We start from the raw sequence: 57,671 nt of genomic DNA, 5'->3' as shown, positions 1-57,671 counted from the left end.
TCGCCCACTGCCACCGCTGGCAGTATGAAAGTAACCAAATCCAGCACCACCTCTAAAACAAGCAAGACTAAAGCAAAACCTAAAGCAACAGACACCACTACCCGCAAGATTTTCGTGCTGGACACTTCTGTTATCCTGTACGACCATAGCGCCATCCAGAACTTCCAAGAACACGATGTGGCCATTCCCATCACCGTACTGGAGGAGCTGGACAACTTCAAAAAGGGCAATGACATTAAGAACTTTGAAGCCAGAGAATTTATCCGCTTCATTGACAAATTGTCTGCCGAGCACAGACTGCAGGAATGGCTCCCTTTGAACGGCAAAAACAAGGGCTATTTTAAAGTCCTGATGGATGAGTCGTCTGAAATTGATGCCCTGGCCATTTTCGGGGATAAAAACGACCACCGCATTCTGAATGCTGCCTTATCCCTGAAACAGGAGAAGCCGGATAACAAAATTGTGCTGGTAACAAAAGACATTAACCTGCGGCTGAAAGCGCGGGCTCTCAATATCACTGCCGAAGACTATGAGACAGGTAAGATACAGGATGTAGCCGGGCTTTATACTGGCAATGATACCATTGAAGACGTCTCTTCAACTGTTATAAACGAACTGTATGAGAAAGGCGCGTGTGAGCCTGACAAAGCGCTGGAGCATGCTCCTACTGACAACCATTACTTTATCCTGAAGAGCTTTAAAAACTCTATTTTAGCTTTTTATAACGCCGCAGAAAAGAAGATGGAGCGGGTGGACAAGTTCACTGCATTTGGCGTGAAACCCCGCAACGCAGAACAGGCCTTTGCCATCCATGCCCTGCTGAACCCGAACATCAAGCTTGTAACCATACAGGGAGTAGCGGGTACAGGCAAGACCCTGCTGGCACTTGCTTCTGCCATTGAGCAGCGCCGGGAGTACAAACAGATTTACCTTGCCCGCCCTGTGGTGCCGTTAAGCAACAAGGACATCGGCTACCTGCCCGGCGACATCAAATCAAAGCTTAACCCATACATGGAGCCCCTGTGGGATAACCTGAAGTACATTCAGAACCAATTCTCCGAAACAAGTAAGGAATACCAGAAGATACGGGACATGGTGGATCTGGAGAAGCTGATGATAACGCCGCTGGCTTATATTCGGGGACGCAGTTTGTCAAACATCGTTTTTATTGTAGACGAGGCGCAAAACCTCACCCCGCACGAAGTGAAGACCATTATTTCGAGAGCGGGCGAAAATACGAAAATTGTGTTCACCGGGGATGTTTACCAGATAGACACGCCTTACCTTGACTCCCAGAGTAATGGCCTCTCCTACCTGATAGACCGTGCCAAGAACCACCCGCTCTATGCGCACATCACGCTGCTGAAAGGAGAACGGTCAGAACTGGCCAACCTGGCAAACGAGCTGTTGTAGCCGGTTTTTTATCATTAACAGAAAGCCCTGCGTTCACATTAATGCAGGGCTTTCTGTTTCCTGATTTAACCAACAAGCTCTGGAAGAGGCCGAACCTTTCGGGACCTGCAAAAGACTGGAAACAGTTCCTCCTCTTCCTGATAGATTGTTTGCTTCTTAATACTTGCTTTATGCCCTACTGCCTTTTAACGCCGTTATTGGTGTTTTCACCAACAACGGCAAATGACAACACCAACAGCGGCAATAAACAGGACAAAATGAGAATTAGAGAAACACTAAAAAAACATTTTCCTCCTGTTACTTTGTTTGCTTTAGGTACCTGGTTTGTAATATATTCATGTGGTGCAACTCATGTGCTGCTATAACATGTATAAGGCCGCGCAAAGACATTTTCCGTCCATTCGCAACGCCATAGTTATCCATTATCCCAGAGGTAAAACTGCGGAACATCGCCATGTTTGAACGCCTTGTCAGTTCATACTCGTCGAGCAGGCTTTCGAGGGAGCGGATGTTGGCAAAGGAGTTGTAGACATATTTCCCTTCGTCCCAACCAGGCAATGAAGCTTCCTCTCCCCGGCTGAAGCATAGCGCACGGTAGCCGAAGATACGCTCCGAATCAATGAGGTGCTGCAATAGTTCCTTCATCGTCCATTTTCCCTCGGCATAAGCTTCTTCTGCTCGTTCATCCGAAATGTTCCTGAACATATAACGCAGGTCAGCTGCCTGCTTCTCCAGTATATAAAAAATATCCCTCTCTGGCAGAAGGCTCATGTACCCCTGGTAGTAATCCGGGTATTCTGCTACAGTAGGCCTGTTAATCGCAATCCTCATGTGCTTGTCTACTTCAACTCTTTCTTCTTACTGCTATTCAAAAGTAATGTTTTCAGGCCCAGCAGTCCTTTTTCCGCCTCATCCTGCTTTTTATACGTCTTCAGCATGCAATGGAGCCTTTCCCAGGGTTTGTTCCCATAGGAAGCATGCTGTTGCCAGACAAGCTCCGTACCTCCCGTTACTGCTGCCAGGGTAAAGGAGCCTTCCAGTCTGCTGGTGTCATCGTCGCCGGTTTCGAGGTAGAGGAGCGTATTAGGGCTGATGCTTTCAGTAAAGACAACCTGCCTGTTTCCCACCTTATCTCCGCTCCACTGCATACGGGCTCCAGTACCCGTCATAGGCCCCCCGTAAAGGTAAATCATGCTGGGGTCAGCCTGCTTGTTCACCCCAGTCCATTTTTCCCATTCCATCGGGTTGTTCAGGTGGGCATATACTTCTTCGAGAGGGGCAGACAGGACGATGCTTTGCCGCACCTCCAACTGCGTTGGAAGTAAATATGAAGCACCAGCCAAAGCCGCTGTTAAAACTAGCAGCGATAAAAACACGATCGTGAGCAGCTTCATAAAGAAACTAAATTTAAATGTTTCCGAACTTTCTAATAGGGAGGAGTAAATTAACCCAATTTAAAGGAGCTTTTATATAGGAACCAAGCAATATTGTATATATTTTTTTCGTCATGGCGCATCCTCTGGCAGCAGGTCTGGTAACCGAGGCAGCCTTAATGGCACTACTCACGTAGAGTGTAAATAAATTTATTCAAAACCAACAATAAAACATATGCTGAACGACTGGATACATAAAGGATTGAAGTACTCACAGAACCCGATTTTTAAAAGAATCCTGGGCAAGTCCGGCCGGCTGCTTGGGAAACCGGCAAAGATAGGGTTACTTCTAACCTCTGCCTATGGCAAATTAGTGGACGTAGACAGTAATAAAAATGGCTTTGAACAACTTAAAGAATTTATGTTCACGTTTATCCGGCTGGTAAAATCTTACATCAACGGGGAGTACCGTAATGTGTCCAGCAAATCCTTACTGATTGGCGTAGCTGTGCTGCTATACCTGGTCACCCCTATTGATATTATACCAGACTTTATACCTGTAATCGGTTTATTGGACGACTTAAGCCTGATGGCGTGGTTTATAGATGCCTTCCAGACTGAAATTATTAAGTTCAGACAGTGGGAAGCGGATACTAACTTCGATCATACCCGTATCGGCTCTCTATAAGTTGCCAGATAAAAAAGATGGAAGCAACCCTTCTGCGGGCAACGCTACCTGCTGAAGATAAAAGGCGGTCCCCTGCACCAGGGGTTGCCTTTTTTTACCCTTAGAGGGATAAAGCGACAGAGAGCATCCGGTTCAGTTTTAACAAAGTAAAGCCCGTTCTTGTCAGAAGACACTCCCAGCAGGCTTTTAACGCGCAAAATCTCCCTGTGAGCCCCCTGTTTTTATGGCACAGGAGGCTTTAATTAAATTTTAAAATAGAAATTCTAAACTATAGCACTAATTATTCGTTTCTCAAGGTTAAAGAATAATTATAAAACCAAAATAACACTATGGAAAATTCAGCAAAAGATTTGAAAGACAAAGCAGATAGAGTAAACCCGGAGCATAACGAAGGACCAGTGGCAGCAGCCATTGAGAAATATACTTCTAAATTACCATCAGATATCTTCTTGTGGGCTGCATTGGGTTCCATGGCTGTTTCTGCAACACTGAAAATTCTGAAGAAGGATGAAGAAGCGCTATTCGTAGGACAGTGGGCTCCATCGTTTTTACTGTTAGGTAACTACAATAAGATGATCAAGCTGGCTGGTTACGAAAGAGATAAATAAGCACATCAAAAGATCTAAAAGAAAAAAAGAGGTAGCATTTGCTTACCTCTTTTTTTATGTCCTGTCCCTCCCATCCGCGCAGCATAACTCACCCCGATTTATCATTTTCCAGAGCCAGCACCCGCTTTTCACTGCCAGCCAGTGTACCCTGGAAATAAAAAATTACCTGCACTCTGTGATGCTTTTACAGAATTAAACCTACCTTTGCCGACCGAATGAACATTCAATTGAAATAAATCCGGGATGGAACCCATAGCAGATAAGAAAAAAGCTATTTTAGAAAGCACTTTAGAGCTGGTGAAGGAGAACGGTTTCCATGGCACACCGATGAGTATGGTCGCCAAAGAAGCCGGTGTGGCCGCAGGCACGATTTACCATTACTTTGACAGCAAGGAGCGCCTGATCTGTGAGCTGTACAGCTATGTGAAGCAGCAAACCATAGAGGCTGTGCAATCGGGGGACAATGAGGCCCTCCCGTACCAGGAGCGGTTCTTCACCTTCTGGATGAGCCTGTACAACTTTTATATCAGGAAACCGAATGTGCTGCGCTTCTTTGAGCAGTTTGTAAACTCTCCTTACATCACGAAAATGGCAGAGGCAAGACAGGATGAGTTTCACAAACTAATGTATCGCTTCTTTGAAGTCGGCATTGCGCAAGGGTGCCTCCGGCCAGTAAACCCGGAAATTCTAGGGGTGCTGACGCATGGCAGCATTATCTCCACGGCAAAGGTGTACAGGCATGGCAAAATCACCCTTGAAGAGGAAGAGCTGAGACAAATTATTCAGATCCTGTGGGATGGTATGTCGGTACGTTAAACTTTTGCATCTTTGGCAGTTATAAGAAACCGCCACAATGAAAACAAACAACCATCTGTTTGATCTGTTTTAAACAATGTTTAAACACACGCCACATATTAAACTATGAAAAAATCTTCTACAAAAGGCTTTCCTGGGCCAGGACCGCTACACATCCAGGCGCTCTGTTTACCTGAATCTGACATTATACTTTACCGCATCTTTTCATGAATTTGACATCAAGACTAAAGCCTTTGCTGCTGGGGTGCCTGCTCTACCCCACTCTCCTGCTGGCACAAGGCAATACGGCAGCGGATACCACACCGCAGGCCCTCACGCTGCAGGAGTGTATAGATTTTGCTTTACAGAACAGAGCAGCAGTAGAACAGGCTGTGTTGGACGAAGCCATCGGGGAAAGGGAGATAAAAGCAGAGCTTGCAGGCTGGTTTCCGCAGGTATCCGTTGGATATGGCGGCACCAAAAACCTGAAGCTACAGCAACAGCCTTTTGGAGACCAGGTTATCACCCTGGGCAGAAACTATACCTCTAATGTGCTGCTACAGGCAAACCAGACGATATTCAGTAGCCAGCTACTACTTGCCTCCCGTGCAGCGCGCTTCACGAGGCAGCAGCTGGACCTGAACACCACCAACACAAAAATCAATACGGTGGTAGTGGTAAGTAAGGCATTTTACGATGTGCTGCTGACGATGGAACAAATCAGAATACTGAACGAGAACGTGGCCCGCCAGGAAAGGCAATACAACGATGCACGCAGCCGGTTTGAAGTAGGCCTTGTCGATAAAACGGATTACCAGCGCGCTTCTATTACACTTGCCAATATCCGCAGCGACCGGAACAGGGCGCAGCAGGCCATTGCGGCCAAGGAGGCTTACCTGAAACAGCTCATGGGCCTGCCAGTGGAGTCTGAAATCCAACTCAATTTTGACTATGCGACCATGCAGCAGGCAGTGCTGGTGGACACCACAGAGATAATTGATTTTGCTAACCGCGTGGAGCTGCAGCAGCTACAGGCACAGCAGCAACTGCTGCACCTGAACACCAGTTTCCATAAGTGGAATTTCCTGCCTACGGCATCAGCCTTTATCAACTACAACTCGCTCTATTTCAGCAATCAGCTGTCTGACCTTTACAACCAGGCTTTTCCTACATCGGCAGTGGGGCTGCAGATTGCCTTACCCCTTTTTCAGGGCGGCAGAAGGCTGCAGAACATAAAGGCTGCCCAACTGGAGGAGCAGCGCCTTGAGGTGGAGGCAGAAAACACCCGCAGAGTAATCAATACGGAATACCAGACTGCTTTAGCTAATTACAAAAGCGATTATTACGAGTGGTTAACACTCCGAAATAACCTGGAGGCAGCCCAGGAAGTGTACGACATCATCCAGTTGCAGTACGAAGAAGGCATAAAAGCTTACATAGAACTGGTAGTGGCAGAGACAGACCTCAGATCCACCCAGCTGAACTACTACAATGCCCTTTACAATGTGCTCTCCAGCAAGCTAGACTACCAGAGAGCATTAGGTAACATAGACATAATCAGATAAAAACAGCAACCTCTATCATAATGAAAAGGAATTCACCATGGCTATTGGCTGCCATTTTCGGGCCGCTGGTGCTTGTATCATGTGGTGGCGAAGCCCCACAGCAACAGAACCCTGCAGCCGCCGCTGTACCTGTCAACACATACAAAGTAACAGAAGAAAGCGTAACAGGCACCGACACCTACCCCGGCACTGTTGTGCCCCTGCAGGAGGTGGAGCTTCGTCCGCAGGTATCCGGATATATCACCAACTACTATGTACAGGATGGCCAGCGCGTAACAAAAGGTCAGAAACTTTATGAGATAGACAGGACCAAATACCAGTCGACCTACCAGCAGGCACAGGCAAACCTGCAGAGTGCGCGGGCAAACCTGGCCAGGGTGCAGAAAGATCTGGAACGCTATGAAAGGCTGGCCGAGCGTGAAGCCATAGCCCGGCAGCAGGTAGATTACGCCCGCACGGATGTGGAGACAGCCCGCGCGCAGGTAGCCGCGGCAGAGGCCCAGGTAAGAAGTGCTGCCACTGACCTGGGTTATTCCACCATCACGGCTCCTTTTGATGGAACCATCGGGATTTCGCAGGTAAGAGTAGGTGCGCAGGTATCGCCGGGGCAGCCCCTCCTGAACACGATTTCCTCTACTGACCCCATTGCCGTCGACTTTGTGATAAATCAGCAGGAAATAGGCCGCTTTAACCTGCTGATGCAAGGGCAGCAGCCGGATTCCCTGTTCACGATCATGCTTAACAACCAGACAGAATACCCTTATCCTGGGAAAATTATCGCCATCGACCGCGCCATTGGCCGCCAGACAGGCACCACCACTGTCCGTTTGCAGTTCCCGAACAGGGACCGCACCCTGATACCCGGCATGAGCGTGACCGTGCGCGTCCTGAACCAGGACATCGGCGAGCAACTGGTTATTCCTTTCCGGGCAGTAACAGAGCAGTTGGGAGAGTATTATGTGTATGTGGTGCAGGGGGATTCTGTTAACCAGCAGAACGTAACGCTGGGCACCCGGTTCGGAACAGATGTGGTCGTGCGCGAAGGCCTGGAGCAGGGCAATACCATTGTTGTAGAGGGCATCCAGCGGTTGCGCCAGGGTGCAAAAATACAAACGGGTGCTCCTGAAACACCTCAAGCTGCTGCCACCAGATAATCTTAGTCTAGAAATACTTTCGTCAGAAACATGATATCAGATGTATTTATAAAAAGGCCCGTCACCTCCATCGTCATCTCCATTGTGATCGTGCTGGTGGGTGTGCTGGCCATGATGAACCTGCCTGTTACACAATACCCGGATATTTCCCCTCCTGTGGTGTCCGTGTCGGCCATCTATACCGGTGCCGATGCGCAGACGGTAGAGCAAACAGTGGCTACCCCTGTGGAAACACAGATTAACGGTACACCGGGTATGTCCTACATTACCTCCACCAACACCAGCAATGGCCAGATGAACATGAGTGTGACCTTCGAAGTGGGCACCGACATTGACATTGCCACGCTGGATGTTCAAAACCGTGCCAGTATTGCAGAGCCCAGCCTACCAGAGGAAGTAAGGCGCTTGGGGGTAACAGTACGCAAGCGAAACCCCAGTATCATGATGGTGGTGGGCATTTTCTCGCCGAACGGCACACACAATATTGAGTACCTGGACAACTACACGAACATCTTCGTGCGAGACGCTCTCTTGCGTGTGAACGGTGTAGGAGACATCAATGCACTGGGGCAGGATTTCAGTATGCGCGTCTGGCTGAAACCAGACATGCTCGCCCAGTACAGCATCAGTGCCCGTGAAGTAACCGGTGCCATACAGGAGCAAAACCTGCAGGTAGCCGCCGGTACGGTGGGTGCCAAGCCGCAGTACGATACACAGGCGTTTCAGTATCCCATCACGGTGACCGGCCGCCTGGCTACCCAGGAAGAATTTGAAAACATCGTGGTGCGCACCAACCCAACCGATGGTTCTATTGTGTACCTGCGCGATGTAGCCAGGATTGAGTTTGGCAGGTTTGACTACGGAAGATCCGCTACCATCAACGGTAAGCCTTCAGCCATCCTGCTGATGTACCAGGCTCCTGGAAGTAATGCACTGGAAACAGCCGAAGGTGTGTACGCCACGCTTGCAGACCTGAAGGCCTCCTTCCCTGCCGACGTAGATTATGTGGTATCTTTCGAGACGGTGTCTGTGGTGCAGGTGTCTATCAATGAGGTTGTACATACACTCATAGAGGCACTCATCCTCGTAATCATTGTGGTCTTCCTGTTCCTGCAAAGCTGGCGGGCCACGCTAATACCTATTTTGGCCATTCCGGTTTCTATTATTGGCACGTTCGTTTTCTTTATTCCACTAGGGTTCACCATCAACACGCTCACCTTGTTTGGTTTCGTACTGGCCATTGGTATTGTGGTGGACGACGCCATTGTGGTGGTGGAAGCGGTGCAGCACTATATTGACCATGAGAAAATATCAGCCAAAGAGGCAACCCGTAAGGCCATGAAAGATATCACGGCGCCGGTTATTGCCATTGCGCTTATCCTGGCGGCTGTATTTATCCCGGTGGGCTTTATTCCGGGTATAGTGGGCCGGCTGTACCAGCAGTTCGCCATCACCATTGCCATCTCGGTTCTTATCTCGGCTTTTGTGGCACTTACGCTTACCCCGGCTTTGTGCTCGATGATGCTCAAGCCAATGAACGTAAACAAGAATTCACGAGGACTGAACAAGTTCTTTTACAAGTTTAACAACTGGTTTGCCAGAACAACAGAATCTTATTCAGGTGGCGTGCGCAGAGGTATTAAAGCTGCCCCACTCGTACTGGTGCTTCTGGTATGTTTGTATGTGGGTACGGTTGGCTTGTTTGCCACGAAGCCAACAGGCTTTATCCCGACAGAAGACGAAGGACGTGTGTTTGTGTCGATTGAATTACCGGAGGGTTCCTCCGCCACCAGAACAGAAGCTGTACTGGCCGAAATGGGTAAGATTATGGCCGATATCCCTGCCATCAAAAATTATACAGCTATTGGCGGCCTGAATGCTATTAACTTTTCCTTTAAATCAAACAGCGGTACCATTTTCGTGCAGCTGCACCCCTGGTCCGAAAGAGAGAATGAAGAAGAGCAGCTAGCCGGCGTAATGGCCACCCTGAACCAGCGGCTTGCTGTCATGAAAGAAGCAAACGTGGTGGTGGTAGCTCCACCAGCCATCCCGGGACTTGGTAACTCGGGTGGTTTCAGCTTTATGCTGGAACAACGCGCCGGAGGTGGCGACCTGAAGCAGTTTGAAGCGGTACTTGGTCAGTTTATCGGAGCAGTAAACCAGCGCCCGGAAATTGCCAGGGCTTACAGTTTCTTCAACACCCGCACACCAGGCTACCATGTGGAGGTAAACCGGGAAAAGGCGAAACAACTGGGAGTAAACATTGCAGACATCTATGCGACCATGTCTTCGCTGATGGGCAGCCGCTATGTGAACGACTTCACCCGCTACGGCCGGAACTTCCGCGTAGTAGCACAGGCTGACACCGCTTACCGCATGGACATCCAGAGCCTGAACCAATATTACGTGATGAACGGGCAGGGCGAATCTGTGCCACTAAGCGCACTGGTAACTCACAAAGTGGTGGAGAATGCAGCCGTGATATCGCACTACAACCTGTTCCGCTCTGCGGAGGTAATGGGTTCCGCAGCACCCGGTTACAGCAGTGGCCAGGCTTTAACGGCCCTGGAGGAAGTGGCTGCAGAGGTACTGCCAGCAGGTTATGGATACGATTTCTCCGGCCTTAGCCGCGAAGAACTGGCCGCGGGAAACAGTACCGTTTACATCTTCTCGCTTTCTATTATACTGGTGCTTTTGCTCCTGGCTGCGCTTTATGAAAGCTGGTCGGTGCCGTTCTCTATCCTGTTTGCCATTCCGCTGGGGATGTTTGGCGCCATCCTGGCCCTGACGCTCCTGCCAAGGCTGGATAACAACGTGTATGCCCAGATTGGTATGATTACCCTGATCGGCCTGGCTGCTAAAAATGCCATTCTGATAGTCGAGTTTGCCAAGGAGCGTGTAGACCGCGGAATGGAGCTGGTTGAGGCTACCATTGAAGCCGTGAAGCTGCGCCTTCGCCCCATTATCATGACCTCCCTGGCCTTTATACTGGGGGTGGTTCCGCTTGCAATGGCCACCGGTGCCGGAGCCGTCTCTCGCCAGACAATCGGTTGGGTTGTCATCGGGGGTATGCTGGCGGCAACCTTCCTTGCTATTTTTGTGGTGCCGGTGCTGTACGTCATCATTACAAGAGTGGCCTATGGCAGAAAAGGGCTTGCCAGGCTGCGTGAGAACTACAGGCCGGAAGAGGACGAAGGCGGAGATCCGGCTTATGTCAACCCGCACGCTTAATTTAGAACCTCCTTATTACAAAACAAGAAGCCCCGGCCACTCCAGCCGGGGCTTCTTGTTTGCATTGCGTGGCTGAAGCCACAGTTTAGTAGGTCCGGGCCGGGCTTATAATTAATATATAACATAAGCTATAAATATATTGGCTAACAATACCATCTCTGCTATATTTGAGTTTTTATATTTTAATCATTCCTAACAGAACAAGCCTATGAAAGCAACATTACTTTTTGTTTTATCCTGCCTTATCTCCTGGCAACTGGTACAGGCACAGGACATAGTGATCAAACGGACGGGTGAAAAAGTAGAGGCAAAAGTACTGGAGATTTCCAATACCGAAATCAGGTACAAACTCTTCAGAAACCAGCAGGGGCCTACTTATGTGGTTCCTAAAGTTGATGTGGCAATAATCCAGTATGAGGATAAAACAAGTGAGGTTTTTGAACTGACTGACCTTGCACTGGCAAAAGCTACAGCATCCACTAAATCAGACCCCTTGCTTGCAAGAGTACCCACTGTTTCCACTGCCTCGGCGGTGCAGCTTTATAACCAGGGCCAGACAGACGCCATCACGTATTATGACGGCTATAAGTCTGCTGGTACAGCCGTACTGATCACAAGCTTGCTATCGCCTTTGGTGGCAATTGTGCCTGCCATCGGCACCTCTTCCACTCCTCCTAAAACGCATAACCTCGATGCTCCGGATATACAGCTTTTGCAGCAGCCGGATTATGCCTCAGGTTATCGCAAGAGTGCCCGTAAGATCAAATCAGGCAAGGTATGGAAAAACTGGGGAATCGGCTTAGGAGCCAACCTGATTGCCATCCTGCTCATCAGCAACAGCTAAACCATGGCAGATTCAAAAGCCTTTTCCAATACAGCAGAGTATTTTTAATGCCTCTCTTTCGCCCAAAGCTGCTTACTTCCTGTAACGGAAAAAGAAAATCATTTTTAAAAATAAATTTTTATATAGCTATAGACTTATTATTGGAAATATCATACATTAGAACCAAATTATCACAGCCATTTAACCAAAAGCCATTCAGCCGTATGAAAAATTTTTTTCTTCCTTTAGTCTTGTTTCTCTCTTCGCTGCAGGTAATGCAGGCGCAGGACGTTATTACCAAAAAAACCGGTGAAAGCCTGAAGGCAAAGGTGCTGGAAATAACTCTTGATGAAGTAAAATACAAGCATTTCGAGAGGCTGGAGGGCCCAACCTACACCTTAGCCAAAGCGGAAATACTTCTGATTCAGTACGAAGACAACACAAAGGAAACCTTTGATACAGAAAGCAGCGTGCAACAGGAGCAAACCGCAATAGTTGCAGCGCCCGCAAGGTTAGCCACCAGCGCTAACCTGTATGCACAGGGCCAGCAGGATGCCGGTGTTTACTACGATGGCTACAAAGGAGCCCGCACCGGTACCCTTGTTACCAGCCTCCTCTCACCGCTAGTGGGGCTTATACCAGCCATTGCCTGCTCTAGTACCCCGCCAAAAGATAAAAACCTGGATTTCCCCAGCCACGAGCTAATGAGTAACCCAGACTATAGAAACGGCTATGTGCAGCGCTCCCGCAAAATTAAGTCCGGCAAAGTATGGTCTTACTGGGGCGTTGGACTGGGCGTCAACCTCGCGTTGGTGCTTATGATGGCACAGTAAAAGAAGATGTGTTGAAAACAGAATAAAAAGCCCTTGCCAGAAAGCAGGGGCTTTTTGATTGGTATCACAGCAGGAACAACTACTGTCCTTTCCCCCGCATTTGCTTTTCCATCGCATCCCACATCTCCTGCGGTATCTGGTCGAAGGAGTTGAACTCGCCGGCGCCGTGCAGCCACTCACCTCCATCTATTGTCACCACCTCTCCATTAACGAAAGCGGCATAGTCTGACACGAGGTAAGCCGCCAGGTTAGCCAGCTCCTGGTGCTCTCCAAAACGGCCTACCGGAATGCGCTTCACCGGGTCCAGCTTATCTGCCAGCTGCTTCGGGAAAAGGCGGGTCCAGGCCCCTTCTGTCGGGAAAGGGCCCGGGGCGACAGCATTAGAGCGGATGCCGTATTTGGCCCACTCTGATGCCAGCGAACGCGTTAAGGCCAGTACGCCTGCCTTGGCGCAGGCAGAAGGGACCACATAGCCGGAGCCGGTCCAGGCATAAGTGGTCACAATATTCAGAATGGCAGCTTCCTGCTTTTGCTCTATCCAGTGCTTGCCCAGGGCAAGTGTGCAGTTGTAGCTGCCTTTCAGCACAATGTCCGTAATCACGTCAAAAGCTTTGTGGCTCAGGCGCTCGGTAGGGCTAACAAAATTACCTGCCGCATTATTTACCAGCACATCAATTTTCCCGAATTCATTCAGAGCAAGCTGCAGCATAGCCTCAATCTCATTGTACTTGCGCACATCACAGGCAACAGGTAAGATCCGGCCTCCTGTCTCCTGCCCCAGTTCTTTAGCCGTTTGCTCCAGCACCTCCATTTTCCGGCTGCAGATAATGGCATTGGCACCAAGTTCTAAAAAATATTTTACCATAGAGCGGCCCAGTCCCGTACCACCACCTGTAACAAGTATGGTTTTGCCTTTCAGGGCTCCTTCTTTTAACATAGGTTCTGCTTTCAGCATAGTTTTATTCGTATAAGGGTTAAAGCGGAAGAAAAGCTGCCGCTGAGAGATGGATATAAAGATAACAATAGCTCTGAATTTGAATAGAAAAGTATCAATAATATAGAAAGCGCATATTTTATGGACAAAGAAAGATTGAAAGAAGAACTGAAGCAGACAATAGATGGCCTGTTGATGAAAAGTGATGTGGAAGCACCTTTCGAGTTTTTTTACAGGGAGCTTGAAGAGGACGAGGAGTTTTCGACAGATAAACTAACGGAATGGACTGGAGAAGCTGTAGGCATGGACGTGAAGACATGGGAGCTGGACGAGTTTTTCCAGGAAATGGGCGGTGTTTCGGCAGACGCCAGAAACAAGGGTGAGACAAACGAAAAGCGTTACCAGATGCTGAAATCCAAGCTGAACGAGCTTTTAGAGGACGTAAAAGTATATATGATAACAGAAATCGGGAGCCAGGTTTTCATCATCGGCAAAACAGAAAACGGTGACTATGCCGGCCTGCGTACCATGGTAGTGCATGATGAATCTTCTGTCGATTAAACCGCAGGCAGCCCTCTTTTATAAATTTATCTAAACAAATTCAATAATGGTCCTGCACCAGTTTGCCGGCGGCAATAATGCCGCTGAGGCAGACGCCTACAATGCCCTGCCCCGGATACACGGTGTCGCCGCAAAGATAGGCGCCCCTGTGGTCGAGGCGGGCATCTTTCATTTGCCAGGGCTTTATGTGGCGGTACTGCGGGTAGCCGCCAACAGCACCATACGCGCGCCGGGTCCAGAATATCCAGGCTCCGGGGGTGGCTGACTGCTGATACGCAATGTTCTCTTTATGTATCAGCCCCTGCTTTACCAGGGCATTTACGATAGCAGTTTCAATTACAGCTTTGTCCTTTATCACTTTTTGCTCAGGATGCTGCACATGCGTACTGATGCTGGCAACCACCCCTCCTGCTGGTGCCCGGTGGTTGTCTCTCGGATGGCTGAAGCTTATAAAAATGCTTTTACTGCCGATAAAAGGAAGCCCTTCCGGCACATGCACCTGGTGATGCAGTACCTCCGGCGCATCCCGCTCCTTCAGCACAAGCCCCATGGTAAAGGCTCCATTGAGCATTTCGGATGGCATCACATATTTTTGTAGCCGCTGCCGTGTCTTCTTATCTTCAAACAGCTGCAGGGTATTGTTCAGCGGCACACCACTGATAACGAACCTGCTTTTAAAACTGCCTTTGTTTGTCTCTGTCACGTACCCGTTTTTCTCCACTGTAACCCGCTGCACCTGTTGCCCATACAGCACCTCAGATCCTTGCTGGGTAATATACGTGACCACGGATTTAATCAAGTTGATGAGCCCACCAGGCACATAGTAGTTGCTGTACAGGGTATAGCAGAGCGCTGTCGCCCCGAATAGCTGATTCACTTCTTCCAGTTTATTCTGAGCCGTTATCAGCAGCTGATCATTTACAAAGTCCACGAAAAGCTTGTGCTGCAGCAGATCGTAATGGCGCAGCATGTTCTCCATTGTCCGGAAAGCGCCCGGCAGGAGCTGTAGTTGAGAGGGACGTGCACGGACAGCTGACAATAGAACGTCCTGGAGGCTGGAGTAAGGAAAGCTGCGTTGCTGCAGCGATGTGCGCCATACCTGCTGGCTTATTTTGTTACAGTGCTCCCAGAAAGGCCGCTGGTTCTGTTTGCCAAACACCCGCTCCGCTTCCAAAATCCACTCTTCCAAGTTCCCGTACCGTGTCAGTATTTCCCCGTTGGGCAGGTGTACCTGCATTGGCGGCTCGAGTCGAAGCAAAGGAAACGTGATGCCAGTTTTTTGCAGCAGATAACGCAGGGGCATGTGTTCATCCAGCCCCACAAGCGTCGTAGCACCCGTCTCAAACCAGTAGCCCTTTCGCTTGAAAGAGGAAGAACTGCCTCCAGGATACTTCGCCTGCTCCAGCACCCCTACCTTCAGTCCCCGCTTTGCCAGCAGCGCAGCCGCTGAAAGCGAGCCAAACCCGGAGCCAATTAGCACGACATCATAGTTCATTTATGCTTTACTTTACACAGTACATGTTCTGGCTGCATCGTTCTGTTAAACAACATGCGCCGGAATTTGTTGTAAGCAATTCTACCACACGAAAAAAGGCTCCAGGAATGGGAAACAAGGATGAAATAAGCATTATGGGCTGCGGCTGGCTGGGACTGCCACTGGCAGAGCGCTTAGTGAATGCAGGTTATAAAGTTAAAGGTTCCACTACTACACCTGAGAAGCTGGAGCTGCTGCAGCAAAAAGGCATTCGTCCTTACCTGCTCCACCTGCAGGATGAAAACCTGGACCGGGAGGCGCTGAAGGATTTTCTACAGACACAGGTGCTGGTACTGAACATTCCGCCGCACCTGCGCTCAGACGGTGGTGAAGGCTATCTGCAGCAAATGCGCCTCCTCCTTGAATCCTTGTCCGGTACCCCCGTCAGCCGTATTCTGTTTGTCTCTTCCACCTCGGTTTACCTCGACCTGAACAGGGTAGTCACCGAAGAAGACATCATCTTCACAGAAGAGCAGCAGCCGGATAACATGTTGCTGCAAGCTGAAAAACTGTTTCAGGAAAATGACGGCTGGTTAACCACTGTCCTGCGTTTTGGTGGTTTGGTGGGAGGAAACCGGAAACCCGGCCGCTTCCTGGCTGGAAAGAAACATGTACCGAACGGTGATGCACCTGTTAACCTGATACACCTGGAGGATTGCCTTGCGCTTTTGCACCGGGTTGTGGAAGAAAACAAGTGGGGACAGGTGTATCATGCCTGCGCCGACAAGCACCCGCTGCGCAAAGCGTTTTATAAACAGGCAGCCCTGGCTCTTGGCCTTACCCCACCCGAGTTTGATGACATGCAGGAAACGCAGTTTAAGATCATCAACAGCCAGAAAATAAAAGATGCTTTCGCTTATAACTTCCTTCACCCCGACCCAATGCACTTCTTTTAGTATCTTTGCAGTTCATGAATGGTTGTTGTTGGTGGCTTGCTCATAGCTTGATGTGAAAGGAAAGATTTCAAGTTCACCCGAATTTAGCTAAGGCACATTGCTTTATTCAAACCATCAGCAATGACAAAAACCCACCTAAATAAAAACATCAACAACTAACAACCTCTATCAGCCATGTCTTACACAGTAGCAGTAATAGGCGGCGGCGCTGCCGGTTTTTTTGGAGCGGTCACCTGTGCCCAAACAAATCCTGGCGCCAGGGTGCTGCTGCTGGAAAAGTCAGGCAAAGTACTTTCCAAGGTGCGGGTATCCGGTGGAGGGCGCTGCAATGTTACACACCATTGCTTTGTACCAAGCCTCTTGTCACAGCACTACCCACGGGGTGCACGCCAACTGAAAGAGGCCTTTAAGACATTCGGGGCACAGGAAACTGTCGATTGGTTTTCTCAGCGGGGTGTGCAGCTCAAGACAGAAGCAGACGGCCGCATGTTCCCGGTCACGGATAATTCGGAAACGATAATCAATTGCCTCCTGCAGGAAGCAAAACGGTTAGGCGTGGAAATAAGAACCGGGGCAGGCGTAGAGAGTATTGTGCCTGAAGAAACGGTTTCAGGGCAGCCACAGTTTACACTGAAGCTCAGCACTGGTACAAGCATTAAAGCTGACAGGGTCTTGGTTTGTACAGGGGGTAATCCAAAATCTACGGGGTATGAATGGCTGCGGGCGCTGGGCCATAAAATACTGGAACCGGTACCTTCTCTCTTCACTTTCAACGTACCGTCCTCCCCTTTAAAAGAATTACAGGGCGTGTCGGTGCCGAGAGCAAAAGTGCGCGTGGCTGGTCAGAAACTGGAGTACGATGGACCATTGCTCATCACGCATTGGGGCTACAGTGGTCCAGCGGTCCTGAAGCTGTCGGCCTGGGGTGCCCGCCTATTCTATGAGCAGCAATATACCTTCACCGCCCTCATTAACTGGATTCCGGATTATACGGAAGAAAGCCTGCGGGAACACTTGCAGGCCTACCGCCAGGCGCACCCCAAAAAGGTAGTAAGCACAAACCCCTTGTTCGGTCTGCCGCAGCGCCTCTGGAAGGCGCTGTCAAACATAGCCGATGTGCCAGCTGACATCCGTTGGGGTGAATTACCGGGCAAAAACACAAATAAACTGGTGGAGGCACTCCTGCGTGTGGCGGTGGAAGTGAAAGGGAAAACTACCTTTAAAGAAGAATTCGTTACCTGCGGCGGTGTGGACTTAAGTTCTGTGAACATGAAGACAATGGAAAGCCGTGTGCAACCGGGGCTTTACTTTGCAGGAGAAGTGCTGGACATAGACGGAATCACAGGCGGCTTTAACTTCCAGGCTGCCTGGACCACTGGTTATCTGGCAGGCAAAGCCATGGCCGCCGCGTTGGTGGAACCGGCATCTTCTTCGTGACGTGGCAACTATTTTAGTTCAATATCAGTACATCTGCATATTAGCAACTAAAATCATAAAACTATGAAGATAGATAAGGAAGTACAATCAACCATTCATCACCTGATAGAAAGATGCAAGGACGGTGCGAAAGGTTATAAGACAGCATCAGAAGATATTGAAGATAAAGACCTGAAAGATTTATTCAGGAAATATGCCGTGCAGCGTGACAGCATGATTACGGAGCTGCAGGACCAGTTGCACAAGATGGGAGCAACAGACGATGAGTCCAGCTCTATTGAGGGTACCATTCACCGTGCCTGGATCGACATTAAGTCTGCTCTTACGGCGAAAGACAGAGTACGTGTACTGGAAGAGTGTGAGCGAGGTGAGGATTATGCGGTAAAAGCTTATAAGGAAGCCCTCGACAAAAACCTGCCAGGTGAGCTGAAACCAATTGTACAGCAGCAGTACGAGGATGTGAAAAGCGCGCACGACCACATCCGCACCTTGCGCGATACCGCCAGAGACAACAAATAAAAATTCTGAATTTATAACAGGAAAAGGAGCTTCGGCTCCTTTTTTTGTGTCCCATGCGCTTCACCAGACAGCAAGTCAGTTTGCTATTTGTATAGACATCAGTAATTGATGCGCCTTACATTTTGCTAAGCTACAGACAGATTCCTTTTCTGGGAAGAATTAAGATTGGGTGTAAGATGTATGTAAGGTAACAGATCTCATGGCGCATTATTCAATTGATGATAGTAGTAGCACGCCTGAACATCGGTAAAACAAAAAGGCCGACGTTTCAAGTCGGCCTTTTCTAACAGCTTTAAAAGCTTTTTACACTCTAAACTCTGTATGGTATAGTATACGGAGCCAAACCATGAAGGTTTAATCTATTTTTTAGAATCTTCTTTTGCGGAAGCCACCGCCGCCACCGCGGTTTCTGTCACGGTCACCACCTCTGTCACGGTCGCCACCGCCTCTGCGGTCTCTGTCTCTGAAAGATCCGCCACCGCCGCCACGGTTCCTGTCACGGCCAAAGCCGCCGCCACCTCTGCGGTCGCCTCTGTCACCACCCCTGTCGCTGAAGCCGAAGTCATCACCGCCACGGCCACCTTCTTTAGGTCCGCTGCCTTTCTTCTGTGATTTCTCAACCACTACCGAACGGCCCTGGTATTCGATGCGGCCTAAATTGGCAACAATCTCAGCTGTGTACTCTGACGGTACTTCAACAAAGCTGAACTTGTCGTACAGGTCGATGTCTCCTACTCTGCCGGCTGGTATGCTGGCATTCTGGGCAAGCAGGTCGATGAGGTCTTTCGGATGCACCTGGTCTTTTTTACCGATGGTGATGAATAGACGGTCCATGCCATCTTTCGTAGCGCTGAGTCCTTTTTCAGCCTCCGCGCCTTTTTCCTTCACCTTGGCTTCTTTCAGGCTCATTTTCAATAAAGCAGACGCTACATCAAGCGGTGTATAGCCATCTGTCTCGTTCACAAAACGCTCTATACGCGCTACATGCTTGGCTAAATGACCTTTCTCCAGCACTTCCTTCACTTTATCAAAGAAAAGGGTGGTGCGGATTTCATTTACATCTTCCAGCGAAGGAATCTGCTGTAAAACTATCTTCGCTTTTGTGAAGCGCATGATGTCTTTGATCTTATAACCGTCTGTGCGGCCTCCTACAAAAGAGAAAGCCTTACCAGACTTACCGGCACGGCCAGTACGGCCAATACGGTGCACGTAAGACTCTTCGTCCTGTGGCAGGTCATAGTTGATAACAGCTTCCACATTTTCCACGTCCAGACCACGAGCAGCCACATCAGTCGCTACCAGTATCTCGAGGTTTCCGTTACGGAACTTGTTCATAACATTCGTGCGCTGGTTCTGGTTTAAGTCACCGTGCAGGGCATCGGCAAAATAACCACGTGCCTGCAGGCCGGCTACCAGTTCATCCACCATACGCTTGGTATTGCAGAAAACAATGGCAGACTTCAGGTTGTACATATCAATCAGGCGCGAAACCGCTTCCTGCTTGGCGCTGCTGCGCACTTCAAAGTACACCTGGTCAATATTTGTTACTGTCAACTCCTGGTGTACCACTTTCACGATAACAGGGTCTGTCTGGTAACGCTTCGTCATCTCCATGATCGGCTTCGACATGGTAGCGGAGAAGAAAATCGTCTGGCGTTCTTCCGGGATTCGCTCCAGCACAAACTCGATGTCTTCACGGAAACCCATGTCGAGCATTTCGTCTGCTTCGTCCAGGATAATTTTCTTCACGTTGTCCAGTACCAGGGTACCACGCTCAATGTGGTCCATTACGCGTCCTGGCGTACCGATAACAATTTGTACACCTTGCTTAAGGGCACGCAGCTGGCGCTCATAAGGCTGGCCACCATAAATAGGCACTACACTAATGCCGGTCTTATATTTTGCCAGTTTCTGGATTTCGCCAGAAACCTGGATGGCCAGTTCGCGTGTCGGGCACAGAATGAGGGCCTGCACACTGCGGTCGTTCTGATCGATTGATTCAATGGTGGGGATACCAAAGGCAGCCGTTTTACCAGTACCTGTCTGGGCCTGGCCAATAATGTCTCGTCCTTCTAATACAACCGGGATGGCCTGTGTCTGGATGGGAGAGGCTTCTTCAAAGCCCATGTCAGCGATTGCACGCTGTACTTCCGGCGAAAGCGGAAGCTCTTCAAATCTGATTTTGTTCATCTAATTTACTTATATACTTAATAACCTGGGGCAGCCTGCTATTCAACCTATTCTCTGTTTCAGAAGAGAGCGACACAAAAACGATAAACAACCAGGTTAGCCTACGGTGGGAGTATCCAGTTATCAGTAATTCAGACTGTACCAAATCAGGTACAAAAGTAATCATTTAAACCCAGAATAGCTAACGGTATCGAAATTATAGATATATATAGCTTTTGTACTGTTTTAAGAGGCTTCCCCCCAATTTTAATCTAGTACCACAAATCATTATACTTTGTTTAGTTATTAGCCACTTTTACTGTCATAACATTCGCAAAATGATAGATTTTCATACAAAAATAGCAACCATGCCACCTTTTACCCGTTATAAGAACCAGTTTACCAGCCAGATAGGCTTCTTTACCATATATGATACTTATTCGTGAATTATTTGGATTAAGATGCCGTAATTAAGCCAACGTAACACAGCAAAAGCTTTAAAAGAAGCCTCTGTCAGCGTCTTAAATTGAACAGATAATGTAGTGCCTACTGCCTTCATACCCGAAAACCGGGTAAAGGGGCTCGAATGCCAGAACTTATTAACAGTTGATAGCGCTGCCGCAACGGTTAATATCAGGTAGTAAAATATATAAAAATATACCCTAACCTTAACCACCTATCCCTATGTTACATTTTTCCAAAATCTCAACACAAGGTAAAGACTTCAACCTGATTGCTTCCGGTGCGCTTGCTTTCAAAATCCACAACAAAATTCTGAAGGACGAGGCTTTTCAACAAGGTTCTAAAATCCAGCGCAACATGCTGTTGGGCAGTGCGCCCGCCAGAGCCTTGAACCAGGACCGCCGTAACGTGTTTTATGTGATCATCTCTGATCTGGACAAGATGAACATTGAATCCCTCTGCAAAATGATTTCGCAGGAGCGGGCAAAAGGCAGCTATGCCGTATGCCAGGTGATACCGTTGTACTACAATGAGCCGTCTTTTAAGGCACTTAAAACGTTGCGGCAGAATTTTGACGAGGTGATTGAACTGAATAAGTTTAACCTTGGCAACAGCAAAGCTCTGATGAGTGCAGAGCAGCAGCAGTGCCTGATAACAGATTACTCGCTTTCTATGGCGCGCATCATGTATCATGTATGCGTAAAAGACTTCGCTCCTTTCAACAGCGAACAGTCCGGCCATTTGGCTTACGCCAGTTAAACCTGAAAAAAGCCCACAGATAGAGCCTCTGTCCCACCAGGATAGAGGCTTCTTATCTTATCTGCCTGAAGCTATAGCAATTAGAGATTTTGCTTTAAAAGATCCAGGCGATGATTTGCCTGCAGGCCCTCAGAAGGTGTATCTTTATAGTATCAGATCCGCTTCCTTATGCCTTCAACTTTTAAAATTTATTCTGCCTCAGCCGGTTCAGGCAAAACCTATCACCTGACAAAGGAATACCTTAAACTGGCATTGCAAACCGCAGACCCGGATTATTACCGATCCATCCTTGCCATTACCTTTACGAACGATGCGGCCGCTGAGATGAAGGAGCGGATTCTGGATGCGCTCCGTCATTTCAACGACGCTAACCTGCCGGAGAAAGAAAAGAAGAAGAGTGAAAGCCTACTGGAGAGTGTTACGGCAGACCTGCAAAAGGACTACCCGGAGGAAACGCTGGATAAGGAAGAGGTGCGCAGGCGGGCAAAGGCTTTGTTTAGGCAAATCCTTTACAACTACAGCGACTTCTCTGTCAGCACCATCGACAGCTTTGTGAACAAAATCGTGCAGGCCTTTACGCGGGAACTGAACATCCCCCACAATTTTGAGGTGGACCTGGACTCTAACACACTGGTGAGTACGGCTGTATCGCTGTTGCTTGACAAGGTAAGCGACCGTAAAGACGATCTTTTATCGGAGACACTGGAGCAATACGCCCTTGAAAAAGCCAAGGAAGGGAAAAGCTGGACCATGCTGCCCGACGACCTGATGGAATTTGCCAAAAACCTGCTGAATGAGCAGGTGTATGAAGCCGTTACGGACCTGCAGCTACTGACTCTGGAAGATTTCAAAACCGTGCGGCGGGATTTGAAACAAGTGGTGCAGGACGTAGAGGCCGCAGTGCAAGCTGCTGCCTCTGAAGCCCTGGAGCTTATCCGGAATGCCGGCCTCTCCCCTGCCGATTTCTTTCAAAGCACCCGCGGCATCTGCAGCTACTTTAACACCTGGCAAAAGAACGTAGACCTGAACTATGGCAATAACTACGCCCGCCAGACCATTGAAGACGACAAGTGGTATGCCGGCAAAGCCAGCGCAGCCACCAAAGCCCAGATTGACAGTATCAAGCCACAGCTTACAGCACTGTACCAGCAGATAGAGTCCATCAAAGCGCAATATGCAGAGACTTTCACCTTGATCCAGGCCATTGTGCCCCATCTGTATAAGGTGTCTGTGCTGAATGAGCTGGAGAAGTGCCTGCAGGAAATCAAGCGCGACAAAAACACCGTGCACATATCTGAATTCAACAAACGCATTATTGATATTGTGCTGCAGGAGCCGGTGCCTTTTATATATGAGCGCCTGGGCGAGAAATACAACCACATCCTGATCGATGAATTCCAGGACACATCAATATTACAGTGGAATAACCTGCTGCCGCTCGTAGACAATGCGCTGGCATCCGGTCACTTCAGCATGGTGGTAGGCGATGCGAAACAGGCCATATACCGCTGGCGAGGCGGCGAGATGGAGCAGATTCTGCATTTGTACAAAGCAAATATAAAGAACCTGTACCAGAACCGCCGGCACGGCCACCTGATTGAGGAACGCTACCAAACCGTGGACCATGCGCTGCAGCCAGATACGCTGAGTGAAAACTACAGAAGCCGTGTCGAGATCATTGACTTCAACAATGAGCTCTTCACTTACATCAGCCAGGGCCATCAGCAGTATAAGATGTTTGCCTCTATCTACGATGATAAATTTCAGCAGCAGGTACCCGTGGGCAACGATAAACGTGGCGGGCACATTCAGATCATGTTCACCTACCCGGAGGACACTAACTTTAGGTATGATCTGAACAGCTGCGGCCGTAGTGAAGTTCTATATGAAGGCTATACCCGTCCGGAAGCCCTGAGCTACGACGAAAGCACCTTGAACATGGTGCTGCAGCTGGTGCAGGAGGCGCAGGCAGAAGGTTACCGGCTCCAGGACATGGCAGTGCTTTGCCGCACCAACAGCAAAAGCAAGTTAATTGCTAATTTCCTGAAGGAAAAGCAGTTTAACATCATCTCACAGGATTCGCTGTCGCTGCAGTTTGCGGAGGTTATCAACCTGATCATCTCCCTCTTCCGCGTGTTCAACCGGCCCAACGACACACTGGCAAAGTCGGAGGCGCTGTACCTGGTGTGCAAAATAGCGCTGGAGACCATTCCGGATACGAGCATGACCCAGGCAATTGCGGAAATTGCCAACGAACCGGATAGCCAGCCATTTTTTGACCAGTTGCGCGTATTTGGCTTTGATGTGCAGGAGCGTGAAACAGGCAACCTCTCCATTTATGAACTCACGGAAAAGCTTATCCGCATATTCAACCTGCTGGACAAGAACAATGAGAGTGAGTATCTCTTCCGCTTCCTGGACCTCGTTCTGGAGTATAGCCTCAAACACAGCAACAACCTGAATAATTTCCTGAGCTACTGGGATGCACAGAAAGAGAAGCTGAGCATTAATACCCCCAAAAACCGTGATGCCATCACCATTACCAGCATTCATAAATCGAAAGGATTGGCCTACCCTATTGTCATCATTCCTTTTGCTGACTGGGGTACCGAACCAATGAATCGCTCGCTGATGTGGAGCCAGTTACCGGAGCATGTCGGCGTGACGGGCAAGCTACGGAGTGTCGCAGTGAACATCAGTTCTAAACTGGAGAACACCATACTGGCAGGGCAATACAGCACAGAGGTTGAGAAAACGTTTATCGAGAACCTGAACATGCTGTATGTAGCCCTCACCCGCCCCATCGACCGGCTTTACCTGATTGGGAATGGCAAGGACCTGCTGGAAGATAAAAAGGCAGCGCGCGCGCTGGAGGGACCAGTTAAAAATGTGAGTCACCTGCTGTACCGCTACCTCGTGTACAAGGAAATATGGGAGCCGGGCAAATTCTGCTACCAGCTGGCCAAAGGCACTGCACAGCATACAGTTGTCAGCGATACAGAAAGTCACAACACCTATAACCTCGACTACCTGACTGCCACCGATTGGGAGCAGCGCCTCAAGATAAAGCAACACGCCAACAACGTGTTCGACTTTGAGACACAGGCCATACAAAGGCAGCAAAACCGAAAGCTGCATTACGCGCTAGCCCGTCTGGCCTTTGCCACGGAACTGGACCAGGTGTTGCGCCAGATGGTGTACGAAGGCCTCATCAGCGACCGTGAAAAGCCTGCGCATAAAAAGAAACTGAACGAGGTGTTACACCATCCGAAAATGGCGCACTACTTCTCTAAAAATGTAGCAGTAGAGCATGAGAAAGAAGTACTAGATGCCCGCGCCTACCTCTACAAACCAGACCGTATCGTTTTCGATGGCGGTGCCGTGGTGCTGATAGAATTCAAGGTGCCACCACCCGAGCCGAGCCATCGTAACCGCCTTGATCATTATGCGGTCAGGTTCCGGCAACTGGGCTATCAGAAAGTAAAATGCGTGCTTTACTATTTTGAAACACAGGAGGTGAAAGAATGGAGTTATGGCGGAAAAACAGAACAACTGAAGATGGAGTTGTGATAGAAAACAGCGCTTATGGATTTAATCATTAGTGGCTGAACAGACGAGTGTGCTGCTGGAAGATGGCCTCTTTCATTGTATATCTTTTAGCGGCAGGATATCAAGCCTGTGCCCCAAGTGATGACGGTTTTGATACCTGACCGGGCCAGAGGCTAGTAGTAGCTCACGCACGCGAGAAGCGGGCGAAAGCAATATCAGAATGAAATAACCTTCCTCCTGAAGGGAACTTCTACAAACCAATTTAACAGAACAAATAATATCCGGATGAAACCTCAACTAACACTCATCACGCTTGGTGTAACGAACCTGCAGCGCTCTAAAGCTTTTTATGAGAACGTGTTTGGTTGGCAGCCAAGCTCCATGAGCACCGAAGGCATTGTTTTCTTTCAACTGAATGGGGTTCAGCTGGCCCTGTTCCCGCAGGAATCGTTGGCGGATGATGCAGGCGTGCCTGCCGATGGAAAGGGTTTTCGTCGTTTCTCGCTGGCGCACAACGTGGGCTCAGAGCAGGAAGTAGACGAACTGGTGGCGTCCTTGGAAGCGAAAGGCGCCAAAGTGCTGAAGCAACCTGAAAAAGTATTCTGGGGTGGCTACAGCAGCTACATCGCTGACCCGGACGAAAACCTGTGGGAAATTGCTTACAATCCGTTTCTGCTGCCTGAAGGAGACGAAGTGGGCGCTTCGATACATTGAGGAGGTACTGGATGCAGCTTACACGTTTTTCTTACGCAGGTACTAGCTCACAGCTTTTACCAGCGTCTGTCTAACAATACTAATTTCAGCAAATTCAACTGCTGAATTTTCAACCATACAAAATCAACACCCTTGCAGACTTTTCTAGAGCTATCGGCAAAATACGTTTACGAGAAATACAAGGAGAACATCAGTGACCTGTGCATTGTGCTTCCTTCCCGCCGGGCCAGCTTCTTCTTTAAAAATGCCCTGGCACAGGCGGCTCCGGAGCCGATATGGTCGCCGGAGGTATATGCCATGGAAGATTTTATCTGCCGCCTGGCAAAGACAGATGTGCTGGAGCCAATTAACCTGCAGCTCGAATTATTTGACCTCATGCGGGAGCAGGACCCCACGCTGGACTTTGACCAGTTCGTGACCTGGGCTGCCACTTTGCTGGACGACTTCAGCCGCATTGACCAGAACCTGGTGAACACAGGAAAGTTGTTTGAATACTTGGGAGAAGCCAAGGCGCTGGAGCGCTGGGACCCGAAGTACCTGGGCAAAGAGTTCTCCCCTGCCATGCGCAAATACTTCAGCCTCTGGGACAACATCGAGAAGACTTATCATAACCTGAAAAAGCGCCTGCTGGAAAAAAAGCAGGCCTATACCGGAATGGCCTTCCGCAAAGTGGCCGACAGCATCGACCGCATCGCCAAAGAGTCGGACTGTGCACAGTACATCTTCATCGGGCTTAATGCCCTGACTGCTTCAGAAGAAAAGATCATCAAAACCTTGCTCAAGCACGAAAAGGCGGAGGTGCTTTTCGACTCCGATGAATTTTATATGGAGGAAAACACCCCGAACCGCGCCGGAAGCTTTTTACGCAAATATAAAAGCACCTGGAAGCTGCCGGAGTGGCGCTGGCAACAGAACCTCCTCCTGACAGATGAAAAGGAGATAAACGTAATCGGCGTAGCCAATGCCAGCATGCAGGGGAAGCTGGCGGGGCAGCTGCTGCAGGAAATACGGCAGCAGGACAAGCATGCACAGGTAGCCATTGTGCTACCAGACGAAACACTGCTCCTGCCGGTGCTGCATTCTATACCGGAAAGCATTCCGAACTACAACGTGACGATGGGTCTGAGCTTTAAGGGTACTCCCCTCTTCAACCTCGTAGACTTGTTGTTCGAGGTGCACCTTTCAGGAATTACGCAGCTCCAGGAGTCAGGCTATAAAGTATACCAGTACCACCACCTTTCCGTCACAAAGCTGTTGACGCACCCCTTTATAAGGCGGTATGAGCTTTACCTGAACGACCAACCGGAGCAGGAGAAATACCATGGCCTGATACAGCAGGTACTGGACAAAATTGTAGAAGACAACCGCGTACTGGTGTCGGCACAGGAACTGCTGAAACTCGGGCAGCAGCACCCGCTCTTTGAAGTGCTCTTCAAGACCTGGCGCGACTGCGACGACATTATTGCCAGCATGTACAAGCTCATTGACCTGCTGCGTGAAGTTTACAGCCATGGCCACAACACTATTGAGACAGAATACCTCTACATTTTTTATACACTCGTCAAGCGCCTGGATACCATCTTCGACTGCCGGGAGCACAAGATATCGGTGCGGAGTTTCCGTAAGTTCCTCTACGAACTCATCTCCTCTACCCGCCTTCCCTTCAGCGGCGAACCCATTGCGGACCTGCAGATCATGGGTATGCTGGAAACGCGCGCGCTTGATTTTGAGAACCTGATTATTCTCTCCGTAAACGAGAACACCCTGCCGGCTCCCAAGCGCCAACAGTCGCTGATGCCTTACGATGTGCTGCGGGAGTTTGGCCTTCCGACGTATTCAGAAACTGAAGGCGCCACCGCCTACAATTTCTACCGGCTGCTGCAGCGGGCAAAGCGTGTAAACCTGCTCTATGTGCTGCCCTCAGACACCTACGGCTCTGGCGAAAAAAGCCGTTTTATCCTGCAGCTGCAAAACGACCTGGCTTTGCGCAACCCCAACATCAGGTTCCGGGATATGACAGCCGCTGTAGAGCAGAAAAAGAAAAGAGAGTACAGCGAGGAAATACTGATTAAGAAAGATACCCAAACGATAGAACAGCTAAAGCAGGAGCTGAAACGAGGATTATACCCTTCCCACCTGAACATGTACATCAACTGTTCGCTCCAATACTACTTTACACGCATTGCCAAAATGCAGGAAGTAGAGGAAGTGGAAGAACAATTGGGCGCCGACAAATTCGGCACCCTGGTACACCAGGTGCTGGAGGACTTCTTCAGGAAATTTGAGCAGACGGGTAAGCCGATTGAGGCTTCTGACGTGGAACTGATGCTGACACAGCTGCCCGGGCAGGTGAAAATGGAGTTCAGCCGCGTAACCCGTGGGGCTGTGCCGGAGCGCGGCATGAACCACCTGCTCTATAAGGTGGCGGTGCAGGTACTGGAAAAATACCTGCAGAACCTGCTGTACTCTGAAGAGCTGCCACTTTATGTACTGCGCCTTGAAGAAACCCTTTCGGCCACACTGCCTGTGCAGGTAGATGACGAGGAGGTACAGGTGCGCATAGCCGGCAAAGCTGACCGTATCGACCTGACAGGGTATGAACTGCGTGTAATTGATTATAAAACAGGTAAGGTGGAGCCGGGCCAGCTAAAGGTAAAGCCTGAAGATGTGGACTTGCAGTTCACAACAGATCCGAAGTACGACAAAGCCCGCCAGTTGTGGCTTTACCAGTACGTGTTACAGCGCACGCTAAAGGAGCAACCGGGCGCTATTCTGCGCAATGCGCAGCATGTGGAGCCATGGAGCATACAACCCAACTCCGGCATCCTCTCTTTCCGGAACCTGGACGCAGGTGTGATGTCTTCCGAATTCAATTTTACGGAAGCAGATGGCGCCACCCCCAAAGACTTTATGGCCGCCTCTGAATCACTCCTCTCCGACTTCGTGCGCCGCATGCTGGACCCGGAGGAGCCAATCCGGAAAACAAATAACCTGGATGTATGCCAGTGGTGCCCTTACAGGGGGATTTGTGCACGGTAAGTATCAGCAGGTGGGGAAGGTACATTAGCAGTGCATGGTTTGACCAGGAATAAAAAAGTGCAGCCACCATTCAAAACATACTGAATAGTGCTGCACTTTTTATGCTCTTAGTAGAAAGTTGCACAGGCGATTACACCTGTATTTTTCTATAGTCAAACTCCAGCAGGTTCTGGATGGTGTCACGGTGGGCGTCACCCGACATACCCTCTGCTCCCTTGTCAACCATATCTTCTGTGCCTATCAGTAACTTTCGCTTGATGTTGTCCGGATCTGCTTCTCTGGAGAAGTAGAGCGCTACGTACTCTGTTTTCCCAAAATAACCATGTGCTCCATATCCCATCGAGTTCAGGATACCATCAATTTTATCTTCCACACCCGGCTCTGCCTCAGCTGCAAACCCGAAGTATTCGTAATTGTTATCTATTTCGATTTTGTGGCGCGGAAACAGCTTCAAGATACCCTCCTCAAACTTTTTCTTGTTTCCCTCATCTTCGAAATAATATAATAAAACATAATTAGTCATAAACGCTTTCTATTTAATGTAAACATAATAAGTACTTACATAAACTACGTGCTGATGGGGCAATGGTTGATTTATCTCCTTTCAGCAGAGGTGTACAACATCCACCCTGTGCCCCCAAAGTCTGCTCATGGCTGCGTGGCCTGTGGCTGGCGTCGACACGAAGGCAGAATAAACAGTTACAAAGTTTAAGGTCTACTTCACCCTATAAGTAGTAACTTGCGCCCGTCAGCACAACGCTGGCTTCACCAGTAATCTGTTTGAATAAAGTATTTGACATACTAGCGCGGTATGGCCTGACGCTGCAGATTGTAAAGACAGCTTTAGCCGCTGCCCTTTCCTGGTTTGTGGCAACAAACCTGCTACAGGCGGATTATCCTTTTTTTGCCGCTTTAGCAGCCATCCTGACAGTGCAGGTAACAGTAGCCGATTCTATTGATAAAGCCACACAACGATTTATCGGCATTGTGGGAGGCGTGATACTGAGCATGCTGATGGGGCATTGGTTTAAGGTAGGTGCTGTTTCTATCTTCTTTGTGATACTGCTCGGCATGGGTATATCCAAAGCTCTCCGGATGAACCCCCAGATTATCTCGCAGGTGGCCATCAGTTCCTTCCTTGTCCTTGCCTTTGGCCAAACTGAAGAAGGTTATGCTTTCGCCCGCATTATTGAAACCATTCTGGGCTCAGCCATTGCTGTTCTGATAAATGCTTTGATTGTGCCCCAGAATGCCATCCCTGATGTAGAAAGAAGCATTATCGCTTTTAGCAGGCTATCCGCGAACACACTGACAAGCCTGACGATACTCCTGGACAACAACAGGAAAACAGGACGATCCGAAGTGGATGCGCTTATAAAAGAGGGGAATAAATGCCACGAGACCCTGCGGCTGGCAGAACAAAGCCTTAGATACAACCTGTTCCTGGCACACGAGCGTACCAGGCTGAGCCGCCTTGCAGTAAGTATCAGCAAACTGGAGCATATTGTCGTGCAAATCCGGGGAATCAGGAGAGGCCTGGCAGATTTGAAACAGAACGATGTGTTTCGGCAGGAGTATACGAATATGCAGCAGTTGAAGAGCGCCATGGATGCCACAGCAGCCTGTATCGCTGTGTTTGGAGAAACCATCATCGCATCATCCGATCAAAACCTCTTCCTGCTCAGGGACAGTATAGCGAAAGCGCGGGCAGAGCAGGCACTCTGTCTCCAGGACTTCCGGCGTATTTCTTCACTGGAAACGCTTCGCGATGTGGGGAGCATCCTGACAGATTTGAACCGTATAGTGGCTGAGACGGAAAGGCAAAACCCTGTAAAGTAAACTCCAATGGCCCCTGTTCAGGCCATCAGATCGCTGCTTGCTACAGGTTCCTGTACAAGAACCTGTTCTTGCCGGGCAGGCCTGCCCTAAGCTATTACACCAACAAAATGCTGCAATCGTTATAGCAGAAAATGATTTTTTAACACATCTAGAAGCGCCAGATACGTAAAGGTGAGAGCACCCGGTAATTAACTTTTGCCTTTTATGAACTTAGTTGACATCCTGCTGCTTCTGATAATTCTGTCCAGCGCCATTACCGGCTGGCACCGTGGGTTTATTCTGGGATTGCTGGACCTGATCCGGTGGATAGGCAGCTTACTGATTGGCTTGCGCTTTTACCCTTATGCAGCAGACTTACTGGAGGAGGTAGTGGACTGGAGCACCACCTGGATATTACCTGTAGCCTTCCTCCTCGTTACTTTTTTGGCAAGTCTCCTGCTACAGTACCTGGGCACAATCCTCCTGCAGAAACTACCTCCCACCCTACATACCAGGCGGTTCAACAAAGCCCTGGGCCTGGTGCCGGGGCTGTTTAGTGGATTGGTAACGGCAGTGATTGTGGCAGCTTTCCTGATTGCCATTCCCCTTCCGGAAGGCATAGAAGACAGGGTTCAGAACAGCAAAATAGCAGACAAGTTTGCTGCCCATACGGAACGTATTGAAATGGCGCTGGCACCTGTCTTCGAGGATGCGGCACAGCGTACCCTGAACAAGCTTACCGTGCAGCCAGGGTCAGATGAATTCATCCAGTTACCTTACCGGGTCGAAAAGGCCACACCTCGGCCGGACCTGGAGGCGCAGATGCTGGAACTCATAAATGAGGAGCGCCTAGAAAACGGGCTTAAACCGCTGGTGGCTGATACAGCACTTCGGGAAGTGGCACGCCAGCATAGCGGGGATATGTTCCGGCGCGGCTACTTTTCACACCACTCGCCGGAGGGTGACACGCCGTTCGACAGAATACGGGAAGCTGACATTCGTATTCTGACGGCCGGCGAAAACCTGGCACTAGCCCCTACTCTTACTATCGCACATGAAGGTTTAATGAACTCGCCCGGCCACAGGGCCAATATACTGCAGCGGCGCTTCGGGAGAGTGGGCATCGGTGTGTTGCAGGGCGGCCCGGGCAGGTTGATGATTACCCAGAACTTCCGGAACTAAAGGAGGGCGCGGCACATTGTTCATGTGAATTTTAACTTCTCCTGCTACTCAACATTGAAGGCGACCACAAACTTATTACCGGTCTCCTTTCCTACTCTTTCTGCCCAAATCATACCCTGGTGCAGCTCAATAATATTTTTTGCTCTGGATAGCTCTAAACCCGATACATCTTCATTACCTGTGGGTTTGCCTGAAAGGATGGCGTATTTGAAAAAGATCTTGCGCAGATCCTGCCTTGTGAGCACGGAGGCGTCAGCACTCACCTCTACTTTATATACACCCTCGTTTTCGTAGATATCCAGACCGATGGCACTTCCTACCGGGGTAAATTTGATAGTAGTGCTCACCAGGTTGCCAAGCGCCTCCCGAATCAGGTCAGGGTCTACAAACAACTCGCGCCTGCTGGCCACTGTGAAGTAAAGCTCCTGCTTTTTTGCCTTGGCAAGCGGCTCATATTCCACAGCAATAGAGCGGGCTATTTCCGATATCGCAACCTGTTCCGGGTGCACCAGCAACTCCTCCTCCTGCACAGACTCCTCCAGCATGGTCTGCAGTTTTTCATGCATCGTATTTGCAGTTGAGTGGGCTTTCCTGATGATGTTGGTTCTTTCAGGAGACACCTCTGCCTCCTGCAACAGCACCTGCTGCTCCTTGAGAGGCTCTGCTATGTTGTGAGCCAGGTTAGTGAATAGTTCATCATGTTTCCGGGTGGCTTTGCGGGCAAGGGCGCGCAACTCAATCTGCTCCACCACCAGTACCGCCAAATCTTTCAGAATATCTTTCTCTTCGTCTGTGATGCCGCGCGGCTCGGAGTCTACCACACAGACAGTACCTATATTATAATTGTCGCGGGTAATGAGGGGAGCGCCGGCATAAAAACGGATACCACCCGGAGCACTGACATAAGGGCTTTCCATCAGCCCAGGCACCTGGTGTGTATCTTCAAAAACAGTAACATCTGCATTATTGATGATAGTAAGAGAGCAAAGGCTATCGTTTCTATCCACACAAGATACCTCAAGCGTGCTGAAATTGGACTTGTACCACACCCTGTCCTTATCTACCAGCGAAACAAATGCACTGGGAGCCATGAGTAATTTAGAGGCGAGCCTGGTAATCTTATCAAAAAATGCCTCGGGAGGAGTATCTAATATTTCATAGCGAAACAACGCAGCTAAACGCTCTTTATCATTTAAGGGGACAATGGTATCTGGCTTGCCTGTAACAGCTATATTGATTGTACTCAAAATGTCAGGAATTTAAATAGGAAATATTTTATGGCTTCAATACCTTCTTCCTAAAATTAATAAAAAATGTTACAGAAAAAAAGCAATACCTCAGCATAAGGGTGTGGCCCCTGTTACAGAACTAACAATTATAACCCTATAGTGCGGTGGCACAGGACGTACTGTTGGTATGCCTTTGTCTGTTTATTTACATCCTAGTTGCTACCTGACTTAAAAAGCACCTGCCGGATATTGAACGACAATGGTATCAGGGGCAATCCGCTTCTTAACCAAAAGCTACATCCAGTATCATCATGAGCACAAACCCTCCGATCAGGCCAAGTACGGCTACATCGGTATTTTTGTCGCGCTGCGTTTCTGGTATTACCTCCTCCACTACCACAAATATCATGGCACCCGCTGCAAAAGACAGGGCATAAGGAAGTATGGGTTGCATGGTAACAACAGCCGCTGCACCCAGCACTCCCGCAAAGGGTTCTACCACCGCTGACAGCTGGCCATACCCAAAGCTCTTCAAACGGCTGACACCCTGCCGGCGCAAAGGCATCGCGACTGCCAAACCCTCCGGAAAATTCTGCAGGCCAATTCCTATTGCCAGCGCAATGGCCGAAGCATAGGTAACTCCATCCATACCATTGTGCGCGGCACCGAAAAGCACGCCCACGGCCAGCCCTTCCGGAATATTGTGCAGGGTGATTGCTAAGATGAGCAATGTTGTCCGGTGCCAGTTTGTTTTGAGGCCCTCGGTCTCGCTATCTTTAAAGTTGATGTGCAGGTGAGGCGCCAGTTTGTCGAGCGCAAAAATGAAGAGGGCACCTGCCAGAAAACCGACAGCTGCCGGCATCCAGCTAAACCCGGGATATTCTTTCTCCGATAACTCAACTGAAGGACCTAGAAGCGACCAGAAACTTGCCGCCAGCATCACACCGCCCGTAAATCCAAGCATCACATCATGCCAGGTTCGGCTCGTGGACCTGAAGACGAAAACCATCGCGGCACCAAGCAGTGTTAAAAACCAGGTAAATAGGGTAGCAATAAGAGCGGCATAGACAGGGCCTAACTCTCGCAAATAACTCTCTAAACTTTCCATTTAATTGTTAAAACTGCTTCGGAACGGGTCGAAGCAAAAGAACCAGAACAAAAAATCCGGTCAATAGTTTGTTGTTGCTTACAAACACAAACATCGTTGCCTTACGCGTTCTGTCTTACAAAGATACCTATAAGTCTAATTTTGCTGCTCCTGGTTCTGTTTGCCACCGTCTGCCCCCCTGCCTGTTACCAGGCATATGATTCCTTTTGTTTCTGTATTTTGCCGCACGCTTTAAAAAGATAATACCACTATACCTTTATAAAAGAACTTATGGTTGCAAGACACTGGGCTGGCGTTTTCAGAACTGAACACGCTGAGGCATACATGCAGCACCTGAAAAAGGACCTGTTCCCAAAGCTTTCTACTTTAGCTGGTTTCAGGGGAGCTTCTGTTTACAGAAATGACATGGAGCAGGCGGTGGAGTTTCTTGTGGTGACGAATTGGGAGTCGATGGAGGCCATCAGAAGGTTTGCTGGTAACACTCCTGATCTTGCCGTTGTACCGGAAGAGGTACAGCGCATGACGCTCAGCTTCGACAAGAAAGTCCGGCATTATAATGTAGTCCTGGCTTTTCCAGAGAGCTAGACAAGGGCCAGTCCATTGCCAGAGGTAAAAAAGAAAAGCCTGGCTATGGCCAGGCTCCTCGTTCAGGTATGTATGAAATAGAATGCTTTAGCGTTGAAAGCAATGAAATAACAACTGTTAGCTATGCCTTCAGCACAAAAGTGAAGTTTGCCTGCTTGCCTTGGTTGGCTTCTGACACATTCATCAGGAGCGCCGGCTTGAAGATGTAATCCCGGGTATTACCTGGTTCATCGGGGAAGTAAAGTTGCGTGGTGAGAACAGGTTTGCCTGGGCCTTTTACTTTTACATGTAAATGGCGGGTACGGCCCGTGTACAGGCCCGGCATAACTGTTTCAAGGCGAAAATTGCCTTGCTTGTCTGTTATACTGGTGTCCGCGTAATTTGTACCCGTCGTTGTCATAGTTCCCCTCTGCATCGGCTTGCCACCAGTCCAGCAGGGCACCGCGCACTGGCTGGCACCGGGTGTTCAGTACCTGCCCGGTCAGTACAAGTGTGGTACCCTTCATGCCTTCTTCGCGGATGCTGTTTCTCTCCGGGGAGCGTGGGGTGTAAAAGGGTCCCTCCGTTTGCGAAGGGGTAGGTTCATCATGGTCATCACAGGCTGGCGTAGGCTTCAGCACTTCCTTTTTTCTGAAGAAGGAAAGTGCCGGAACTAAACCAATGAGTGGCAATGCATAAACAAAAGAGAAAAAGCGGCGCCTGGTGATGTTCCTTTTCATATTTTTAGAGAACTTCAAATGAAAACGATACTATAGAAGTACGTCCTTTTTCTCATAATGTCCTGCAGGCCTACAGTTTACTTTCTACTATCTGTCCGCCTGCACCTGCTACCAGTTTAAGGTCTACCGTGAATGTGTCGTCAATTACTTTGTCTGCTGCCGTACCCAGCATGCCAGAGCGGTACTTAATGTCCCACTTGGTGCGGTCCAGTTCAATCTTGGTATCTGCCTCCGCTGATTTACCGTCTGTTTTTACGTTTGCCGGGAAAGTGATATCGTTTGTGATACCTTTTATCGTCAGGTCACCGGTTATAGTATAATTAGGCTGTCCTGCCTTCGGCTTCGTCACCGGAGTCACCTTCGTAATTTTAAAAGTAGCAGTAGGGTGTTTCGCTACAGAAAAGAAATCTTCTGACTTCAGGTGATCTGTTAGTTTTTTGTTGAAATCCGGATTGGTAATATCGGTGTCTGTAATAGAGGTCATATCTATCAAGAAATTACCTCCTACCAGTTTGCGGCCGTTCAGGTCCAGCGTGCCATTGGCAATCTTTACATTGCCGGCATGCTCTCCGCCAAACTTCTTCGCATTCCAGGTCATGGTGCTGCTGGCAGTATTTACCGGTAAGGTAGTGGCCGCAACAACTGTGGTAGCTGCTTTTTTGGATGGATTATCTGTTGCGACTACGTTAGAAGTCATGAGCTGGGTGGCCATTGCCAGCGCGCTAAAAGGTACAGCATACTTTTTCATACAGAATCATTTTAAAGGTTTAGGTTTTTGTCTGTCTCAGGAAAACACCAATGCACCAGCAGCAGATCTCCTGGTGCACCGGCACTTTTATTACTGTACTCTTACTATTGTTCCTTCTCTTTGCTGGCCCGGCATGTCAGCAGACAAGACAATCTTATCACCTTCTATCCTGCCCTGGAAAGGAACTGTATTCGGACCAAAAGAAAGGTTGAAGGTAAACGCATCCCCATTGATAACCCCATCTAATATAGGCAATTGCCCCATAGGTGTCACTACCGTTCCTGTTAATGTGTTTCCATCTGCTTTCAGGTGCAGCGTCATCTCACGCTCTCCCATTGCACCTCTCCAGCTTCCTGTCAGGCCACCTTCCTGTGCTGTTGTTGCGGTGGCTGTGCTGTCGGTTCCGGTTGCCTGTACACTGGCAGGTGCGCCTGCCGGCATACCTGCCGGGCGCTGGCCTGGGGCCCCACCTGGTCTGGCACCCTGAGGTGCTCCTCCCGGTGCTCCGCCGCCTTGTGGTGCGCCACCGCCCTGCATACCGCCGCCCTGAGTCGCTGTTTCCTGAACACCGCCTTCACTGCCACCTTTCAGGTCGTCGTTGGTAACCGACTTCTTTCTCCTTCGTGGGGCATCTGACGTCATTTTACCGATGCGGTAGCTGAGGTTGATCCTGAAGTTCATGTTGTGCATCACGTTGGTGCTTGTCTGGCTGAAAGTGGGTGAGTTGAGTTCATTTCTCACTGCAATAGTCGGAGACAGGAAGTTTTCCGCTCCAAAACCAATGCTGCCCTTACCTTCGTTGAATTCCTTTTTCAGGTTCAGGCTATAGATTCCGAAACCACCCTGCATACCCTGTAGCTGTACCTGTCGTCCACGATAGAAGCCGAAGCCCTGTATTCCCCAGCCCTGCCCCAGTTTATAGTTACCCATTGCGCGTATATTATACACTAGGCCACTGTTACTGGCACGCTGGGTTGGGTCATCCACATTGTTGCTTAAAACCGCGTAGTAAACATCCCCTCCCCCGTTCAGCGTCAGTTTATTGCTCAGGTTAATGCTTCCGAACACACTTCCGCCGTAGGCCTCTTCCTGACCGATGTTGTAATAGGAAGTCTCCAGCACACCATCTTCCGCTCTGGTACGAACTGCCTGAATGGAGTTATTGGTATTGCGGACGAAAGTTGTGAAGTTGAGGGAAGTAGATTTGAAATACGTGCTGTACGACAATTCAAAATTGTTGGTATATTCCGGGTCCAGCTCCGGGTTACCTACCGTTCTGAACGCAGGGTTCGGGTTCTGAACGTTCGGGTTCAGAAACTGTAAGGACGGTCTCTGGATGCGGCGGTTATAGGCCAGCTTAATGGTGTTGCCATCCTTCAGCCTTTTGGAAAGGTTCACACTCGGCACCAGCACACCATACGCAGGAATTGTTACCTCATCCTCGCTGTTTTCGAAATCTGCATTGATGGTGGTGTACTCATAGCGGGCACCAGCCTTCATGCTGTAGTTGTTTGCTGTTGTGAGGGTGTAGGAAAAATAACCGGCCGATATATTCTGGTTATAGTTGAACACATTGCTCAGGTTAGTGCCTTCCACAATAGTGAATGGGCCTGTTCCACCGGCTGTATAAGTCTCATAGTCGCTGGTAACCTGTCGCATAATCTGCTTTGCCCCTAACTCCACCATTTGGTTCTTGCCAATTGGGTTGGTGTAGTCCAGCTGCACGGTAGATTCCTGGTTAAAGCTTTCGTTTATATTCTTCAGGCGGCTCTCCAAATCGCTCCCGCTGCTGTTGTAGATTTCGTTCAGGAAATCGTTGGTGCGGTTGTTACGGCTAAACTGCGTCAGGATACTGAACTCCTGCTGCGGCTTAATGGTGTGGGTGTAGTTGAGGTTTACGTCAACTGTTCCGGAGTTGTCCGTTACTTCCACATCCCGTAGGCTTCTGCTTAACAAAGTGCCCTCCTGGTAGCGCTGCGTCAGCAGACCATCCTGGAAATTATGACCGTTCCGGAGGCCATACTGCACAGAGGCATTGATGTAGTTTTTCTCATTGATATCATAGTCCCAGCCGAATGTATAGCGACCGAACATCATATTGTTTTGAGTCTCCGCCTCCTGCCGGATCACGTTCTGCACTCCGTCTGTCACCGTTGTCTGTTCGTTCTCGAAGCTGCCGGGCATATTATAGCCGGCACGACCAAAGCCGCCGAGCGAGAAGCCCATTTTACCGATACGGTAGCTGCCATTCAGGCCCAGATTAGAACCTCTCAGACCTACGCCGGTGTCAATATTCAGGGTGCCGCCCTGCAGGGTGTTTTTCTTTGTAACGATGTTGATGATACCGGCTGAGCCTTCCGCATCGTATTTGGCGGAGGGTGACGTAATCACCTCCACCGACTTAATCATATCTGCCGGAATCTGCTTCAGGGCGTCGGCCACACTACCCGCCGTGATGGTGGATGGACGGTTGTTGATGAGCACCCGGATGTTCTGGCTGCCGCGCATCGACACGTTTCCGTCCAGATCCACAGAAAGCATCGGCACTTTGCGCAGTACGTCGGCGGCATCCCCGCCCCTGTTCGATTCATCGTTCTCGGCATTATAAACCGTGCGGTCCACCTTCTCCTCTATCATGGCACGTTGACCCTCTACCACTACCTCCTGCAGGGCCTTTGCAGTGGAGCCAATGGAGATAGTTCCAAGGTCCAGGTTGGTATTGCCCACCTCTACATCCATGGCTTTGGTCTCATAACCAATATATGAGATAGCAAGCCGGTAAGATCCACTGGCTACTTTTTCCAGGGAGAACCTGCCCTTATCGTCGGCCATCGTTCCATCCACCGGTTTACTGGTGGCAGGTTCAACAAGCGTTATGGTGGCATAAGGAACGGGCTCCTTTGTAGCTGCATCCACCACAGTGCCCGAAATACGGGCGGCAACAGTTTTGGAAGCTGCTGCTGGAATGGCAGTGTTGGCAGAAGCTATAAGCCCACCCCCACCGGAAGGCGTTTGGCCAACGGCTACCTGGCACAGGCAGGAAAGCACGAGAGCAGGGAGATATCTTTTTTTCATGGCGTTGTTTTTCAAATAGAATAGAACAAAGCAAATTCATCCTCTCCAGATAAAAAAACAGAATAGATTGGCAGCAGCGAAACGTCGACGAACAGCCTGTGCCAGCCGATGGCTTCGTTTATCCGGAATGTACGCCGCTCATGGTCCTGACTATAGATGAAATACCGGCAAGCTGTCGGCGAAATCGCTTGAACGGTAGATAAGAAAGGCTTTGGTTGTACAATAATTTTATGTTTGTCTATATAATGATAACTTAAGCCTTACAATGGCAAACACCTTTATAAATCGCCACGGGTACCTCCTGATACAGTTGCTGGTACTGCTGGGGCTACTGCTCCTTCTTTGCCAGCCTTTGGCCTGGGATATTGAACTTCCCGTTCAATTTTGGGTAAAACAGGGACTTGTTTTTATCATGTGGGTGGGCCTGTTTTACCTGAACACGCTCATGCTGGTGCCACGGCTCCTGTTTCAGAACCATTTGGGCGCTTTTACTGCAAGCATTGTGGGAGCTGTTATATTCGTGATGCTCGCAGGCATCCTCATTGACTCCTGGCTGAATTTGCCTGAACTGATGCACCGGGCTTTTAATCCCGATGAGGCTGCAGAGCCTCATAGCAAACGGATGCACATTAACCCGGTGATGTTGCTGGCTACCCTGTTGGTGCTGGGAATAAGCACCAGCATTAAAACCGTACAAAAATGGCAGAAAGACACCGAGATCAGGCAAAGCCTGGAAAAGCAAAAAATCACTTCGGAATTGTCGTTTCTCAAAGCGCAGATAAACCCGCACTTCTTCTTTAACACCCTGCACAGCATCTACGCCCTCACGATGATAAACATTGAGACCTCCCGTGAGGCGCTCCATACTCTATCTCGTATGATGCGGTACGTCCTGTACGAAACACAGTCCGGCACCACCCTGCTTAGCAAGGAAATTGAGTTTATGCAGGATTACATCAACCTGATGAAGCTCCGGCTAACAGAAAAAGTGACGGTAACGTTTGACAAACCTAATCCTTTGCGTGATGCACCAGTTGCACCGATGTTGTTCCTGCCTTATGTGGAGAATGCCTTCAAGCACGGCGTGAGCGCATTGCTGCCCAGCAACATCCATATTGCCATACACCAGCAGGGGAACTCGCTGGAGTTGGATGTGCGGAACACGGTTCTTCCGGAAAAGCGAACAGTGCTCGAAGAGAGCAGCGGTATAGGGCTCACCAACACAAACCGGCGGCTCGACCTGTTGTACCCCGGGCAATACAAACTGGCGATTACAGAGAAGACACCTGAAAATGAATACCGGGTCCATCTAAAGCTGAACTTATCATGACACTCAAATGCATTGCCGTTGACGATGAACCCCTGGCGCTGGGATTGATTGCGGCCTTCATAGAACAGACACCATTTTTGGAACTGGTTGGCCGCTATTCCAGCGCCGTGGAAGCACTGCAGGGGCTTCATAGGCAGGCCGTGGATTTGGTGTTTCTGGATATCCAGATGCCGGACCTGAGTGGTATTGAACTGGCGCGTGTACTGGACAAAGGCGAATATGGGGTGGGGCCCCGTATTATTTTCACCACCGCCTTCAGCCAGTATGCCCTGGAGGGCTATAAAGTAGATGCGCTGGACTACCTGGTTAAGCCGTTTAACTATGCCGATTTCCTGAAAGCAGCCAGTAAGGCACAGGCCTATGCCGAACTGATACAGAAACCAGCCCCGGCAGCACTGCCTGCTTCCAATTCTGCAGGGGTACAGGAGGATGAGTACCTGTTTCTGAAGGTAGAGTACCAACTGGTGCGCATTGCCTTTAGTGACATTCTTTATATTGAGGGGCTGAAAGATTATGTGAAGGTGCATCTGGAGAGTGAAATAAAGCCTGTCCTGTCGCTTACCAGCCTGAAAGCCCTGGAAGAGAAACTGCCTGTGAGAAAATTCATGCGCATCCACCGCTCTTATATCGTGGCACTCGATAAAATATCGGCTGTTTCCCGTAATAAAGTTCAGATTGGCGACACCAACCTCGCCGTCAGCGACCAGTATAAAGATGCTTTCAATCACTTTCTCAGCCGCTGGACATAGCGGCTGCTCTTTAGCTACTATTCTCTTTTAATGCTATCCATTTACTAGTTGAATATATCACACAATCTTATTCAGGGTAAGTTGCAGCCAGGAGTAAACTGCAGTTACTTTTTTTAAATTAGGCTTATTTCGCACTCAACTTTCCACCCGTAATAGCAGCTTACATCCTGCTGATTCGCAATACTTTAAAGAGCAATACCTGCTGCCTAAAGGCAACTTGATGAGTACTCGTGAAAAGTTTCCGTATTTTACCAGCTTGATTTTTTTTAGTATTATCGCCAGAAATATGTCGTGTGCCGATAAAGTTTGATGTTTTGAAAACATATTTAACGCTTCTGTTCCTGCTCATTACCAGCCTGACATCCTTTGGGCAGGACAATTACCTGAAGGTTGTGGCCAAAAAGGGTGATGGTATATACACCCTGCTTCGCCGGCATGGGCTTGATTACGCAACTTATCTGAACACATTTCTGGAGCTAAATAAGGAGAATTTAGGAAAAGACAACAGCCTGTTCACCGGCAGAACATATTTGCTCCCTTCGGGTTCCTCCGGAACGGCAAGCAGTAGTCCGGCAATCGTTGCAACCGCAAGCAAAACATCTGCTGCTCCAAAAGGAATGGATGTGTCGCTTTTCGGAGAAAAATATTCACGGGTTGACATAAGAGACCAGCAGCTAAAAGGAGCCGTGTATTATCTATCCTCAGGCCACGGCGGCCCTGATCCGGGAGCTATTGGTAAATACGGTTCGTATGAACTTGCCGAGGACGAATATGCCTATGACGTCACCCTCCGGCTTGCACGCAGGTTAATGGAGCATGGTGCAATCGTTTATATGATTGTGCAGGATCCCAATGACGGTATCCGTGATGAACACGTGCTGGTAATGGACTACGATGAGGTAAATCACCCCAACGAAGTTATTTCCCGCAGCCAGAAAGAGCGGCTCCGCCAGCGTACCAGGGCCATCAACAAGCTTTACGCACAGCATAAAGGCGCTTACCAGCGCATGCTGGCTATACACGTAGACAGCCGCAGCAAGGGCCAGAACATAGATGTGTTCTTTTACCACCACGAGAACAGCGCACCCGGTAAGAAGATGGCAGAAACCATTCACCAGACATTTACCTCGAAGTACAGAATTAACCAACCCAACCGCGACTACTTCGGTAACGTTTCCGAGCGAAGCAGCCTCTACGTTATCAAGTACACAGATCCGCCAACGGTGTTTATCGAACTTGGCAATATCAAAAACGATTTAGACCAAAAGCGTTTTGTGATAGCCAATAACCGGCAGGCACTGGCGAATTGGATTTGCGATGGCATCATAGCTGATTATAGATCCCGCTAAACAGTAACAGCAGCTTTAAGAGGCTGCTGTTACTGTTTTTAGATTGTTGTACCCTTTTTCAAGCTGATACTCCTGCTCTGACTCTTGCAGGTGTAAAACCCTTCTTGCCATGGATAGCAAGTCCAGCCACCCCCGGAACAAGTAGTACCATGCTGGCTTTTCAGGTGTTCGGCTATAACCTCCTCTCCTGCAGCCCGTAATTTCTAGTTCAGTAGTCTTCACATCCTGACCAGATAAGGCTATACAGCAGCGCCCCGTACACATCTATTATTCAGCTATGACAAACATCCCTAAAGAGAAAACCTTCGATAATTCTTTGCAAATGCTCCTGGAGGGTTACCCCTTTCTGCAGAAAAGATTCCGACGATTTAATTCAGACATCTTCGAGACAAGGCTTCTTTTTCAGAAGGTAGCCTGCCTGCACGGGCCGGAAGGGGCAGCACTTTTTTATGACCCCGACCGATTTAAGCGGCATGGAGCTGTTCCAAAGCCAGTCCAAAAAACATTGACGGGTGTAAATGCCATTCATACCCTGGATGATGCCGCTCACAGACACCGGAAGACCATGTTTATGACGGTGATGTCGCAGGAAAGTATTAAGCGGCTACTTGATCTGATGGCAGCGCAGTGGAAGGCACATATCCTGAAATGGGAGACGATGGACCGTGTAGTCCTCTATGATGAAGCGCGTGAAATAATGTGCAAAGGCATCTGCGACTGGGCGAGTGTGCCACTAAAAGAAAAAGAGGTACGCAAGCGTGCAGATGATTTTGTAGCCCGGGTAGATGCCTTTGGCGCTGCCGGTCCCAGGCACCTGCGTGGCAGGTTCGCCCGCATCAGAAGTGAAAAGTGGATAGAACGCATTATCAAGCAAATCAGGAACGGAAAACTGCAGGTTCAGGAAGGCTCACCTGTCCATTTGATAACCTGGCACAAGGACCTTAGCGGGGAGTTGTTAGACCCGCACATGGCCGCCGTAGAACTCATCAACCTGATACGGCCAACGGTAGCCATCTCCCGTTACATTACGTTTGCGGCACTCGCCCTGCACCAGTATCCGGTTTACCGGCAAAGGATTCTTGCCGGTGAGGAAAACTATACAGAACTTTTTGTGCAGGAAGTAAGAAGGTTTTACCCCTTCGCCCCCTTTTTAGGAGCACGCGCCCGCCAGAATTTTGAATGGCAGGGATATGTGTTTGAGAAAGATCAGCTGGTACTGCTGGATGTATATGGCACGCTGCACGATGAACGGCTTTGGGAAAGACCGACTGCTTTCTCGCCCGAAAGGTTCAGGTACTGGGAAGGCAGCAAGTTTGACTTTATACCCCAGGGAGGAGGTGATTATGAGACCGGCCACCGCTGCGCTGGCGAATGGATTACGATAGAAGTGATGAAACAGGCCGTTGCCTTCCTGACAGAAGCGATTACGTACCGGGTGCCGAACCAGGACCTGCACTACAGCCTGAGAAGGATGCCAACGTACCCGAACAGTGGCTTTGTAATGAGCAATGTCCGGAGAACAGGCAGCCTGCCCGCTGCTTTTGCCTCTGTTCCACCTGCCGCTTCGCACGTTGCCGCTGCTTCATCCCAACGGTGCCCGTTTCTCTAAGGGAAACCAGGGCCCATTGCCAGTAAACCCACACAGCCAGCTTCACCTAAACTAAGGAACAAGAAGTTGGCTGTTTATTTTTAAAAAGCTTTTTTAACTCCCACCACTTCCTCCTTTTTGTCTTCTAACCCCTAACCTTTCTTACGCACCTCTGCCGGCACTTTCTTAAATGCAGGAAAAAAACGTCTTATCCTGATGGTGGCACGTATTACTTCACCATATCTATTGGAGGGAAAGCACCCGCTTAACATCATATATTTTACTAAACCGCATTTATGGCACAAGATAAATCACCTGTTCAACTGCAGTTTATTGGAGCAGCCGGCACTGTAACAGGATCTAAGACATTACTGCAGACAGCTAAACATAAACTGCTCATCGACTGCGGCCTGTTCCAGGGCAGCAAGTCTGAGCGAAAACTGAACAAGATGAAGATGCTTCCGTTCAAGCCATCTGAACTGGACGCCATTATCCTGACACACGGCCACCTCGACCACAGCGGTTACCTGCCGGTGATGGTAAAGAAAGGGTACAGCGGCCCCATCTATGCCACCACACCTACCCGCGACATCACGGAGGTTATTCTGCACGACAGCGCCCGCATACAGGAAGAAGACACCAAAGAAGCCAACAAAAAGCGCAGCGACCGAAAAAAGCCGTTGAAACCGCTTTACAGGGAAAAGCACGTGAACCGCACCATGGCCCTTTTTAAAACCTACCCTGATACTGAATGGGTACAGCTGGATGATGACCTGCGTTTCCGGTTTCATAAGAGCGGACATATACTGGGCTCTGCTATGGTAGAGTTGGAAGTGGAAGGGCACCGGTTCCTTTTCTCAGGAGATGTGGGGCAGCGTGCGCCCCTCATTCTGGACGCTCCTGCCTCCATCGACGAAACCGACTATCTGATACTGGAATCTACTTATGGCGATAAGCTGCACGACGATACCATATCCCCCTACCAGGCTTTGGAAGAAGTAGTGAACAGTACGTTTGAGAAAGGAGGCACCCTGGTTATTCCCAGCTTTGCCGTAGAGCGAGCCCAGGAAATCATCCTTATCCTGAACAACCTGATGGATGAAAAGAGCATTCCTTCCCTCCCAATCTACCTGGATTCGCCGATGGGGGCCGATATCACTAAAATTTTCCAGCAGCACCGCGACTGGCACAATCTCTCTGAAGCAGAATGCGACAGCCTGACGAAGAATGTACATATTGTGCAAAGCTTTGAGGAAACCTTGACGGTGCTGGATGAAGACGGCCCTAAAAGTAAAATCATCATTGCAGGCAGCGGTATGATAACAGGAGGGCGCGTGCTGTACTACCTGAAGCAACTGCTAAGCGACAGCAAAAACACCGTGCTGCTGGTGGGGCATCAGGCTTACGGTACCCGTGGTCACCAGTTGAGCAGTGGTGCGCATGAAATCAGGATCGATGATGAGAAATATGAGGTGCATGCCGAGATAAGCCTGATTGGTTCCCTTTCTGCACACGCCGACCAGGGAGACCTGCTCTGGTGGTTAGGCCATTTCAAAAAAGATCCAAAACAAATATTCCTGAACCACGGGGAGAAAGAGGCTACAGAGGCGCTTAAAAAGAAAGTTGAAGATACCTATAAGTGCATTGTTACCGCCACAGAGCTGAACAAGGTGTATGAATTATCATAGGCCAATCAAGCACAAAGATCAGGCGCTTTCTACGGCAACGTATGCCTGTTCTTTGTGCTTTATTCTTCAGGCAGCTACATTACAGTCACTGTGCCGGTGAACCTGCTGTTCTGTTAAATGTATACTCCTGTTTCGGCACAAAATAATTTACTTCGAGACCTCAAATTACATTACTAGTTCTCCATGAATCCTTTATCTTTTGTTACGCCATCTTATTATTCTTCATCAACAGCGGCAGCAAAATATTCATACAATTTAAATTTGCCCTTCAACCGCCATTCACCCCCTGATTCACGCCCTTAACCCCCTCAATAAGAAGCAGATCGCCTATTTTATTAAACAATTATGCATGTATGGCGTTTACATATATGAATTACAAAACAAAATACGAATACAATTTTAAAACAATGAACCACAAAACTATGAAAAGCTTATTTTTACTTCCAGCGCTATTGCTGGCACTTACTTTTGGTGCAACAGCGCAAACATTAGGAGATCTTCCAAGGCCTCAGACAACTGCTCCTGTATCCGGAGACGCTATACAGCAGGGAAACTGGCTTGTTGGAGCAGACATTGGTAGTATCGGCATGAATTTCAAGTCAGAAACCTTCAACTTTGACGTTGCCCCAAGAGCAGGTTATTTTATAAGTGACAATGCGGCCATTGGTGCCTCGGCACAACTTGGCCTTTCCATATATGATGGTGGTGAAAACTGGCGTTATGGTCTTACGCCATTTGTGCGTTACTATTTCCCGGAAGGGGCAGCGCCAACGCACAGATGGTTTGGTGAGGCTGTGATTGGTTTTGCTGGTAGCTCAGAGGAAGACAGCGATGGTGATGCTTTTTTATCTCGTGTATATGGCGTCAGAGCCGGTTATGCGCACTTCGTAGCCAGCAACGTAGCCTTAGAAGGAACGCTTAATTTAATTAGGAGCAGTGCCAACATCGACATCGATAATGCTGCAGAGACCNGTTTGTATTCAAAAAAGGCCGGCTCCATTCGTTTTGGAGCCGGCCTTTTTTATTTCCGGTGTAGCTTTGTCTCCCTGTCCTTTACCTCTTTAATATCTCCTTTGCCAGCTTGCTGTTACCGTCAATCTGATGGTGGTACTCTAAACCCAATATCTTCGTCACTACCGGGTAAACGTGTATGTTCCGGAAGGACGGAATTTTTGTTTCCTTCTTAAAGGATGGACCCCAGGCATAAAAGGTGGCGTGCATGTCCTTTACCGCAACAGGGTCATACCCATGCGCTCCCGGCGCAGGTCTGCGGGTTGAAAAATGAAACACTTTTGGTGCTTCCGTCAGCAGTAATATGTCCCCTATCCGGTTTAACTTATCGTCTTTGGCACCATAATGCAGGCGGGCGGGCATGTTCGTTTTACGGTACACTTTATAGCCTTTTGCCTCTTTCTTCAGTTTCTGGTACGTGCTTTTGATAGCGCCCTTGTCTTTGGCGTGCAACTCTACTACCATACCTCCCCCCGATACCATAAATTTAGCTGTATCCACGGCAGCTGGCAATGGCAATGTGTTTTCGGTGTCAATCTGCGTCATGCCGTGGTCTGAGACAAAAATATAATTAACCGGCAGGCCTGTTGCCTGTACCGCATCCGTCAGCTTTTTAATGTTCTCATCCAGCTCCTGTACAGCCGCTTTTGTTTGCGGGGCATCAGGACCATAACTGTGGCCCGCATGGTCTACTTCGGGCATATAAAAGGTAATCAGGTGGGGGCGTCTGTCTTCCGGCAGGCTCAGCCAATCCAACACTACCTGCACCCTCTCCTCAAAGGGAATGGACTCGTTGTACTGGTAATGGTACGTAGGCAGCACACCCTGAACCGGCGCTTCAGAACCCACCCAATAAAAGCTGGCACTCAGCATCTGCTGCTGTTCTGCCAGCACCCAAAGCGGCACTCCGCCGTACCAACTGCCATCCTCCACCTTGTCCCTGTCACGCATGGAATAGCTCTCCTTCCGCTGCGGATCATAGAAGTAATTGTTGATGAGCCCGTGCGTGGCAGGATACATGCCCGTCACGAGTGTATAATGGTTCGGGAATGTCTTGGAGGGAAAAGACGGAAGCATTGACTCCGCCTGCACGCCCTGTTCCCGCAACGCCAGGAGGTTTTTAGCCTGGTATTTTTCTGCATAGTCGTACCGAAAGCCGTCTGCCGAAATCATGATTACGTAAGGCTTCTGCTGTTGTTCGGGGCTGTTCCGCCTGTCTGCTATAACTTTCTGCGTAATATCTACCTGCGCCGAGGCGGTGGCTGCCCCTATCAGCAGGTATACCAGAAGGAGGTATTTTCTCATACTGCAAAGGTAATTTCAAAATCAACAGTGCCGCTACACCCCCACATTATTTTAAAATGATCATGAAGCGGCTCCTCTGTAGCAGGCTGCATTACATCAGAGAAGGGTCCATAAAACGAAGTTTTTGCAGCATTGCCTGTGCGCCGGTTTGAACTTCTGATACGCTTAACTTTAGGTTCTTTCAGGAATCTTTCACAAACAGGCGTTTGTCGAACTCAAAAGGAACAGCCTCTATTGTAGCTATTGTACCAAATGCTGCATGCCGGGGGTTTACCAGGTAATTGTAGGTACCCTGCACAGTGGCTGAAGGCACTTTCAGCACAAGGTATTCGCTCTCCAGCACAAAAGCGTCGCCTATTTCCTGTGTGCTGTTGGCATGGGGAAAGCTTTTCCAGTCAGCAGGCAGCTCTTCGACGGCAAGTTCCTTGGTTGGTGCGCTGTCCGGGATGTGGATGCTAATTAAATAGTAATCAGCAGGCACAATGCCCAGCGGCATGTGTACGGCAATCTCAACGGTGCACAGCGCTATGGACTCGCTGGTGTATAAAAGGGCAACGCCTTTACTGTTCCAGCGGCCCCCTGCCAGCTCGGCACCACGGCCGGAAAGATCATTCCTGTACTTACCCCTGCTGAGCCGGTAAACGATCATGCCAGTACGCCGTGCTCAATACGTGTAAGCTCATCCTTCAGCAGGCCAATGCCAAAAGTGCTGTCTAAAAGTTCTTTCGGTTTGATACCTCCCAGTGCCACATTCTTCGCACCAAGCCAGGCATCGAAATTTGCTTTATCACCAAACACCTCTACGCCTTTATTATAGACCAGCGTTATCTCCAGTATTTTCTCTGAATGAAGCGGGTCGAAAGTGCGTTTATCTTTCTTATACCGCTGGAAAGTGCGCTCCGACAGGTGCAGGAAGTTCGACCACTCTGTTGTGCTGAAAGGGCTTTTGTCTGCGATGTACTGAAACAGGGCGTATTTTATGCCTTCCCGCACCGTGCTGATAAGCATGAATACGTCCCGGTCATCTATTTGCTTGTAGCTAAGATCGCTGCTGAGTGCCTGTCCCATGGTTAAAATCATTTATGTTTCAAATATAAAGAAACTTGTCATAATTAAAACGCCAATTGTCGCAAAATAGTTTTATGCCCTGCTCTCTTCAGGAGATACCTCTACTACCTCTGGCCAACTGGCTCGTGAGACAGGTGAACCGGCAGCAGCATTCACTTCCTGTTTCCGCGACTTTCACTCCCAGGCATACCCCATCTACAGCAACGAAAGCACGGGCGGGTGCCTTATTCAGCCGGACAGACCACTCATCTTAACCTGTAAGGGGACATTTTCAATTGGAACAGCACTATTTTTGCAGCTAAAGCGTTATGTAAGCCTAACAATCAAAAACAGTGATGCAAAAGTATATGGTGGTGGCAGTTGGCCTGGTTTTAGGTTTAAGTGCCTGCAACACCCAGAGTGCACTAACAGAAAGTAACTTTGGGCCTTCTTATCCTACCCTAAGTATGGCCGATGTCGTGCCGGTAGTGGAGGCAGAGACAGAAGAGGAAAAGGCAAAGCAGGAGAAGTTTTTGCAAAACAACATGAAGCGGTTCAAGAGCCGGGAACTGGCCAGTGCATATTACGTGCTGCAAGCCAAGCGTGCCTTCAATGAAGAGGAGCTGGATTCTGCTTCTTACTTCTTTGGCCGTGCCTACCTGATGGACAGCACAAACAACGACATCTACTGGGGATATGGCATGGTTTATGGCAGGGAACAAAAGTATGACGAGGCACTGTTCCTGCTGTACCGTGCGCTCGAGAATGACAAAGAGAACCCACGCCTGCTCAATGATGTGGCCACAAGCCACCTGAGCCGTTTTTATGTGAACACTAATCCGGAAGATTTGATGCAGAGCAAAAAGCTACTGGAACAGGCGGCACAGTTAGCACCGAATGAGGCAGATACTTATTATAAACTGGCTATCAACTGTTATTATCTTCGCGAGTACGGCAACGCCTGGAGTTACTTGCACAAAAGCGTAAGACGGGACAAAGAAATAGCTGACAAAGCCTTCATCACTGCACTGTTAGAAAAGGAACAGGACCCACAGGGGCTGTATAAACCGCAACAGGTGCAGTAGCTTGCGAAAGAATATATATTAACTTACTTTTATATTTCAGCAATTGTACAAACTGCATTACATCAAATTTGCTTCATGATGAAAAAATTACTTTTAGCCGCCGTGGCCTTTGTTTATGCCACCTCTCTCAGTTTTGCACAAGAGCAGCCAGCCGAACAAAACCCGCAGGTGCTGCCAATGTTTGGCGGTAAGGCCAAAACAGAACAGCAGCAGAAAAAAGACGAAAAATTCCTGACAAGCTGCGACAAGAGCTTTGCCAGCCGCCAGGAAGCAAGCAACTTCTTTATGGAACGCGGCTGGGAATATATGAACGAAGGACAGCTGGATACGGCAGTGTACCGTTTTAACCTGGCATGGCTTCTGAACCCGGACAACAAGGATACTCACTGGGCTTTCGGGCTTGTTACCTCAGCCAAAGGTCAGAACGATGAGGCTATAAAGCATTATGAGAAGGCACTAAGCTATGACCCTAAAAACTCTTTGCTGCTGTCAGACATCGCTTCTTCTTACCTGAAAGTATACAGCACAGGCAAAAAGAAAAAGAAAGACCTCAAAAAAGCAAACAGCTACCTTTCTGAAGCTGTCAAAGCAGATACAGCGAATGCTTATGCGCTTTACAACCTCTCCAAAGTAAAGTTCTATGAGAAGAAATACAGCGATGCCTGGGATTACCTCCACAAGAGCCGTTCGATAAACCTGGCCCAGATTGACTACGAATTTATAGCGGAGTTAACAGCCCAGATGCCGGATCCAAAAGGTTTCTTCCGCTCCGGCGAACAAACCAGCAGCAACGAATAAACAGCAAAGCCCCTGCCCTCCAGCAGGGGCTTTTTTTGTGGTATCGCAGAGTTCAGCAAGAATCGGGTTGATAGTGAGGCATGGTTTTCGGTACTTCACAGCATGAACCACTATGAGACAGTAGCCGCTGCATTGGCTTATATCCGGGCTCAGGCGAAACGACAGCCTGACCTGGAGGAAATCGCCGCACATGCCTGCATGAGTCCTTTTCATTTTCAGCGTGTGTTTGCGGAATGGGCCGGTGTGAGCCCCAAAAAGTTTCTGCAATACCTCACGCTGCACCACGCTAAAACCGCTTTGGCCCAGGCTGCCACCCTTGCAGAGGCAGCAGACAACAGTGGTCTCTCCGGCACCAGCCGCCTTCACGACCTTTTCTTAAGCATAGAAGGCATTACACCCGGCCATTTTAAAAAGCAGGGAGAAGCTTTGCAAATCAGTTACAGCCTGGGCAGCTGTCCGTTCGGAAACTATATCGTCGCTTCCACTGCAAAAGGTATCTGTCACCTCCATTTTTACAGCGATGCACAACAGGCGCTGGCAGAGCTGCAGGCACTCTGGCCGAAAGCCAGCTTACAGCACCAGCAGGAGGCGTTGCACCAGCAGGTACAGTCCTTTTTTCAGTACCAGCTGAAGCCGCAGCAAAAACTAAACCTGCACCTGCAGGGCACGCCTTTTCAGCTAAAAGCCTGGGAGGCACTGTTGCGTATACCAGAAGGGCACCTTACCTCCTACTCTGCTCTCGCGCATGAGATAGGCAAACCTAATGCCAGCAGAGCGGTGGGTACGGCCATCGGCAGCAACCCTATAGCCTTTCTTATCCCCTGCCACCGGGTCATTAAAAATGTAGGCGCCATAGGCGAGTACCGCTGGGGCAGTGAGCGCAAAATGGCCATAATTGGCTGGGAAGCTGCACAACGGAAACAAGAAAACCTTATCAGCACCACCACCGGGCAATTACCATCTCTCCAGGGATAAGGTGCTGTCTCCAAAGGTAAAAACACCGACTTTTCACCTTTCTTTCGTGTGCAGCTGCTACCGTGACACACCTTAAAAGCGGGGCAAAATGTTCCTGGCTTCCTTACCGGATGAAGCATAATTTACTATATTTGTTTATCATCCTTTGATAAACTTTTAGCTAAAACATATGAAACAGAATCTACTGAGAGTGTCTGTTTACCTGCTGGCAGGTAGCATGGCCTTATCCTCTTGTGTGGTATCGAAAAAGAAATACGAGGACCTGATGGCCCGTAAAAATGCCCTGGAGGTAGACAAATCCGGCTTAGAAAAGCAGAAAGCAACACTGGAGCAGCAAAAAGCTTCCCTGGAGCAGGCAAAAGCAAGCCTGGAGCAGGAACGTGCTCAGCTGGAGCAGGAAAAGGCGGAGTATCAGCAAAGCTTGGCACAGGCCCTGAAAGAAGGCAAGACACTGGGTGAGAACCTGAACATGAGCAAGTCTCAGATTGAGCGTCTGAACGCAGACCTGAAAGCGCGCGAGCAGCGCCTGGCAGAGCTGCAGCGCATCTTGGATGAAAAGGAGAAAGCTGTCGCCAACCTGCGAAACAGGGTAAGCAATGCCCTTCTCGGCTTCAACGACAAAGACCTGACCATTGACGTACGCAATGGCAAAGTGTATGTCTCTTTAGCGGAGCAGCTGCTGTTTAACTCTGGCTCAACCAAAGTAGACCCAAAAGGAGTAGACGCGCTTAAAAAGCTGGCAGCCGTACTTAAAGAGCAAAAAGATGTAAATGTGCTGGTGGAAGGCCATACAGACGATGTGCCAATTGCGAGAGGAACCGTAGGAATGCAGGATAACTGGGACCTGAGTGTGCTTCGTGCCACGGAAATTACCCGCATACTGGCAAACGCCGGAGTTGATCCGCAGCGCGTAACGCCATCAGGCCGTTCCAAATATGTGCCGCTAGACGAAGCCACCACCAAAGAGGCCCGTCAGAAAAACCGCCGCACCGAAATTATCCTGACACCTAAACTGGATGAGCTGTTCCAGATTCTGGAAACAACCTGATACAATAGCGTTGCCGTTTCAGGGAACGCAACATCTCCAAGTTTGCGTATACAGAAAGAGCCAGCTGCTAACAGCTGGCTTTTTCTGTATACGCAGGAGCCATTGCCCCATAATCTTAAACTTAAACCACCGCCTCCAGGGGCTTTGGTAAAAACCGCTTAAACACAGGAAGCAGCAGCAGGTACAGCAATCCGGCCAAAGGCAATGCCATCAAGCCCCAAACAGAAATACCGGCTAAACAGGCCGTCCACAGCTTTTGAAGCGTAAACAGCCAATCTTCTTTGAACATGGCCTGCATCTCAGTTAAAGACATACGAAGTTCGGACAATCCAAACAGGCTGATGCCCATCCTGATGAAAGGAAGGGCCAACAGTAGCTGCAAGGGCTGCACAAGGTAACTCACCAGCACTGTGGCGGCAATGTTCAGCCGGAAACGTGCAGCAATAGCTGTAGACAAAATAGTGGTTAATCCTAAAACAGGCATTATACCTACCACAGTGCCCACTGCTACCGTGGCTGCCAGTTTACGGGGCGTCATCCCCTGCTTCAGCAGGTTCAGCACAGGTTGCACAACCCTGCGCTTAAAAAAATCTGTAATAACGCCTAAAGTGGACAAAGGATTTGAAAATTGAGGATCTACTGATAAACGGCATTTATTATCTGAAATTACAGAAGGCTGCCGTAAAACCTGGCCAGGCCAGCGTAACAATGTTTATACATTTTTAGCTTAAAAGTAACCTGCAACTAAGCGCTTTGTTTTAAGACGACAGCATAATACTTACTTCAACGGTAACCTGCACCCTGAAAAGCAGTGCAGGTAGTTTTACTACCTGTTGCCTTGTTTGGTTTGTTAAATTATCTGTCGCAGCTACAGACCCGCACAAAGGCGTGTATATTTCTTTTACAAAACGAGAAAACGCGACACAATGAACTATGCATTAAAGCTTTATAAGAGACCATGAGCAAGGCAAAGCCTTTAAATACATTTTTTTATAATATTTATGAACCCTATTAAACTATTACAAAAATGGCAGGTCTAACCCCCAAATAACTACTAAACTTCAACCTGCATGAAGAAATTACTATCTACACTTGTTATCCTTTTCACCATTGTTAATGCGTACGCGCAGAGTGCCGCCGTATTTGGCACAGTGAAAGGAGCATCTGACGCAACGGCGCTGCCTGGGGCCACTGTTATTCTTGAAAACAATACTGGCAATCCTAATGCCACAGTAACAGATTCAGAAGGAAAATTTCGGTTCGAGCGTGTAGCTCCCGGGCAGTATACTCTCCAGGTAAACTACCTGGGCTATCAGTCCCTCACCCGCCCGGTGCAGCTGGAGGGGAAATCGCTGGATGTAGGAACACTCTCTTTGCAGGAAGAAGCCACAGCTATAAAAGAAGTGCAGGTAGTAGGGCGCGTTCCGCTGGGAGACCAGAAGGGAGATACAACACAATATAATGCAGGTGCTTTTAAAACAGCCCCTGATGCCAGTGCAGAGGACCTGGTGACAAAAATGCCGGGCGTTACGATAACAGACGGAAAAATACAGGCGCAGGGTGAGGATGTAAAGCAGGTCTTTGTAGACGGGAAGCGCTTTTTCGGGGAAGATGCAGACGCTGCGCTGCGCAACCTGCCGGCAGAGGTAATCGAAAGCGTGCAGATTTTTGACAGAAGAAGCGACCAGTCCCAGATGAGCGGCTTTGACGATGGCAACCGGGAGAAAACCCTGAACATTGTGACCAAGCCAGACAGGAGAAGCGGCCAGTTCGGAAAAGTATCGGCTGGTTATGGCACTGATGACAGGTATATGGTGGGTGCCGCTGTCAACTTCTTCGATGGCGACAGACGCTTTACCGTGACAGGCCTGTCCAACAACATCAACATGCTCGACTTCTCAGTAGGTGAAACACCGGGCGGTGGTATGCGCGGCAGAAGAGGCGGCTGGGGCAACCGCACGCCAACAGGCATTATATCCACCAACACACTGGGGGTAAACTACAGCGACATGTGGGGAAAGAAAATGGAAGTAAGCGGCAATTACTCTTTCATGAACAGGGAGTATGATGAGCGTCGCTACATTTTCCAGAACTTTACCCAGCCTGCATTCCCCGGCCAGACTTATACCGAAAACAGCAGCAGTTTGAATGTAGAAAATGTGCACCGCTTAAACATGCGCCTCGACTACAAGATAAATGAAAGAAACCGTTTGCTTGTCACGCCGAACATATCGGTACAGCAGGACAATGCCAACAGAAGCCTCTTCGGTCAAACAGCCTGGAACGAAGGCCTGCTGAATGAGACAGAAGATGTTTCTACTTCTGATAACACAAGTATCAACTTCAACAACAACATTTTTTACAGCCACACCTTTGCTAAACCGGGCCGTGTTTTCTCAACCCGGTTGAACACGAGCTTTAGCTCTGACAATGGAGATTACTTCAGAGAATCTTATACCACCTACTTTAACGACCAGAACCAGAACATAGACCTCAGGCAGTACTCTGACACATACAGAAGAGGCTTCTCATGGGAAGGTAATGTGTCGTATACGGAGCCGCTTTCCGAGAACAGCCGTATCCAGGTGGAGTACGAAATCGGCAACAGGGACAACAACTCTGACAGAAGAACCTATAGCTTTGAGGAGCAGACAGGACGCTACAGCTCGCTGGACACTATCTTCACCAGCACCTTCAACAGCCAGTATCTGACGCAGGAAGCAGAATTGGGCTATCAGTACAGCACCGATCAGATGAGGTTCCAGGTAGAAGTAGAGTATCAGAATGCGCAGTTGCAAAACGACCAGCAGTTCCCACGAGTGCTCAACTTTGAGCGCACCTTCCACAGCATTCTTCCATCGGCGCAGCTGGAGTACAAATTCTCTAAAACCAGAACACTCTTCCTGGATTATCGCGCAGATACCGATGCCCCATCTGTGCAGCAACTGCAGGATGTGTATGATCCTTCCAACACTGTGCAGGCCCGTATTGGTAATCCGAACCTGGACCAGTCGTTTCAGAACAGGCTGATGATGCGCTACAGAAACTTTGATCCGGAAACGAACAAGGTCTTCTTTGCCTTCCTGATGAGCTCCATCACCCATAACTACATTGCAAACAGCACCTTCACCCTCCAGGACGAGATAAGGCTGAGCGATGATTTTGCCTTGGGCCAGGGAGCCCGTTTAACCCGCCCGGTTAACCTGGACGGTTACTGGAACATCAGGTCGTTCTTTAACTATGGCCAGCCAGTTGGTTTTGTTAACGCTAACTTTAACGTGAACGGTGGCCTGGGTTACGCCAGAATACCGGGTCTGAACAACGACAGGCTGAATTATGCGAACTCCACCAACATGCGCCTTGGGCTCGGCCTGAGCAGCAACATCAGTGAGAAAATTGACTTCAACATTTCAACCAGTTCCAGCTACAACCTGATTGAGAACACGCAGTTAACAAACCAGAACAGCAACTACTTTAACCAGTCTACCCAGTTGCGCTATAACTGGATCTTCTGGAAAGGCCTGGTGTACCGCACAGAGTTAAACCACCAGTACAACTCAGGCTTATCTGCCGGCCTTGACAATAACTTCCTGCTCTGGAACATGAGCCTGAGCAAAAAAGTGTTCAAGAACCAGAAAGGCGAAGTTAGCCTGAGTGTGAACGACCTGCTAAACCAGAATGTGAGTGTACAGCGTAACGTTCGTTCCGATTATATTGAAGATGTGCAGACAAACGTGCTGCAGCGCTACTTTATGCTGACGTTTACTTACAACATCCGCAACTACTCCGGGGGCAAATTGCCTGCAGACCTGGAGAGCCCTGAGCGTAGCCGTGAATGGGGTGGCGGCCGTCCGCGTAACTAATACAAAAAGAAACTTTACAAAAGCGAAAGCCCGGCAGTATACGTCGGGCTTTCGCTTTTTCATGCTACAGCGCTTGTACCGACACTTGTGCAGTATCTTGTTTTCTTTCTGCAAAGCATAACTGAACAGGGACATTGTGCCGCCTGTGATTTCGCCTGTTTTAGGGGGGCTGTACCAGGCGGCACAGCAGGAATTTAATACACTACTTTGTTCTAGGCTGCGTTGACAATTATAGCAGCAGTGTCATGGCTGCAGCCAGGTGCAGGAATGCCAGAAAGCTAGAGGCAGTCTTGTCGTATCGGGTGGCGATGCGGC

At 49.2% G+C, this 57,671-nt stretch carries 44 protein-coding genes and 1 pseudogene; 30 read left to right on the top strand and 15 right to left on the bottom strand.

Features of this window, described 5'->3' with window-relative positions; all coding sequences use genetic code 11:
• Window positions 1–24: 24 nt before the first annotated feature.
• Window positions 25–1,413, top strand: coding sequence for a PhoH family protein (locus ACYVB1_RS06875; RefSeq protein WP_460922376.1), 1,389 nt, complete (start codon window positions 25–27; stop codon window positions 1,411–1,413).
• 297 nt (window positions 1,414–1,710) lie between these two features.
• Here the strand turns inward: ACYVB1_RS06875 and ACYVB1_RS06870 are convergent, their stop codons facing one another.
• Both ACYVB1_RS06870 and ACYVB1_RS06865 read right to left on the bottom strand, forming a co-directional pair.
• Complete coding sequence (locus ACYVB1_RS06870; RefSeq protein ID WP_460922044.1) at window positions 1,711–2,244, bottom strand: DinB family protein; 534 nt, start codon at window positions 2,242–2,244, stop codon at window positions 1,711–1,713.
• Between the two features lie 8 nt (window positions 2,245–2,252).
• Window positions 2,253–2,807: an SRPBCC family protein gene (locus ACYVB1_RS06865; RefSeq protein ID WP_460922042.1), complete on the bottom strand. Its 555-nt coding sequence runs from the start codon at window positions 2,805–2,807 to the stop codon at window positions 2,253–2,255.
• A 214-nt stretch (window positions 2,808–3,021) separates the two neighbouring features.
• Between ACYVB1_RS06865 and ACYVB1_RS06860 the strand changes: the two genes are divergently transcribed.
• The 8 genes from ACYVB1_RS06860 (at window position 3,022) to ACYVB1_RS06825 (ending at window position 12,483) form a co-directional block, all read left to right on the top strand.
• Window positions 3,022–3,474: a YkvA family protein gene (locus tag ACYVB1_RS06860; protein ID WP_460922040.1), complete on the top strand. Its 453-nt coding sequence runs from the start codon at window positions 3,022–3,024 to the stop codon at window positions 3,472–3,474.
• A gap of 329 nt (window positions 3,475–3,803) precedes the next feature.
• Window positions 3,804–4,082 carry a hypothetical protein gene (locus ACYVB1_RS06855; protein ID WP_460922038.1) on the top strand — a complete coding sequence of 93 codons (279 nt, stop codon included), beginning with the start codon at window positions 3,804–3,806 and terminating at the stop codon, window positions 4,080–4,082.
• Window positions 4,083–4,325: 243 nt separating this feature from the next.
• Entirely contained in the window at window positions 4,326–4,898 is a 573-nt protein-coding gene (locus ACYVB1_RS06850; RefSeq protein WP_460922036.1) for a TetR/AcrR family transcriptional regulator, read from the top strand.
• A 206-nt stretch (window positions 4,899–5,104) separates the two neighbouring features.
• Complete coding sequence (locus tag ACYVB1_RS06845) at window positions 5,105–6,442, top strand: TolC family protein (RefSeq protein WP_460922034.1); 1,338 nt, start codon at window positions 5,105–5,107, stop codon at window positions 6,440–6,442.
• A gap of 20 nt (window positions 6,443–6,462) precedes the next feature.
• The gene (locus tag ACYVB1_RS06840) at window positions 6,463–7,596 is read left to right on the top strand and encodes an efflux RND transporter periplasmic adaptor subunit (protein ID WP_460922032.1); all 1,134 of its coding nucleotides are present in this window, start codon (window positions 6,463–6,465) and stop codon (window positions 7,594–7,596) included.
• A gap of 30 nt (window positions 7,597–7,626) precedes the next feature.
• On the top strand, window positions 7,627–10,827 hold the full coding sequence (locus ACYVB1_RS06835; protein ID WP_460922030.1) for an efflux RND transporter permease subunit: 3,201 nt from the start codon (window positions 7,627–7,629) through the stop codon (window positions 10,825–10,827).
• Between the two features lie 208 nt (window positions 10,828–11,035).
• Complete coding sequence (locus tag ACYVB1_RS06830) at window positions 11,036–11,671, top strand: hypothetical protein (RefSeq protein ID WP_460922028.1); 636 nt, start codon at window positions 11,036–11,038, stop codon at window positions 11,669–11,671.
• 203 nt (window positions 11,672–11,874) lie between these two features.
• Entirely contained in the window at window positions 11,875–12,483 is a 609-nt protein-coding gene (locus ACYVB1_RS06825) for a hypothetical protein (RefSeq protein ID WP_460922026.1), read from the top strand.
• 79 nt (window positions 12,484–12,562) lie between these two features.
• Here ACYVB1_RS06825 and ACYVB1_RS06820 read toward each other — a convergent pair whose 3' ends face one another.
• Entirely contained in the window at window positions 12,563–13,438 is an 876-nt protein-coding gene (locus ACYVB1_RS06820) for an SDR family oxidoreductase (protein WP_460922024.1), read from the bottom strand.
• 120 nt (window positions 13,439–13,558) lie between these two features.
• Between ACYVB1_RS06820 and ACYVB1_RS06815 the strand changes: the two genes are divergently transcribed.
• Window positions 13,559–13,978, top strand: a complete 420-nt coding sequence (locus tag ACYVB1_RS06815) for a nuclease A inhibitor family protein (protein ID WP_460922022.1) — start codon at window positions 13,559–13,561, stop codon at window positions 13,976–13,978.
• Window positions 13,979–14,018: 40 nt separating this feature from the next.
• On the opposite strand, the gene ACYVB1_RS06810 is transcribed toward ACYVB1_RS06815, so the two are convergent.
• Window positions 14,019–15,473, bottom strand: a complete 1,455-nt coding sequence (locus ACYVB1_RS06810; protein ID WP_460922020.1) for a phytoene desaturase family protein — start codon at window positions 15,471–15,473, stop codon at window positions 14,019–14,021.
• A gap of 107 nt (window positions 15,474–15,580) precedes the next feature.
• On the opposite strand from ACYVB1_RS06810, the gene ACYVB1_RS06805 reads away from it, so the two are divergent.
• The 3 genes from ACYVB1_RS06805 (at window position 15,581) to ACYVB1_RS06795 (ending at window position 18,364) form a co-directional block, all read left to right on the top strand.
• A complete protein-coding gene (locus ACYVB1_RS06805; RefSeq protein WP_460922018.1) occupies window positions 15,581–16,408 on the top strand; it encodes an SDR family oxidoreductase in 828 nt (275 codons plus the stop codon).
• A gap of 174 nt (window positions 16,409–16,582) precedes the next feature.
• The gene (locus tag ACYVB1_RS06800; RefSeq protein WP_460922016.1) at window positions 16,583–17,845 is read left to right on the top strand and encodes a BaiN/RdsA family NAD(P)/FAD-dependent oxidoreductase; all 1,263 of its coding nucleotides are present in this window, start codon (window positions 16,583–16,585) and stop codon (window positions 17,843–17,845) included.
• Between the two features lie 63 nt (window positions 17,846–17,908).
• Window positions 17,909–18,364 carry a ferritin-like domain-containing protein gene (locus ACYVB1_RS06795; protein ID WP_460922014.1) on the top strand — a complete coding sequence of 152 codons (456 nt, stop codon included), beginning with the start codon at window positions 17,909–17,911 and terminating at the stop codon, window positions 18,362–18,364.
• 366 nt (window positions 18,365–18,730) lie between these two features.
• Here the strand turns inward: ACYVB1_RS06795 and ACYVB1_RS06790 are convergent, their stop codons facing one another.
• Window positions 18,731–20,554: a DEAD/DEAH box helicase gene (locus ACYVB1_RS06790; RefSeq protein ID WP_460922012.1), complete on the bottom strand. Its 1,824-nt coding sequence runs from the start codon at window positions 20,552–20,554 to the stop codon at window positions 18,731–18,733.
• A 663-nt stretch (window positions 20,555–21,217) separates the two neighbouring features.
• Between ACYVB1_RS06790 and ACYVB1_RS06785 the strand changes: the two genes are divergently transcribed.
• The 4 genes from ACYVB1_RS06785 (at window position 21,218) to ACYVB1_RS06770 (ending at window position 29,056) form a co-directional block, all read left to right on the top strand.
• Window positions 21,218–21,754: a hypothetical protein gene (locus ACYVB1_RS06785; protein ID WP_460922010.1), complete on the top strand. Its 537-nt coding sequence runs from the start codon at window positions 21,218–21,220 to the stop codon at window positions 21,752–21,754.
• Between the two features lie 168 nt (window positions 21,755–21,922).
• Window positions 21,923–25,324 (top strand): UvrD-helicase domain-containing protein, encoded by a 3,402-nt coding sequence (locus ACYVB1_RS06780; protein ID WP_460922008.1) that lies wholly within the window; start codon window positions 21,923–21,925, stop codon window positions 25,322–25,324.
• Window positions 25,325–25,588: 264 nt separating this feature from the next.
• Window positions 25,589–26,017 (top strand): VOC family protein, encoded by a 429-nt coding sequence (locus ACYVB1_RS06775; RefSeq protein ID WP_460922006.1) that lies wholly within the window; start codon window positions 25,589–25,591, stop codon window positions 26,015–26,017.
• A gap of 132 nt (window positions 26,018–26,149) precedes the next feature.
• Window positions 26,150–29,056, top strand: coding sequence for a PD-(D/E)XK nuclease family protein (locus tag ACYVB1_RS06770; RefSeq protein ID WP_460922004.1), 2,907 nt, complete (start codon window positions 26,150–26,152; stop codon window positions 29,054–29,056).
• Between the two features lie 130 nt (window positions 29,057–29,186).
• On the opposite strand, the gene ACYVB1_RS06765 is transcribed toward ACYVB1_RS06770, so the two are convergent.
• Window positions 29,187–29,579, bottom strand: a complete 393-nt coding sequence (locus ACYVB1_RS06765; RefSeq protein WP_460922002.1) for a hypothetical protein — start codon at window positions 29,577–29,579, stop codon at window positions 29,187–29,189.
• Window positions 29,580–29,836: 257 nt separating this feature from the next.
• Between ACYVB1_RS06765 and ACYVB1_RS06760 the strand changes: the two genes are divergently transcribed.
• Both ACYVB1_RS06760 and ACYVB1_RS06755 read left to right on the top strand, forming a co-directional pair.
• Window positions 29,837–30,895 (top strand): FUSC family protein, encoded by a 1,059-nt coding sequence (locus tag ACYVB1_RS06760; RefSeq protein ID WP_460922000.1) that lies wholly within the window; start codon window positions 29,837–29,839, stop codon window positions 30,893–30,895.
• A 204-nt stretch (window positions 30,896–31,099) separates the two neighbouring features.
• Window positions 31,100–32,056, top strand: coding sequence for a CvpA family protein (locus ACYVB1_RS06755; protein WP_460921998.1), 957 nt, complete (start codon window positions 31,100–31,102; stop codon window positions 32,054–32,056).
• Between the two features lie 44 nt (window positions 32,057–32,100).
• Here the strand turns inward: ACYVB1_RS06755 and ACYVB1_RS06750 are convergent, their stop codons facing one another.
• The gene (locus tag ACYVB1_RS06750) at window positions 32,101–33,303 is read right to left on the bottom strand and encodes a GAF domain-containing sensor histidine kinase (RefSeq protein ID WP_460921996.1); all 1,203 of its coding nucleotides are present in this window, start codon (window positions 33,301–33,303) and stop codon (window positions 32,101–32,103) included.
• Window positions 33,304–33,568: 265 nt separating this feature from the next.
• On the bottom strand, window positions 33,569–34,393 hold the full coding sequence (locus ACYVB1_RS06745; RefSeq protein ID WP_460921994.1) for a ZIP family metal transporter: 825 nt from the start codon (window positions 34,391–34,393) through the stop codon (window positions 33,569–33,571).
• A gap of 270 nt (window positions 34,394–34,663) precedes the next feature.
• Between ACYVB1_RS06745 and ACYVB1_RS06740 the strand changes: the two genes are divergently transcribed.
• Window positions 34,664–34,978 (top strand): antibiotic biosynthesis monooxygenase family protein, encoded by a 315-nt coding sequence (locus ACYVB1_RS06740; protein ID WP_460921992.1) that lies wholly within the window; start codon window positions 34,664–34,666, stop codon window positions 34,976–34,978.
• A gap of 121 nt (window positions 34,979–35,099) precedes the next feature.
• Here the strand turns inward: ACYVB1_RS06740 and ACYVB1_RS06735 are convergent.
• The 3 genes and pseudogenes from ACYVB1_RS06735 to ACYVB1_RS06725 form a co-directional block, all read right to left on the bottom strand.
• Window positions 35,100–35,484: pseudogene (locus tag ACYVB1_RS06735) on the bottom strand (dioxygenase family protein).
• Between the two features lie 283 nt (window positions 35,485–35,767).
• Window positions 35,768–36,445, bottom strand: a complete 678-nt coding sequence (locus tag ACYVB1_RS06730) for a YceI family protein (protein ID WP_460921990.1) — start codon at window positions 36,443–36,445, stop codon at window positions 35,768–35,770.
• 90 nt (window positions 36,446–36,535) lie between these two features.
• On the bottom strand, window positions 36,536–39,520 hold the full coding sequence (locus ACYVB1_RS06725) for a TonB-dependent receptor domain-containing protein (RefSeq protein WP_460921988.1): 2,985 nt from the start codon (window positions 39,518–39,520) through the stop codon (window positions 36,536–36,538).
• 265 nt (window positions 39,521–39,785) lie between these two features.
• Between ACYVB1_RS06725 and ACYVB1_RS06720 the strand changes: the two genes are divergently transcribed.
• The 5 genes from ACYVB1_RS06720 to ACYVB1_RS06700 all read left to right on the top strand — a co-directional run bounded on the left by ACYVB1_RS06720 (window position 39,786) and on the right by ACYVB1_RS06700 (window position 46,224).
• Window positions 39,786–40,850 (top strand): sensor histidine kinase, encoded by a 1,065-nt coding sequence (locus ACYVB1_RS06720; RefSeq protein WP_460921986.1) that lies wholly within the window; start codon window positions 39,786–39,788, stop codon window positions 40,848–40,850.
• Window positions 40,847–41,599: a LytR/AlgR family response regulator transcription factor gene (locus tag ACYVB1_RS06715; RefSeq protein WP_460921984.1), complete on the top strand. Its 753-nt coding sequence runs from the start codon at window positions 40,847–40,849 to the stop codon at window positions 41,597–41,599. The genes ACYVB1_RS06720 and ACYVB1_RS06715 overlap by 4 nt, the downstream gene beginning before the upstream one ends.
• 314 nt (window positions 41,600–41,913) lie before the next feature.
• Window positions 41,914–42,948, top strand: a complete 1,035-nt coding sequence (locus ACYVB1_RS06710; RefSeq protein ID WP_460921982.1) for an N-acetylmuramoyl-L-alanine amidase family protein — start codon at window positions 41,914–41,916, stop codon at window positions 42,946–42,948.
• 277 nt (window positions 42,949–43,225) lie between these two features.
• Window positions 43,226–44,557 (top strand): cytochrome P450, encoded by a 1,332-nt coding sequence (locus ACYVB1_RS06705; RefSeq protein ID WP_460921980.1) that lies wholly within the window; start codon window positions 43,226–43,228, stop codon window positions 44,555–44,557.
• Between the two features lie 275 nt (window positions 44,558–44,832).
• On the top strand, window positions 44,833–46,224 hold the full coding sequence (locus tag ACYVB1_RS06700) for an MBL fold metallo-hydrolase RNA specificity domain-containing protein (RefSeq protein WP_460921978.1): 1,392 nt from the start codon (window positions 44,833–44,835) through the stop codon (window positions 46,222–46,224).
• A gap of 1,053 nt (window positions 46,225–47,277) precedes the next feature.
• On the opposite strand, the gene ACYVB1_RS06695 is transcribed toward ACYVB1_RS06700, so the two are convergent.
• The 3 genes from ACYVB1_RS06695 to parS form a co-directional block, all read right to left on the bottom strand.
• Window positions 47,278–48,540, bottom strand: a complete 1,263-nt coding sequence (locus tag ACYVB1_RS06695; RefSeq protein WP_460921976.1) for an alkaline phosphatase family protein — start codon at window positions 48,538–48,540, stop codon at window positions 47,278–47,280.
• Window positions 48,541–48,721: 181 nt separating this feature from the next.
• Entirely contained in the window at window positions 48,722–49,189 is a 468-nt protein-coding gene (locus tag ACYVB1_RS06690; protein WP_460921974.1) for an RES family NAD+ phosphorylase, read from the bottom strand.
• On the bottom strand, window positions 49,186–49,608 hold the full coding sequence (gene parS / locus ACYVB1_RS06685; RefSeq protein WP_460921972.1) for a type II RES/Xre toxin-antitoxin system antitoxin: 423 nt from the start codon (window positions 49,606–49,608) through the stop codon (window positions 49,186–49,188). Before parS ends, ACYVB1_RS06690 begins: the two co-directional genes overlap by 4 nt.
• Before the next feature lie 335 nt (window positions 49,609–49,943).
• Between parS and ACYVB1_RS06680 the strand changes: the two genes are divergently transcribed.
• The 4 genes from ACYVB1_RS06680 (at window position 49,944) to ACYVB1_RS06665 (ending at window position 53,493) form a co-directional block, all read left to right on the top strand.
• A complete protein-coding gene (locus ACYVB1_RS06680; RefSeq protein WP_460922374.1) occupies window positions 49,944–50,672 on the top strand; it encodes a tetratricopeptide repeat protein in 729 nt (242 codons plus the stop codon).
• A gap of 75 nt (window positions 50,673–50,747) precedes the next feature.
• Window positions 50,748–51,470: a tetratricopeptide repeat protein gene (locus ACYVB1_RS06675; RefSeq protein WP_460921970.1), complete on the top strand. Its 723-nt coding sequence runs from the start codon at window positions 50,748–50,750 to the stop codon at window positions 51,468–51,470.
• Between the two features lie 102 nt (window positions 51,471–51,572).
• Window positions 51,573–52,445 carry a methylated-DNA--[protein]-cysteine S-methyltransferase gene (locus tag ACYVB1_RS06670; protein WP_460921968.1) on the top strand — a complete coding sequence of 291 codons (873 nt, stop codon included), beginning with the start codon at window positions 51,573–51,575 and terminating at the stop codon, window positions 52,443–52,445.
• 169 nt (window positions 52,446–52,614) lie between these two features.
• Window positions 52,615–53,493, top strand: a complete 879-nt coding sequence (locus ACYVB1_RS06665; RefSeq protein WP_460921966.1) for an OmpA family protein — start codon at window positions 52,615–52,617, stop codon at window positions 53,491–53,493.
• A 121-nt stretch (window positions 53,494–53,614) separates the two neighbouring features.
• Here ACYVB1_RS06665 and ACYVB1_RS06660 read toward each other — a convergent pair whose 3' ends face one another.
• Window positions 53,615–54,064 carry a DUF2062 domain-containing protein gene (locus tag ACYVB1_RS06660; RefSeq protein WP_460921964.1) on the bottom strand — a complete coding sequence of 150 codons (450 nt, stop codon included), beginning with the start codon at window positions 54,062–54,064 and terminating at the stop codon, window positions 53,615–53,617.
• 499 nt (window positions 54,065–54,563) lie between these two features.
• On the opposite strand from ACYVB1_RS06660, the gene ACYVB1_RS06655 reads away from it, so the two are divergent.
• A complete protein-coding gene (locus tag ACYVB1_RS06655; RefSeq protein WP_460921962.1) occupies window positions 54,564–57,356 on the top strand; it encodes an outer membrane beta-barrel protein in 2,793 nt (930 codons plus the stop codon).
• The last annotated feature ends 315 nt before the right edge of the window (window positions 57,357–57,671 follow it).

The organism is Pontibacter brevis (assembly GCF_054779655.1).
The sequence above is the reverse complement of the archived record's forward strand: the minus strand, read 5'-3'. Positions and strand labels throughout refer to the sequence as shown.

Coding starts and splice junctions, on each gene's coding strand:
- ACYVB1_RS06655 (WP_460921962.1), top strand. CDS start 54,564: ATGAAGAAATTACTATCTACACTTGTTATCCTTTTCACCATTGTTAAT.
- ACYVB1_RS06695 (WP_460921976.1), bottom strand. CDS start 48,540: ATGAGAAAATACCTCCTTCTGGTATACCTGCTGATAGGGGCAGCCACC.
- ACYVB1_RS06675 (WP_460921970.1), top strand. CDS start 50,748: ATGATGAAAAAATTACTTTTAGCCGCCGTGGCCTTTGTTTATGCCACC.
- ACYVB1_RS06870 (WP_460922044.1), bottom strand. CDS start 2,244: ATGAGGATTGCGATTAACAGGCCTACTGTAGCAGAATACCCGGATTAC.
- ACYVB1_RS06665 (WP_460921966.1), top strand. CDS start 52,615: ATGAAACAGAATCTACTGAGAGTGTCTGTTTACCTGCTGGCAGGTAGC.
- ACYVB1_RS06670 (WP_460921968.1), top strand. CDS start 51,573: ATGAACCACTATGAGACAGTAGCCGCTGCATTGGCTTATATCCGGGCT.
- ACYVB1_RS06780 (WP_460922008.1), top strand. CDS start 21,923: ATGCCTTCAACTTTTAAAATTTATTCTGCCTCAGCCGGTTCAGGCAAA.
- ACYVB1_RS06820 (WP_460922024.1), bottom strand. CDS start 13,438: ATGCTGAAAGCAGAACCTATGTTAAAAGAAGGAGCCCTGAAAGGCAAA.
- ACYVB1_RS06825 (WP_460922026.1), top strand. CDS start 11,875: ATGAAAAATTTTTTTCTTCCTTTAGTCTTGTTTCTCTCTTCGCTGCAG.
- ACYVB1_RS06725 (WP_460921988.1), bottom strand. CDS start 39,520: ATGAAAAAAAGATATCTCCCTGCTCTCGTGCTTTCCTGCCTGTGCCAG.
- ACYVB1_RS06705 (WP_460921980.1), top strand. CDS start 43,226: ATGACAAACATCCCTAAAGAGAAAACCTTCGATAATTCTTTGCAAATG.
- ACYVB1_RS06830 (WP_460922028.1), top strand. CDS start 11,036: ATGAAAGCAACATTACTTTTTGTTTTATCCTGCCTTATCTCCTGGCAA.
- ACYVB1_RS06720 (WP_460921986.1), top strand. CDS start 39,786: ATGGCAAACACCTTTATAAATCGCCACGGGTACCTCCTGATACAGTTG.
- ACYVB1_RS06765 (WP_460922002.1), bottom strand. CDS start 29,579: ATGACTAATTATGTTTTATTATATTATTTCGAAGATGAGGGAAACAAG.
- ACYVB1_RS06715 (WP_460921984.1), top strand. CDS start 40,847: ATGACACTCAAATGCATTGCCGTTGACGATGAACCCCTGGCGCTGGGA.
- ACYVB1_RS06845 (WP_460922034.1), top strand. CDS start 5,105: ATGAATTTGACATCAAGACTAAAGCCTTTGCTGCTGGGGTGCCTGCTC.
- ACYVB1_RS06810 (WP_460922020.1), bottom strand. CDS start 15,473: ATGAACTATGATGTCGTGCTAATTGGCTCCGGGTTTGGCTCGCTTTCA.
- ACYVB1_RS06700 (WP_460921978.1), top strand. CDS start 44,833: ATGGCACAAGATAAATCACCTGTTCAACTGCAGTTTATTGGAGCAGCC.
- ACYVB1_RS06805 (WP_460922018.1), top strand. CDS start 15,581: ATGGGAAACAAGGATGAAATAAGCATTATGGGCTGCGGCTGGCTGGGA.
- parS (WP_460921972.1), bottom strand. CDS start 49,608: ATGGGACAGGCACTCAGCAGCGATCTTAGCTACAAGCAAATAGATGAC.
- ACYVB1_RS06755 (WP_460921998.1), top strand. CDS start 31,100: ATGAACTTAGTTGACATCCTGCTGCTTCTGATAATTCTGTCCAGCGCC.
- ACYVB1_RS06740 (WP_460921992.1), top strand. CDS start 34,664: ATGGTTGCAAGACACTGGGCTGGCGTTTTCAGAACTGAACACGCTGAG.
- ACYVB1_RS06835 (WP_460922030.1), top strand. CDS start 7,627: ATGATATCAGATGTATTTATAAAAAGGCCCGTCACCTCCATCGTCATC.
- ACYVB1_RS06815 (WP_460922022.1), top strand. CDS start 13,559: ATGGACAAAGAAAGATTGAAAGAAGAACTGAAGCAGACAATAGATGGC.
- ACYVB1_RS06850 (WP_460922036.1), top strand. CDS start 4,326: ATGGAACCCATAGCAGATAAGAAAAAAGCTATTTTAGAAAGCACTTTA.
- ACYVB1_RS06785 (WP_460922010.1), top strand. CDS start 21,218: ATGTTACATTTTTCCAAAATCTCAACACAAGGTAAAGACTTCAACCTG.
- ACYVB1_RS06840 (WP_460922032.1), top strand. CDS start 6,463: ATGAAAAGGAATTCACCATGGCTATTGGCTGCCATTTTCGGGCCGCTG.
- ACYVB1_RS06800 (WP_460922016.1), top strand. CDS start 16,583: ATGTCTTACACAGTAGCAGTAATAGGCGGCGGCGCTGCCGGTTTTTTT.
- ACYVB1_RS06875 (WP_460922376.1), top strand. CDS start 25: ATGAAAGTAACCAAATCCAGCACCACCTCTAAAACAAGCAAGACTAAA.
- ACYVB1_RS06680 (WP_460922374.1), top strand. CDS start 49,944: ATGCAAAAGTATATGGTGGTGGCAGTTGGCCTGGTTTTAGGTTTAAGT.
- ACYVB1_RS06775 (WP_460922006.1), top strand. CDS start 25,589: ATGAAACCTCAACTAACACTCATCACGCTTGGTGTAACGAACCTGCAG.
- ACYVB1_RS06855 (WP_460922038.1), top strand. CDS start 3,804: ATGGAAAATTCAGCAAAAGATTTGAAAGACAAAGCAGATAGAGTAAAC.
- ACYVB1_RS06690 (WP_460921974.1), bottom strand. CDS start 49,189: ATGATCGTTTACCGGCTCAGCAGGGGTAAGTACAGGAATGATCTTTCC.
- ACYVB1_RS06865 (WP_460922042.1), bottom strand. CDS start 2,807: ATGAAGCTGCTCACGATCGTGTTTTTATCGCTGCTAGTTTTAACAGCG.
- ACYVB1_RS06745 (WP_460921994.1), bottom strand. CDS start 34,393: ATGGAAAGTTTAGAGAGTTATTTGCGAGAGTTAGGCCCTGTCTATGCC.
- ACYVB1_RS06790 (WP_460922012.1), bottom strand. CDS start 20,554: ATGAACAAAATCAGATTTGAAGAGCTTCCGCTTTCGCCGGAAGTACAG.
- ACYVB1_RS06795 (WP_460922014.1), top strand. CDS start 17,909: ATGAAGATAGATAAGGAAGTACAATCAACCATTCATCACCTGATAGAA.
- ACYVB1_RS06860 (WP_460922040.1), top strand. CDS start 3,022: ATGCTGAACGACTGGATACATAAAGGATTGAAGTACTCACAGAACCCG.
- ACYVB1_RS06730 (WP_460921990.1), bottom strand. CDS start 36,445: ATGAAAAAGTATGCTGTACCTTTTAGCGCGCTGGCAATGGCCACCCAG.